At 64.6% G+C, this 55,854-nt stretch carries 49 protein-coding genes (1 of these 49 only partly in view); 25 read left to right on the forward strand and 24 right to left on the reverse strand.

The genetic code is table 11. The features are described from left to right. The 4 genes from ACH2DG_RS06780 to ACH2DG_RS06795 form a co-directional block, all read right to left on the reverse strand. On the reverse strand, positions 1-3,034 hold a 3,034-nt coding region (locus ACH2DG_RS06780), incomplete at its 3' end, for an efflux RND transporter permease subunit (RefSeq protein ID WP_395024994.1). A 14-nt stretch (positions 3,035-3,048) separates the two neighbouring features. Further along, positions 3,049-4,200, reverse strand: a complete 1,152-nt coding sequence (locus tag ACH2DG_RS06785; RefSeq protein ID WP_395024995.1) for an efflux RND transporter periplasmic adaptor subunit — start codon at positions 4,198-4,200, stop codon at positions 3,049-3,051. A 131-nt stretch (positions 4,201-4,331) separates the two neighbouring features. Then, complete coding sequence (locus ACH2DG_RS06790) at positions 4,332-6,032, reverse strand: enterochelin esterase domain-containing protein (protein ID WP_395024997.1); 1,701 nt, start codon at positions 6,030-6,032, stop codon at positions 4,332-4,334. 136 nt (positions 6,033-6,168) lie between these two features. Further along, complete coding sequence (locus ACH2DG_RS06795; protein ID WP_395025201.1) at positions 6,169-8,274, reverse strand: TonB-dependent receptor; 2,106 nt, start codon at positions 8,272-8,274, stop codon at positions 6,169-6,171. Positions 8,275-8,643: 369 nt separating this feature from the next. Between ACH2DG_RS06795 and ACH2DG_RS06800 the strand changes: the two genes are divergently transcribed. Next, positions 8,644-9,024 carry a DUF5329 domain-containing protein gene (locus ACH2DG_RS06800; protein WP_395024999.1) on the forward strand — a complete coding sequence of 127 codons (381 nt, stop codon included), beginning with the start codon at positions 8,644-8,646 and terminating at the stop codon, positions 9,022-9,024. Between the two features lie 76 nt (positions 9,025-9,100). On the opposite strand, the gene trpC is transcribed toward ACH2DG_RS06800, so the two are convergent. The 9 genes from trpC to rpe form a co-directional block, all read right to left on the reverse strand. Beyond that, on the reverse strand, positions 9,101-9,943 hold the full coding sequence (trpC, locus tag ACH2DG_RS06805) for an indole-3-glycerol phosphate synthase TrpC (RefSeq protein WP_395025000.1): 843 nt from the start codon (positions 9,941-9,943) through the stop codon (positions 9,101-9,103). Between the two features lie 14 nt (positions 9,944-9,957). Beyond that, positions 9,958-10,992, reverse strand: a complete 1,035-nt coding sequence (trpD, locus tag ACH2DG_RS06810) for an anthranilate phosphoribosyltransferase (protein ID WP_395025001.1) — start codon at positions 10,990-10,992, stop codon at positions 9,958-9,960. Between the two features lie 42 nt (positions 10,993-11,034). Continuing rightward, positions 11,035-11,544 (reverse strand): DinB family protein, encoded by a 510-nt coding sequence (locus tag ACH2DG_RS06815; protein WP_395025003.1) that lies wholly within the window; start codon positions 11,542-11,544, stop codon positions 11,035-11,037. After that, entirely contained in the window at positions 11,544-12,116 is a 573-nt protein-coding gene (locus ACH2DG_RS06820) for an anthranilate synthase component II (protein ID WP_395025005.1), read from the reverse strand. The genes ACH2DG_RS06815 and ACH2DG_RS06820 overlap by 1 nt, the downstream gene beginning before the upstream one ends. A 2-nt stretch (positions 12,117-12,118) precedes the next feature. After that, the gene (locus ACH2DG_RS06825) at positions 12,119-12,448 is read right to left on the reverse strand and encodes a chorismate mutase (protein ID WP_395025006.1); all 330 of its coding nucleotides are present in this window, start codon (positions 12,446-12,448) and stop codon (positions 12,119-12,121) included. Beyond that, a complete protein-coding gene (trpE, locus tag ACH2DG_RS06830; RefSeq protein ID WP_395025009.1) occupies positions 12,445-13,956 on the reverse strand; it encodes an anthranilate synthase component I in 1,512 nt (503 codons plus the stop codon). Before trpE ends, ACH2DG_RS06825 begins: the two co-directional genes overlap by 4 nt. 324 nt (positions 13,957-14,280) lie before the next feature. After that, a complete protein-coding gene (speD, locus tag ACH2DG_RS06835) occupies positions 14,281-14,691 on the reverse strand; it encodes an adenosylmethionine decarboxylase (RefSeq protein WP_395025011.1) in 411 nt (136 codons plus the stop codon). Positions 14,692-14,862: 171 nt separating this feature from the next. Beyond that, positions 14,863-15,576, reverse strand: coding sequence for a phosphoglycolate phosphatase (locus ACH2DG_RS06840; protein ID WP_395025013.1), 714 nt, complete (start codon positions 15,574-15,576; stop codon positions 14,863-14,865). 139 nt (positions 15,577-15,715) lie between these two features. After that, positions 15,716-16,396: a ribulose-phosphate 3-epimerase gene (gene rpe / locus ACH2DG_RS06845; RefSeq protein WP_395025015.1), complete on the reverse strand. Its 681-nt coding sequence runs from the start codon at positions 16,394-16,396 to the stop codon at positions 15,716-15,718. 29 nt (positions 16,397-16,425) lie between these two features. Between rpe and apaG the strand changes: the two genes are divergently transcribed. The 6 genes from apaG to ACH2DG_RS06875 all read left to right on the forward strand — a co-directional run bounded on the left by apaG (position 16,426) and on the right by ACH2DG_RS06875 (position 21,423). Further along, the gene (gene apaG / locus ACH2DG_RS06850) at positions 16,426-16,836 is read left to right on the forward strand and encodes a Co2+/Mg2+ efflux protein ApaG (RefSeq protein ID WP_395025017.1); all 411 of its coding nucleotides are present in this window, start codon (positions 16,426-16,428) and stop codon (positions 16,834-16,836) included. Further along, positions 16,836-18,941 carry a site-specific recombinase gene (locus tag ACH2DG_RS06855; protein WP_395025018.1) on the forward strand — a complete coding sequence of 702 codons (2,106 nt, stop codon included), beginning with the start codon at positions 16,836-16,838 and terminating at the stop codon, positions 18,939-18,941. The genes apaG and ACH2DG_RS06855 overlap by 1 nt, the downstream gene beginning before the upstream one ends. Before the next feature lie 7 nt (positions 18,942-18,948). Further along, complete coding sequence (thiL, locus tag ACH2DG_RS06860; RefSeq protein WP_395025203.1) at positions 18,949-19,926, forward strand: thiamine-phosphate kinase; 978 nt, start codon at positions 18,949-18,951, stop codon at positions 19,924-19,926. Positions 19,927-20,019: 93 nt separating this feature from the next. Continuing rightward, on the forward strand, positions 20,020-20,526 hold the full coding sequence (locus ACH2DG_RS06865) for a phosphatidylglycerophosphatase A (RefSeq protein ID WP_395025204.1): 507 nt from the start codon (positions 20,020-20,022) through the stop codon (positions 20,524-20,526). Next, on the forward strand, positions 20,523-21,056 hold the full coding sequence (locus ACH2DG_RS06870) for a CinA family protein (protein ID WP_395025019.1): 534 nt from the start codon (positions 20,523-20,525) through the stop codon (positions 21,054-21,056). Before ACH2DG_RS06865 ends, ACH2DG_RS06870 begins: the two co-directional genes overlap by 4 nt. A 133-nt stretch (positions 21,057-21,189) precedes the next feature. Continuing rightward, on the forward strand, positions 21,190-21,423 hold the full coding sequence (locus ACH2DG_RS06875; protein ID WP_395025020.1) for a glycine zipper domain-containing protein: 234 nt from the start codon (positions 21,190-21,192) through the stop codon (positions 21,421-21,423). Between the two features lie 79 nt (positions 21,424-21,502). Here ACH2DG_RS06875 and ACH2DG_RS06880 read toward each other — a convergent pair whose 3' ends face one another. Both ACH2DG_RS06880 and ACH2DG_RS06885 read right to left on the reverse strand, forming a co-directional pair. Continuing rightward, complete coding sequence (locus ACH2DG_RS06880) at positions 21,503-22,591, reverse strand: zinc ribbon domain-containing protein (protein WP_395025206.1); 1,089 nt, start codon at positions 22,589-22,591, stop codon at positions 21,503-21,505. Positions 22,592-22,757: 166 nt separating this feature from the next. Next, a complete protein-coding gene (locus ACH2DG_RS06885) occupies positions 22,758-23,855 on the reverse strand; it encodes an SPFH domain-containing protein (RefSeq protein ID WP_395025021.1) in 1,098 nt (365 codons plus the stop codon). A 329-nt stretch (positions 23,856-24,184) separates the two neighbouring features. Here ACH2DG_RS06885 and ACH2DG_RS06890 point away from each other — a divergent pair, with 329 nt between their 5' ends. The 3 genes from ACH2DG_RS06890 to ACH2DG_RS06900 are packed head-to-tail and all read left to right on the forward strand — an operon-like array spanning position 24,185 to position 26,919. Then, complete coding sequence (locus ACH2DG_RS06890; protein WP_395025023.1) at positions 24,185-25,783, forward strand: flavin monoamine oxidase family protein; 1,599 nt, start codon at positions 24,185-24,187, stop codon at positions 25,781-25,783. A 50-nt stretch (positions 25,784-25,833) separates the two neighbouring features. After that, entirely contained in the window at positions 25,834-26,310 is a 477-nt protein-coding gene (locus ACH2DG_RS06895; RefSeq protein WP_377780118.1) for a c-type cytochrome, read from the forward strand. Between the two features lie 42 nt (positions 26,311-26,352). Further along, a complete protein-coding gene (locus tag ACH2DG_RS06900) occupies positions 26,353-26,919 on the forward strand; it encodes a RidA family protein (RefSeq protein ID WP_395025025.1) in 567 nt (188 codons plus the stop codon). A gap of 99 nt (positions 26,920-27,018) precedes the next feature. Here the strand turns inward: ACH2DG_RS06900 and ACH2DG_RS06905 are convergent, their stop codons facing one another. After that, positions 27,019-27,828 carry a UPF0149 family protein gene (locus ACH2DG_RS06905; protein WP_395025027.1) on the reverse strand — a complete coding sequence of 270 codons (810 nt, stop codon included), beginning with the start codon at positions 27,826-27,828 and terminating at the stop codon, positions 27,019-27,021. A 190-nt stretch (positions 27,829-28,018) separates the two neighbouring features. Here ACH2DG_RS06905 and ACH2DG_RS06910 point away from each other — a divergent pair, with 190 nt between their 5' ends. Both ACH2DG_RS06910 and ACH2DG_RS06915 read left to right on the forward strand, forming a co-directional pair. Next, positions 28,019-29,740 carry an FMN-binding glutamate synthase family protein gene (locus tag ACH2DG_RS06910; RefSeq protein ID WP_395025029.1) on the forward strand — a complete coding sequence of 574 codons (1,722 nt, stop codon included), beginning with the start codon at positions 28,019-28,021 and terminating at the stop codon, positions 29,738-29,740. Between the two features lie 101 nt (positions 29,741-29,841). Then, positions 29,842-30,690, forward strand: a complete 849-nt coding sequence (locus ACH2DG_RS06915; RefSeq protein ID WP_395025030.1) for a hypothetical protein — start codon at positions 29,842-29,844, stop codon at positions 30,688-30,690. Between the two features lie 140 nt (positions 30,691-30,830). On the opposite strand, the gene ACH2DG_RS06920 is transcribed toward ACH2DG_RS06915, so the two are convergent. Beyond that, on the reverse strand, positions 30,831-32,162 hold the full coding sequence (locus ACH2DG_RS06920; RefSeq protein WP_395025032.1) for a dicarboxylate/amino acid:cation symporter: 1,332 nt from the start codon (positions 32,160-32,162) through the stop codon (positions 30,831-30,833). Positions 32,163-32,343: 181 nt separating this feature from the next. Here ACH2DG_RS06920 and ACH2DG_RS06925 point away from each other — a divergent pair, with 181 nt between their 5' ends. Next, on the forward strand, positions 32,344-35,070 hold the full coding sequence (locus ACH2DG_RS06925) for a PAS-domain containing protein (RefSeq protein WP_395025034.1): 2,727 nt from the start codon (positions 32,344-32,346) through the stop codon (positions 35,068-35,070). Between the two features lie 61 nt (positions 35,071-35,131). Beyond that, a complete protein-coding gene (otnI, locus tag ACH2DG_RS06930) occupies positions 35,132-35,944 on the forward strand; it encodes a 2-oxo-tetronate isomerase (protein ID WP_395025036.1) in 813 nt (270 codons plus the stop codon). 9 nt (positions 35,945-35,953) lie between these two features. Here otnI and ACH2DG_RS06935 read toward each other — a convergent pair whose 3' ends face one another. The 4 genes from ACH2DG_RS06935 to ACH2DG_RS06950 all read right to left on the reverse strand — a co-directional run bounded on the left by ACH2DG_RS06935 (position 35,954) and on the right by ACH2DG_RS06950 (position 40,507). Beyond that, the gene (locus ACH2DG_RS06935; RefSeq protein WP_224153167.1) at positions 35,954-36,592 is read right to left on the reverse strand and encodes a response regulator transcription factor; all 639 of its coding nucleotides are present in this window, start codon (positions 36,590-36,592) and stop codon (positions 35,954-35,956) included. 45 nt (positions 36,593-36,637) lie between these two features. Further along, entirely contained in the window at positions 36,638-37,645 is a 1,008-nt protein-coding gene (locus ACH2DG_RS06940; RefSeq protein ID WP_395025038.1) for a Bug family tripartite tricarboxylate transporter substrate binding protein, read from the reverse strand. Between the two features lie 81 nt (positions 37,646-37,726). Then, positions 37,727-38,869, reverse strand: a complete 1,143-nt coding sequence (locus tag ACH2DG_RS06945) for an acyl-CoA dehydrogenase family protein (RefSeq protein WP_395025039.1) — start codon at positions 38,867-38,869, stop codon at positions 37,727-37,729. A 63-nt stretch (positions 38,870-38,932) separates the two neighbouring features. Then, the gene (locus ACH2DG_RS06950) at positions 38,933-40,507 is read right to left on the reverse strand and encodes an AMP-binding protein (protein WP_395025041.1); all 1,575 of its coding nucleotides are present in this window, start codon (positions 40,505-40,507) and stop codon (positions 38,933-38,935) included. Positions 40,508-40,717: 210 nt separating this feature from the next. Here ACH2DG_RS06950 and ACH2DG_RS06955 point away from each other — a divergent pair, with 210 nt between their 5' ends. The 5 genes from ACH2DG_RS06955 to ACH2DG_RS06975 all read left to right on the forward strand — a co-directional run bounded on the left by ACH2DG_RS06955 (position 40,718) and on the right by ACH2DG_RS06975 (position 45,536). Next, positions 40,718-41,902 carry a thiolase family protein gene (locus ACH2DG_RS06955; RefSeq protein ID WP_395025042.1) on the forward strand — a complete coding sequence of 395 codons (1,185 nt, stop codon included), beginning with the start codon at positions 40,718-40,720 and terminating at the stop codon, positions 41,900-41,902. Positions 41,903-41,949: 47 nt separating this feature from the next. Then, positions 41,950-42,717 carry an SDR family NAD(P)-dependent oxidoreductase gene (locus tag ACH2DG_RS06960; protein ID WP_395025044.1) on the forward strand — a complete coding sequence of 256 codons (768 nt, stop codon included), beginning with the start codon at positions 41,950-41,952 and terminating at the stop codon, positions 42,715-42,717. Positions 42,718-42,792: 75 nt separating this feature from the next. After that, positions 42,793-43,557 carry a crotonase/enoyl-CoA hydratase family protein gene (locus ACH2DG_RS06965; protein ID WP_395025045.1) on the forward strand — a complete coding sequence of 255 codons (765 nt, stop codon included), beginning with the start codon at positions 42,793-42,795 and terminating at the stop codon, positions 43,555-43,557. Between the two features lie 97 nt (positions 43,558-43,654). Then, positions 43,655-44,656, forward strand: a complete 1,002-nt coding sequence (locus tag ACH2DG_RS06970) for a Bug family tripartite tricarboxylate transporter substrate binding protein (protein WP_395025046.1) — start codon at positions 43,655-43,657, stop codon at positions 44,654-44,656. A 61-nt stretch (positions 44,657-44,717) separates the two neighbouring features. Beyond that, complete coding sequence (locus ACH2DG_RS06975; protein WP_395025048.1) at positions 44,718-45,536, forward strand: SDR family oxidoreductase; 819 nt, start codon at positions 44,718-44,720, stop codon at positions 45,534-45,536. A 62-nt stretch (positions 45,537-45,598) separates the two neighbouring features. Here ACH2DG_RS06975 and ACH2DG_RS06980 read toward each other — a convergent pair whose 3' ends face one another. Beyond that, the gene (locus ACH2DG_RS06980) at positions 45,599-47,668 is read right to left on the reverse strand and encodes a transglycosylase SLT domain-containing protein (RefSeq protein ID WP_395025051.1); all 2,070 of its coding nucleotides are present in this window, start codon (positions 47,666-47,668) and stop codon (positions 45,599-45,601) included. Between the two features lie 272 nt (positions 47,669-47,940). Between ACH2DG_RS06980 and ACH2DG_RS06985 the strand changes: the two genes are divergently transcribed. The 4 genes from ACH2DG_RS06985 (at position 47,941) to ACH2DG_RS07000 (ending at position 51,572) form a co-directional block, all read left to right on the forward strand. Further along, on the forward strand, positions 47,941-48,513 hold the full coding sequence (locus ACH2DG_RS06985; protein WP_184705307.1) for a 5-formyltetrahydrofolate cyclo-ligase: 573 nt from the start codon (positions 47,941-47,943) through the stop codon (positions 48,511-48,513). A 175-nt stretch (positions 48,514-48,688) separates the two neighbouring features. After that, entirely contained in the window at positions 48,689-49,270 is a 582-nt protein-coding gene (locus ACH2DG_RS06990) for a MarR family winged helix-turn-helix transcriptional regulator (protein WP_395025054.1), read from the forward strand. After that, a complete protein-coding gene (locus ACH2DG_RS06995) occupies positions 49,267-50,838 on the forward strand; it encodes an MFS transporter (protein ID WP_395025057.1) in 1,572 nt (523 codons plus the stop codon). Before ACH2DG_RS06990 ends, ACH2DG_RS06995 begins: the two co-directional genes overlap by 4 nt. A gap of 50 nt (positions 50,839-50,888) precedes the next feature. Beyond that, on the forward strand, positions 50,889-51,572 hold the full coding sequence (locus ACH2DG_RS07000) for a glutathione S-transferase family protein (protein WP_184705303.1): 684 nt from the start codon (positions 50,889-50,891) through the stop codon (positions 51,570-51,572). 151 nt (positions 51,573-51,723) lie between these two features. Here ACH2DG_RS07000 and ACH2DG_RS07005 read toward each other — a convergent pair whose 3' ends face one another. Continuing rightward, complete coding sequence (locus ACH2DG_RS07005) at positions 51,724-52,626, reverse strand: amino acid ABC transporter substrate-binding protein (protein WP_395025058.1); 903 nt, start codon at positions 52,624-52,626, stop codon at positions 51,724-51,726. A 151-nt stretch (positions 52,627-52,777) separates the two neighbouring features. On the opposite strand from ACH2DG_RS07005, the gene ACH2DG_RS07010 reads away from it, so the two are divergent. Further along, on the forward strand, positions 52,778-53,644 hold the full coding sequence (locus ACH2DG_RS07010; protein ID WP_395025207.1) for a MurR/RpiR family transcriptional regulator: 867 nt from the start codon (positions 52,778-52,780) through the stop codon (positions 53,642-53,644). 10 nt (positions 53,645-53,654) lie between these two features. Beyond that, positions 53,655-54,914, forward strand: coding sequence for a multifunctional CCA addition/repair protein (locus tag ACH2DG_RS07015; protein WP_395025060.1), 1,260 nt, complete (start codon positions 53,655-53,657; stop codon positions 54,912-54,914). Between the two features lie 27 nt (positions 54,915-54,941). On the opposite strand, the gene ACH2DG_RS07020 is transcribed toward ACH2DG_RS07015, so the two are convergent. Next, positions 54,942-55,854, reverse strand: partial view of a SpoVR family protein gene (locus ACH2DG_RS07020; protein ID WP_395025209.1) — the 3' portion only. Its footprint extends 716 nt past the window's final position; only the last 913 of its 1,629 coding nucleotides appear in the window; its start codon lies off the right edge, out of view; it ends in the stop codon at positions 54,942-54,944.

The raw sequence follows: 55,854 nt of genomic DNA on the forward strand, positions 1-55,854 counted from the left end.
GCAGCACCAGGGCGATCAGCGGCAGCACCATCATGCCGCCCACGATCACCGACGCGAAAGGGCGCTGGGTTTCGCTGCCTACGCCGGTGGACATGGCCATGGGCAGCAGGCCCAGCAGTGCCAGCAGCGCCACCAGAATGACCGAACGCATGCGCTCGGCCGTGCCCTCCACCAGGGCCTGCAGCAGCGGCAGGCCGGCGCGGCGGCGCTCTTCCACACTCGACAGCACGAGCAGCCCCACCAATGCCACCTGCCCGAGCAGCGCGATGAAGCCGATGGCCGCGCTGATCGACAGCTCGATGTGCGTCACATGCAGGGCCACGATACCGCCCACCATGGCGAACGGCGCGCACAACATGATCACGCCTGCGCTGCGTGCGCGCCCCAGCGCACCAAACAGCAGGGCGTACACGATCAATAGCGACAGCGGCACCACCACCTTCAGGCGTGCGGCGGCGCGCTGCTGGTTTTCCCACTCGCCACCCCACACGGCGGTGTAGCCCTCGGGCATCTTCACGTTCTGCGAGAACGCGGCCAGCGTGTCCTTCACCACCGAGCCGATGTCCCGCCCTTCCACATTGAACTTCAGCGCCATGTAGCGCGCATTGCCTTCACGGAAGATGGAAGAGTTGCCGATGGCCACCTGCACATCGGCCAGCGCATGCAGTGGGAACGACTGGCCCTTGGGCGTGGGGATGGCGATGTCGCGGATGCGGGCCTCGTCCATGCGGTTGACGTAAGGCAGGCGCACACGCACCGGCACGGGGTATTGCCCTTCCCACAAGGTGGTGACCACATCACCTGCCAGCGCCATCTCCAGGGTCTTCTGCGCGGTATCCATATCGATCCCCTGGCGCGCCAGCGCGTCGCGGTTGAAGGTGACGTGCACCTGCGGCGCCGGGGCGTCGCGGTACAGGCCCAGATCCACCACGCCGGCAATCGGCTGCACCACGTCCACCGTCTTTTGCAGCAGCGCGCGCAGCTGTGGAATCTCCGGCCCGAAAATCTTGAGCACCACCTGGCCGCGCGCGCCGGAGCTGGATTCCTCCACGCTGTCCCGAATGGGTTGTGCAAAATTGAAGGCCACACCGGGTATTTCCCGCAGGCTCTCGCGCATCTGGTCGATCAACCGCGGCTTGGTCAGGCCTGGGGTCCACTGCTCATGGGGCTTGAGGCGCACCAGCACCTTGGCCAGGTTCAGGGTTTCATTGTCGGTACCGGATTCCGGCCTGCCCTGCTCCGAGATGACCGAGATCACCTCAGGGTACTGTCCCAGGCGCAGGCGCACCTCGCGCAGCACTTCCTGGCCTTTTTCCAGCGAGATGGATGCAGGCATTTCCACCAGCACATAGGCATCGCCCTCGTCCAGCTCGGGCAGGAACTCCGTCCCCAGCCAGCGCCCGGAATAGCCCGCCACAGCCAGGATCACCACGGCAACCAGGGCCACCAACCAGCGCGCGCGCCGCGATTGCAGCACCTTGCCGATCCAGCGCTCATAGCCGTGCTGCGCATGCTCGAACACCTTGGGCTCCTCCACCATCACATGCCTGGGCTTGAGCAGCAAGGCGCACAGTGCGGGCACCAGGCCCATGGCAAACACCAGCGCGCCCAGCAGCGCAAAGGTATAAGTCATCGCCAGCGGGCGAAAAATGCGGCCTTCGATGCTCTGCAGCGAAAATACGGGGATCAGCGCCGCAATCACGATCGCCATTGCAAACAGGGTGGGCTTGGCCACGGCCACGGCAGAGTCGATGATGATGTGGCGCATGTCAGCCTGCGTCTGCGGCTTGCGCTGGCGCGCATTGCGGATGATGTTCTCGGCCAGCACCACCGCACCGTCGACCATGATGCCGAAGTCAATGGCGCCCATCGAGATGAGGTTGGCGGGCATGCCCAGCCAATGCAGGCCGATGAAGGCCACCAGCAGCGACAGCGGAATCACCGTGGCCACGATGATGGAGCCGCGCAGGCTGCGCAGCACCAGCCACAGAACGCTGACGATCAGCACCGCGCCAAACAGCAGGTTGTGCTGCACGGTGGCCAGCGTGTGGCCCACCAGGGTGGAGCGGTCGTAGCTCGTCACCATCTTCATGCCCTCCGGCAGCTCCCCGCCATTGAGCTGATCGACCTTGAGGTGGATCTGGTCGAGCACGCGCGAGGGATTCTCGCCCCGCTTGAGCAGCACGATGCCTTCAACCACATCATCGTGCTCGTCCATGCCGACCGAGCCCTGGCGCGGCGTGTGCGACTGGAACACCCGCGCCACGTCGCCTATCGTCACCGCCTGTTCGCCGCGCATGGCCACCACCACGCGCTGAATGTCCTCGGGCTTGCCCAGGAGGCCAATGCCGCGCACGATCAGCGATTGCTCGCCACGGCGCAGCAGGCCGCCGCCGACATTGCGGTTGGACTTGGACAGTGCATCGCCCACATCTTCCAGCGAGATATCAAGGCTGTAGAGCTTTTGCGGATCGACCTCGACATGGAACTCCTTGACGAAGCCGCCGATGCTGACGATATCGGCCACGCCTTGAATCTGCTTGAGCACGCGGGTAACGTGCCACTCCTGCTCGGTGCGCAACTGGGCGAGCGTGTGGCGGTCGCTTTGCAGGCGGTAGTAGTAAATCTTGCCCAGCGGGGTGTAGTCGGGCGCCATCTCGGGTGTCACCCCTTGCGGCAGATCGGCCTGCGGCAGCCGCTGCGCCACTTCGGCACGGGCCTTAAAGCTGTCGGCGTTGTCGTCGAACACGAGGTTGATCATCGACAGGCCGAAGTAGCTCTCCGAGCGCAGCGACATCAGGCCCGGCGTGCCGTTGAGCTCGCGCTCCAGCGGCTGGGTGATCTGGCGCTCCACCTCTTCAGGTGCCAGGCCCGGGGCCTGGGCAATCACGCCCACCTGAACGTTCGTCACGTCCGGATAGGCCTCGATGGCGGTGTTCAGGTAGGAATAGACGCCGTAGATGGCGATCAGCAGCGTGGCGCACAGCGCCAGCATTCGGCGGTGCACGACGAAGGAAATCAAAGAGCGCAGCACGGGTGTTTTCCTGCTTACAGCATTTGGCTGGCTGCGCCGTCCAGCAGCAATCCACCGCGCACCACAATCCGGTCGCCGGCCTTGAGCCCGCTTTGGACTGGAACCATGCCGCGCAGCGGCTGGCCCAGCACCACGGTGCGCGCCTCGAAGACCCCCTCATCCACCTGCACAAAGACCAGCGAGCGGTCGCCATCCTTGATGAGCACCGCAGTCACCGGAATCAGCATCTGCTGCGTGGCAGCCAGCGGTATCTCCACCGATGCCTGCATGCCGGGGCGCAGGCCGGGGGCCTGCGTTTTCATGTCGATCAGCACCGTCGCGCGGCGCGATTCCTTGTCCAGCACGGCGCCGATATTGCGCACGGTGCCTTGCGTGGCAAGTGCCAACTGCTGCACCTTGACCACCGCGTCGGCACCGACGTGGATGCCCGCCAGATCGCCTTCGAAGGCATCGGCCACGATGCGCATCGCGCCCGGATCCCCCACCAGGAACAGCGCCGCCCCCGACTCCGCTGCCGCGCCGGGCACGGCATTGCGCTCGGCGATGACACCCGCCCGTGGAGCACGCAGCACAATCTTGTCGCCGCTTCCGTTACCCAGCAAGGCGGCCACGCCCTGCGCGCGCGCCAGTTCCTGGGAGGTTTCATGCAGCTTGGATTGCGCCGCGCGCAGCTCCATCTCCACGCCCACGCCCTTGGCCACCATGGTGCGCTGGCGCTGTTCTTCCACCACTGCCAGTTCCCTGGCAGTGCGCGCAGCCTCCACTTCGTAGCGGATGCGCAGCGCCTCCGGGCTGACCAAGGTTGCCAGCGTGTCGCCAGCCTGAACCTTGTCTCCCACCTGCACATTGACCGACACGACCCGCCCTTCGACCGGAATGGCGACAGCCGCCACCTTGTCATCCTGGAAGGCAACGCGCGCGGGCATGGCCACGGTCTGTGCGGCGCCAGACTGCGTCAGGCTGACAATGTCCAGCATCTTCAGCGATGCGGGCTGCAGCCGCACCTGGCCAGGCGCCAGCGCAGCGGCCTTGGGGCGGGATGCGTCCGCCTCTTGCGCAGCGGCATCATTCCTGCCGCTGCAGCCGGACAATGCCAGCGCCATGGTGGCAGCCGTGGTGGCCCACACCAGCCCTCGGCCGGTGTTGGAGTTGAAGAGAAATTGCATCCTTGCCCCTGGTGTTCTGTCTGCTTATGTCGCCGCGTGGCGCGGGCTCCATGCTAGACAGACACCGGGGTGCTCGGCATTACCGACGGATTACCGTTTGGTTAGTTTTGCCGGTTGGCGCGCGCATCGGCTCACTTTCCACCGGCAGACGCACACGCCCCCTGCACCCGGCTCCAGCTGGCGGGCTGCAACAGCGCCACCAGTCCGCAGGCAAGCGAGCCCTGCCAATGCACGTAGTCGTGGCCGGTGTTGTGCTCCACCTGCGTCACGCGGTAGCCTTTGGCGCGCAGCACGTCGCCCAGGGCACGGCTCGTCTCCAGAATGCCCGCCTGACCACCGCGTGCACTTTCATACAAGCCGGCGTCAAAGTAGAACTCCACCGGCAAGCGAGGTGCAGCCTCCCACCAGCGTGCCAGTGCATTGGGCGCTTCGCCCTCAGGGGCCCACCAGTATGAGCCCGACAGGCTCAGCACCTTGCCAAAGCGCCCGGGGTACTGCTGCGCCACGTAGCTGGATGCCAGGCCGCCATAGCTGGACCCGGCCAGCACCGTGCGCGCTGCAGGCACGTCAACGCCCTGCGCAGCGAGCCACGGCATCAACTCCTCGCCCATCATGCGGGCAAAGGTGGGGTTGGGCGGCAGTTCCTTGCCGCGCAGCGCGCTGCTGGCATTGCCCACCAGCACCACGGCGGTGCTGGGGACCAGTTGGTCGGCAACCAGGTTGTCCACGATCTGCGGCGTGGGTACATCGTGGAGGTAAGCATGCGCGTCAAACAGCACCAGCACGCTGCGCTGCGCCGCTGGTGTCTGCGACCAGCCCCGAGGGCGGTAGATCCATACATCCCGCCCATTGCCCAGGGCCTGAGAGGTGAACCAGTGGCGCTGCAGATCGCCGTGCGGCACGCCTTCACGCCTTTGGCGCCACGGCTGGGGCGGCGCATCGGCCAGCTGCAGCACAGAACGGCCCTGGTAGCGGTCTACCGGCGGCACGCCATCTGCTCCTGCGCCCCAGGTACGGGCATTGAAGGGATCGCGCTGCAAGGTGGCGAGAATGCTGCGCCGCTGGTCCTGCGCGGGGGCATCGATATTGGGCACATCGGGCGCAAACCCGTAGCTCAGCCGCACATCGCTGGGCATCACAAAGCTGGCCCACCACACATCGGACGCGCCCAGGCGCTGCAGCGATTCATGGTTGCCGCTGGGCGACCCGAACAGCCGCACGCTGTGCTGCGCGCCGCGCCACACAAAGGTGACGAGGCGCTCGCGCTCGCTCCATGGCTCGACCAATGGCGCGCCCTGTTGCGCCACTTCGCGCCAGAAGGCTTCGGTATTGCCTCCGGCCTGCAACTGCTGGGCCAGCGCCTGCAGGCGCTGGCTTTGCAACGGACGCTCGGGCAGTTTCACCTGCTGGTCGGCGGCAGGCTGCCAGGCTTGCGCCAGCAGCAGGCGATATTGGCCGTTTTCGGGGGTAGCGCCCGTAGGCTGCACGCCACCAGCTATTGTGTTTGCGGTAGCGTACCCAACAACCGGTGCGTCACTGGCGTGCAACACCAGCTGCTCGCTCGCCTGTACCTGCCAGGTAAAGCCTTCGCCTCGGGCATCCTTGCCCAGCAGCCGCCGCACGTGCCGGCCCTGTGCATCCTGCACATCCAGCTGCAGGCCGGTGGCATCGATCTCGCCGCGCACCACGCTGCCGGCGGGCAGCGCGCGGGCGTCGAGCTGCCAGCGCTGCTGCGTGCCCGGCGCAAGCGTTCCTTGCACGGCCGTGCCGACGGCCAGCACGGGGAAGGACGCCGCAGCCTGCGCGGTCGATGATGCAATTTCAGTGTTCATGCGGTGGCTCGGGGTGCAAGCCGCCAGCAGGCTGGCAGCAGCCAGTACGGCGGTGATACAGCCTGGGGATTTGCACCATGGCCTCAGATAAAGCAGGGCGTCTGCGCGCATCAGAAAAGCGCTTGTAGCTATCATTTTAAAAGTCCACAGAGGCGCTGACGCGGTAGGTGCGCGGTGCGCCCACGGTCAGGAAGTTGTCGGCAAAGGCACCTGCCCAGTACTTGCGATCAAAGGCGTTGTCCACATTGGCGCGGAACACGGTCTTCTTGCCCGCAACCGTGGTGGCATAGCGCGCGCCCAGGTCCACGCGCGTCCAGCTGGGGGCACGCAAGGTGTTGGCGGCGTTGACCCACTGCTTGCCGGTGTGCACCACGCGGCCGCTCAGCGCTGCGCCGGGCAGGCCCGGAATGTCCCAGTCGCCACCCAGGTTGGCCGTCCAGCGCGCCGCGCCAAAGGCGTCGTTGCCGTCGTTCTTGCCGCCTTGCGTACCCGTCAGCCGGGGCTGCAGGTAGGCGATGCCGCCCAGCACACGCAGGCCACGCAGCGCCTCGCCCGAGGTGTTCCATTCCACGCCCCGGTTGCGCTGCTCACCGCCCAGCTGCAGCGTGTTGGTGGCGCTGTCGATCACGGTCGATGGCTTTTCGATCTGGAACAGCGCCAGCGTATTGGTGAACGCGCCAGCGCGCCACTTCACGCCCATCTCCATCTGCTTGGTCTTGTAGGGCGGAAATACCTCGCCCGCGTTGGCGTACGTGGATCCCACTTCCACGCCCGGGCTCAGGCCCTGGATGTAGTTGGCGTACAGCGATACGTCGTCTCCCCAGGGTTTGACGACAAGGCCCACAGCAGGTGTCACGGCTGATTCGTCGTAGCCCTTCATCTTCTGGTGCACGCGCTGGTGGCGCAGGCCCAGCGTCAGCAGCACCCTGTCCTGCGCGAACGAGAGCGTATCGGCCAGCGCCAGGCTGCTGATGTCGTTGTCGTTCTCGCGCCGCATGCCCTGGCGCCCCGGTGCCAGGATGGGGTCGACCGGATCATAGATGTTGGTGGTGTAGTTGGGGCTGACGGTGATCGGCAGTGCGCGACCGCTCTTCTGGTTCATGAAGTTATAGGCCACCACCACCTGGTGCTTGACCGCCCCGGTCTCGAAGCTGCCACGCACGCCGGTCTCCCAGGCGGTGGTGTTGGTAAAGCCTTCGAGGTTGTAGGTCTGGCCGATGGCCGAGCCGTCGCCCACCGCATTGAGCACTACGCGCGTGCCCGTGGGCTGGCCGGTGTAATGGTGCAGCGCGCGGCCCGCACTGCCGTACAGCTGCCAGCGGTCATTCAGATCGACGCTGCCGCGCAGCACCACGCCTTCGTTCTCGACCACCGAATTGACGCCCCGGAACAGGTTGTTGCGGCCATCGGGCGCGTCGATAAGGTGGTCCATCTTGGCAAAGCTCACCATCACCGGGCTGCCGTTGTTCATGTGCGCGCGGTAGCGGTAGGCGTCCAGCCCCAGGCTGAAGCGGTCGCCCTGGTAATCGAGCGCTAGCGCGCCCAGGTTGCGGCGGCGCTTTTGGTCGTCCACCGACGTCTCGCCATTGCCCAGCAGGCCGTTGAAGCGGATGCCCAGGCGGTTTTCCGGCCCGAAGCGGCGCGACACATCGGCATGCGCCTGTAGCTGCGATCCCGAAGTGAAGGAGGTTGCCACCCGTGTGAGCGGCTGCGCCGTGGGCCGCTTGGTGACGATGTTGACCACGCCGCCTACGCCGCCTGCCGGAGACATGCCACTCAGCAATGCGCCCGGCCCCTTGAGCAGCTCCACGCGTTCAATGAATTCCGTAGGAATGTTGCTATCCGGCGCAATGCCGTAGAGGCCATTCATGGCCACCTCGCTGGCGTTGATGTCAAAGCCGCGGATCAGGTAGTTCTCGTTGATGTGACCGGTGTTGGTGGTAAAGCGCACCGAAGGGTCGTTTTCCAGCACGGCAGCCACGGTGGATGCATTCTGATCCTGCATCAGTTCGCTGCTGTAGGCGGTGATGTTGAAGGGCGCATCAATGGTGTCGACGTTTCCCAGCAGGCCCAGGCCGGCAGCCTTGCCTACCTGGCCGCCCGGTGCAAGGCGCGGCAGTTGGCTCTTGTCTTGCGCGGCCTGCACCTTGACTTCACTCAAGGTGGACTCCGGCGCATTCTGCGCTGAGGAGGACGCCATGGGTGCGGATTGCGCCCATGCAGCAGGAGAGATGGCAAGCATGGCAGCAGCCACGCCATGCAGACGACGCGCCTTGCGCGCACTCAGGAGTTTGGTTTTCAAGATAGACCTCGGCGATGGTGTCATTCCATCTATCCACCCACCTGGTGCGTGAAAACGACGCCAGCCCTACCCGGTACGGCTGGCAGGTCGTCAGAGCAACGCTGGATGGGGAGATGGATCAGGCCTGCTGGCTGGGCACGGCAGAAGTCTGCCTGGCTGAGGCGAGCGTGCGGGTCGCCATCAAGGGGCCCCTGCACAGCAGCAGAAGGGCACGCCATGGCGACTCACATTTACGAATGCGAATAATTCTCAACAAAATGTTAACACAGGTTTACAGCGTGAAGGGGCAGTTCACGGCAATATCTGCGCATGCCATCTTCCATCCTCACCTTCACCAAGGCCGCATTGGCAGCCGCCTGCCTGTCAGCCGCCTCCGTGCACGCCACTCCGCAAGCGGCCACAGCCATCGAAATTGACGGCCTGTTTTCGGCCCTGCTCACATCCGGCTGCGAGTTCAACCGCAATGGCAGCTGGTACAGCGCCAAACAGGCCAGCCAGCATCTGCAGGGCAAGTACGACTACCTGCTGAAGAAAAAGCTGGTGCCCACGAGCGAAGCCTTCATCGACCATGCCGCCAGCCAAAGCAGCATGTCGAGCAAACCCTACCGGGTGCGCTGCCCCGGCCAGCCCGAGATCGACAGCAAGCAGTGGTTCACCGAGCAACTGGAGCAGATCCGCGCCAGGAAATAGCGCCGGCCCTTCCACAAAAAAGAGAGCTGCTCGCGCGCCAGGGTAGCGCGCGAGCAGCTCTTTTTTTGATAGTAAATTAAGCGCGCTCGACCGGATGGGCAAACAAGGCAGCCAGCGCTTCGCCCGGCTCATCCGCACGCATGAACGCCTCACCCACCAGGAAGGCGTTGATACCGGCATCGCGCATGGTCTTCACATCGTCGCGGGTCATGATGCCCGATTCCGTCACCAGCAGGCGGTCGGCAGGCACGTGCTTTTGCAGATCGAGCGTCGTCTGGATATCCACCTCGAACGTGCGCAGGTTGCGGTTGTTGATACCCACCAGCGGCGTCTTGAGCTTGAGGGCACGCTCCAGCTCGGCCCCGTCATGCACTTCCACCAGCACGGCCATGTCCAGGCTGCGCGCGATCTGCTCCATCTCGGCCATCTGCGCGTCATCCAGGCAGGCGGCAATCAGCAGCACGCAGTCAGCGCCCATCGCCCGCGATTCATAGATCTGGTAGGGATCGACCATGAAATCCTTGCGCAGCACCGGCAGCAAAGTACTGGCACGCGCCTGCTTCAGAAAGTCGGGCTCGCCCTGGAAGAACTGACGGTCCGTCAGCACCGACAGGCACGCCGCCGTCGCGTTACCGTGAATTTTGGCCTTGTTGTTGCTATTGCCCACCATGTAGCTTTGTGCAATGTCGGCCGGGTCAAAATCTGCACGAATGACGCCCTTGCTTGGGCTCGCCTTTTTGATTTCGGCAATCACCCCCGCCTCCCCCGCAGTGATTTTGGCGCGCAAGGCCCCTACAAAATCGCGCGTCACGACGCGGCTTTCCGCATCGCGGCGCATGCCTTCAAACGACAAGCGCTTTTTCGCTTCAGCGACTTCTTCGACTTTGACGTCGCAGATCTTCTTCAAAATATCGGACATAGGTATTACTTTCTTCAGGCGTTGGCGTACTGCTGGGTGAATGCCACCAGCGCTTTGAGCTTGGCCAGTGCAGCGCCGGTGTCGATTGCCTCGCGCGCGCGCCGCAGGCCGTCTTCGATGGATTCCGCCACATTGGCCGCATAAAGCGCCGCGCCTGCATTCAGGCAGACGATGTCGCGCGCCGGGCCTTTTTCGCCCTGCAGAATGCCCAGCAGCATGGCTTTGGATTCTTCGGGGTTGTCCACGCGGAAGGCACGGGTGCCGACCATCTGGATACCAAAGTCTTCGGGGTGGATCTCGTACTCGCGCACCACACCGTCCTTCAGCTCGCCCACCAGGGTGCCAGCGCCCAGGCTGATCTCGTCGAGCCCGTCGCGGCCATACACCACCAGTGCGTGCTCGGCGCCCAGGCGCTGCAGCGCGCGCACCTGGATGCCGACCAGGTCTTCGTGGAACACCCCCATCAGGATGTTGGGCGCACCCGCCGGATTGGTGAGTGGGCCCAGGATGTTGAAGATGGTGCGCACGCCCAGCTCCTTGCGCACGGGCGCCACGTTTTTCATGGCCGGATGGTGGTTGGGCGCGAACATGAAGCCGATGCCCACCTGCGCAATGCTCTGCGCAATCTGTTCGGGTTTGAGGTTGATGTTGACGCCCAGCGCCTCCATCGCATCGGCACTGCCGGATTTGCTCGATACGCTGCGCCCGCCGTGCTTGCTGACCTTGCCGCCGGCAGCCGCGATCACGAAGATGGAGCAGGTGGAGATATTGAAGGTGTTGGCGCCGTCGCCACCGGTGCCGACGATGTCGACCAGGTGGCTGCGGTCGTTCACATGCACCTTGTTGGAAAACTCGCGCATCACCTCGGCAGCCGCGCTGATCTCGCCAATGGTTTCCTTCTTGACGCGCAGGCCGGTGAGGATGGATGCCGTCATCACCGGCGACAGCTCGCCCTTCATGATCATGCGCATCAGATGCAGCATTTCATCGTGGAAGATTTCACGGTGCTCGATGGTGCGCTGCAGCGCTTCCTGGGGGGTAATCGACATGGGGTTTCCTAGATCATTCAAACGGATGAGGACGAATGCAAGCTAGGCCTGCCATCGGCGCCCCGGCTCCAGCCGGTGCAAGAAGGTGGTGAGCGAATCACGCGGCAAGGCCACGCCATGTGTTGCCAGAACGCGCCCGGCCGCCCCTCGGTGGTAGGTGCCATGCACGACCAGGTGGTGCAGCATTTCGCTGCGCGTCATGCTGCCGGTATCGCCATCGGTAAAGCGGAACAGGATCAGCTCGCCCAGTTGCGCATCCTGCAGGCCCTGCACATACAGCTCCAGCTGCGCGTCGGAATGGGCCAGGCGGGCCTGCAGATCAGCCAGTGTTGGGGTATCTTCGGTATTGGTTGCGCTGAAGTGGTGCTGCCCACCTTGCATGTGCGCGGAAAAAATCTGATCGACCACCCAGGTGTGGTTGAGGATGCGGGTAAAGAGCCGCAGTTCATCGGCCGATAGCAGATGCTGCGACGCCATCCCCAGTTGCACCAATTCCTTGTTGGCCCAGCGCTTGTACGCAAACTGCGGAGCCAGGACGGCGGCGCCAGTCATCAGCGCTGCTCCAGAAAGTTCTTCAGCATGGCGTGGCCGTGCTCGGTCAGAATGCTCTCGGGGTGGAACTGCACGCCCTGGATCGGCAGTGTCTTGTGGCGCACGCCCTGGATTTCACCGTCTTCACTGGTCGCCGTCACTTCCAGGCAATCGGGGCAGGTGCTGCGCTCGATCACCAGCGAGTGGTAGCGGTTGACGGTGAACTCCTCTGGCAAATCTGCAAACACGCCTTGCTGCGTGGTGTGGATGACACTGGTCTTGCCGTGCATCTGCTGAACCGCGCGGATGATATTGCCGCCAAAGGCTGCGCCAATGGCCTGGTGGCCCAGGCATACGCCCAAAATAGGGAGCTTGCCGGCAAAGTGCTGGATGGCTTGCACCGAAATTCCGGCCTCCGCCGGACTGCAGGGCCCGGGAGATATCACCAGCCAGTCCGGTTGGTGGGCGGCAATCTCGTCGAGCGAGGTTTCGTCATTGCGCACCACGACCACATCGACACCCAATTCGCCAAAGTACTGGACGATGTTGTAGGTGAAGCTGTCGTAGTTATCGACCATCAACAGTTTTTTCATCGTCACTCCCTCGGTGTGCCGCCTGCCTGCAGGCGCGCCAGTTCACGGTGTTCATAGGCGATGTAGGCTTCCATCATCGCGCGGTAGATGGCCTCGATCACATCGGGCTGGCCGCCTTCGAGCGCCGCGCGTTCGCGCACGCGGCTGACGATGGTCTCGATGCGCTCTTCATCACGCACCAGCTCGGGGTTGTTCTTGACCTTGGCAGCCTGGGTCATGTAGCCGCCGCGCTCCACCAAGAGCGGCACCAGGATGTCGTCGAGCGCGTTCACATGGCGGCGCACGTCGGTCATGGTGTTGCAGTCTTGCACTTTGTCGATAGCGCGGGTCATTCCAGTCCTTCCTCTACGAGTTCGGCCGCGCGCAGCAGTGCGCGCGCCTTGTGTTCAGTCTCTTTCCACTCCAGCTCGGGCACCGAATCGGCCACCACGCCAGCTGCGGCCTGCACATACAGCATGCCGTCCTTGATGACGCCTGTGCGGATGGCAATGGCCAGGTCCATGTCACCGGCATAGCTCAGGTAGCCGCAGGCGCCGCCATAGATGCCGCGCTTGACGGGTTCGAGCTGGTCGATCACTTCCATTGCGTGCACCTTGGGCGCGCCCGACAGCGTGCCTGCCGGGAAGGTGGCCTTGAGCACGTCCATGCTCGTCATGCCGTCTTTCAGAATGCCTTCCACATTGCTCACGATGTGCATCACATGGCTGTAGCGCTCCACCGCAAAGGCTTCGGTCACCTTGACGCTGCCGGTCTTGGCGATGCGACCGATGTCGTTGCGCGCCAGGTCGATCAGCATCACATGCTCGGCACGCTCTTTGGGATCGTTCACCAGCTCGTGCTCGGTTGCCTTGTCCTTCTCTGGCGTGGATGCGCGCGGGCGCGTGCCAGCCAGCGGGCGGATGGTGATCTTCTGGCCCACGCCGCCTTCATGCTCGACCTGCTCCTGCCGCACCAGGATCTCGGGGCTCGCCCCCACCACCTGAAAGTCGCCAAAGTGGTAGTAGTACATGTAAGGGCTGGGATTGAGCGAGCGCAGCGCCCGGTATAGCGACAGCGGGCTTTCGGTGTAGCGCTTGTGGATGCGCTGGCCCACCTGCACCTGCATGAAATCGCCCGCCGCAATCATCTCCTTGGCTTCTTCGACGGCTCGCAGGTAATCCGTCTTGGCAAAGCTGCGCTCGGCCGGATAGCTTTCGCCCGCACGGATGCGTGGCACGCTGACCGAATAGCGCAGCTGCTCCTTGAGCTGGCGCACGCGCTTCTTGGCCTTGCTGTAGGCCTCTGCCTCGCCGGGGTTGGCGTAGACGATCAGGTAGAGCTTGCCCGAGAGGTTGTCGATGACTGCCACCTCTTCGCACTGCAGCAGCATGATGTCGGGCGTGCCCAGGGTGTCGGGTGGGCAGCTGTTTTCGAGCTTCTTCTCGATGTAGCGCACGGCGTCGTAGCCAAAGTAACCCGCCAGGCCGCCGCAAAAGCGCGGCAGGCCCGCGCCCAGCGCCACCTTGAAGCGCTGCTGGTACGCAGCGATGAAATCAAGCGGATTGCCCTGGTGCGTCTCCACCACCTGGCCGTCGGTCACCACCTCGGTCTTGGCAGCGGTACCAAAACCGGTGGCGCGCAGCAGAGTGCGTGCAGGCAGGCCGATGAAGCTGTAGCGGCCAAAGCGCTCGCCACCCACGACGGATTCCAGCAAAAAGCTGTGTTTGCCATCGTCATGCGCGTGGCAGAGCTTCAAATACAGCGATAGAGGTGTTTCGAGATCCGCAAACGCATCAGCGACGAGAGGAATGCGGTTGTAGCCTTGGTTGGCCAGACTTTTGAATTCGAGTTCGGTGATCACGAAGAATCGTCCCCAGCTTTGGCAGCGCACGCTGGATGTGTGCGTATCGTGCGCTGCAGTTCATCTTGGCGGCCATACCGGTCGGCATGGCCTCGGGCGCACGCTGGGGCGTGTCACCCAGCGGCAATCAAACAGACATGGTCGCAGGCTTACGCCAGGGCCAAGCTCCCCGGCCTGCGAGACCTGCAATGACTGCGTGATGGATGAACATGGGCTTTAGTGTAGCAAACGATTGGAGGCGCCAGTACCAATTCCCGCAAATGCCGGGTATTGGCCCATAAAGCGGTGTGATCGTGCTGTCAGGCAGCGTTGCAGATGCGCCAATCAGCGGCCACCGCCACTGGCAAAGGCCGTCGCCGCGCCGGCGTCGCCCCGCCGCAATTGCTGCTGGTGCACACGGGTGGGTGCCAATGCTTTGAGCAGACTTTGCATCAGCGCGTGGGCCTTGGCGGTGTTGTCTTCCGAGAAGTTGCAGACGTACAGATCCAGCGACACACTGCCGCTTTCGGGCCAGGTATGGATCGCCAGGTGCGACTCGGCCAGCAACACCGTGCCGGTCACCCCCGACGGCTGGTCGTTGACCGGTGCAAAGCTGTGCCAGCGCTGCGCCACCACGCTCAGGCCCGAGCGCATGGTCTGCCCCACGCACAGCTGCGCCAGTTGCACCTGCTCGGTCAGCAGCGACGGCGCGCACTGGCATTGGTACAAATCGGCGGTCAGATGCAATCCATCCATGGGGCAAGAGTGTAGTTTGGCAAGGGTGAAGCTGCGCCCAAGGCCGCCATGCAGGCGGTTGGCAACAGCGCCATCATAGCGGCAGAGGCTTGTGCGGCGCAGCGGCTGTGTGGGTGGCATCGACTGCCAGCGTTTTGCCTGTGCGCACAATCACTCCTAAATCGATAGCAACTACCGAACCAGTTCAGCCAGCGAGTCTACATAGCCGGTGGCCTGCACCTGCCTGATCGGCTGGCCGTGGTTGTAGCCGTAGCTCACCAGCACCACGGGGCAGCCTGCGTTGTGCGCCGCTTCAGCGTCGTTGCTGCTGTCGCCCACCATCAGCGTGGTGGCGGGCTGGCTGCCCAGGGCCTGGCAGGTCTTGAGGAGCGGCAATGGGTCGGGCTTTTTCCGCTCGAACGAGTCACCGCCAAAGACGCAGTCGAAATAATCACGCAAGCCCTTGGCCTTGAGCAGCGGCTCGGCAAAGGACAGCGGCTTGTTGGTCAGGCAGGCCATCTTCAGGCCCAGGTTGCGCATCTGGCGCAGGCCTTGCTCCACGCCGTCGTACACCCTGGAGAACCGGCCATTGATCGCCAGGTAGTGGTGCTGGTATTGCTCCCAGGCGCGGGCGTAGTAGTTGTCGATCTCGGTAGCAGCAGGTGCGCGCCCCTGCTGCGACAGCACGTGCTGGAGCACCGACCGCAGCAGATTCTCCGAGCCCTTGCCCACCATGGGCTCGATGGCTTGCGCATCGATCGCAGGCAGTTGCAGATCCGCCAGCATGCGGTTGAGGGCCTCGGCAAAATCGCCCATGGTGTCGACCATGGTGCCGTCCAGGTCAACGATCACGGCTTCAATGGCCCCGCCGTTGGGAAGGGGCAACTTGGCAAGCGATACGGTCATGGCTTTCTTCGATATCAGCGCGTGTACTTTCCCATTCGGCAACGCAGGCGGGCCGAATAGTGCGAATCACGCATCAAAACAATAGCTATCAGCGCCCACTGGGCAAGCGCTGGCAGCCGTTTTACCTATTTTCAGCGACTCAGACCAGTGCCGTACGCATCTGATCAATCACCGCCTTGTAATCTGGTTTGCCAAAAATGGCGCTGCCGGCCACAAAGGTGTCGGCGCCAGCATCGGCCACCTTGCGGATGTTGCTTTCCTTGATGCCGCCATCCACTTCCAGGCGAATGTCCTTGCCGCTTGCCTCGATGCGCTTACGGGCCGCCTCGATCTTGCGGAAGGTGCTGTCGATGAAGCTCTGGCCGCCGAAACCGGGGTTCACGCTCATCAGCAGGATCAGGTCGATGTCCTCGATCACCCAGTCCAGAACATCCAGCGGCGCTGCCGGATTGAATACCAGACCCGCCTTACAGCCCTGTGACTTGATGGCCTGTATGCTGCGGTGGACGTGGGTCGAGGCGTCGGGGTGGAAGCTGATATAGTCAGCACCCGCCTCGGCAAAGGCGGCTGCCAGCGCATCGACGGGCTGCACCATCAGGTGCACATCGATGGGCGCAGGCTGTCCATTGGGCAGCACCGCGTGCGGCTTCAGGGCCGCGCATACCATGGGGCCAAATGTCAGATTGGGAACGTAATGGTTGTCCATCACGTCAAAGTGAATCCAGTCGGCGCCGGCAGCCAGCACGGAGCGCACCTCTTCACCCAGGCGGGCAAAGTCTGCGGACAGGATCGAGGGGGCAATTCGGTAAGGGGAGCTCATCCCGTTATTGTCGCAGTTAGTATTTCCATATGCCAAAGCACCAGTTTGATGTCTCAGTGACACCGCAGTACATGCCCGAGCACTCGGCGCCCGAAGCCGGGGTCTACCAGTTCGCCTATACCATCACCATCCGCAACAGCGGCGCCACCGCTGCGCAGCTGATCGCGCGCCACTGGATCATCAAGGATGCCAGCGGCAAGCTGCAGGAAGTGCATGGCCTGGGCGTGGTCGGCCACCAGCCGCTGCTGCAACCCGGTGAATCCTTCCAGTACCAGAGCCAATGCCGCCTGGCCACGCCGCAGGGCAGCATGGAGGGCACGTATTTCTGCATCACCGAGGATGCCGAAACCTTTGACTGCCCGATTCCCCGCTTTGTGCTGGATGCCACGCAGTACCCCGAGCAGGATGACGATCTGGCCCAAGGACGGGTCCTGCACTGATGTTTGGCAAAAAGAAGCAAGAGCGGCTGCCTGCCCTGCTGGCCAGCCTGAACCCCGATGCGCCGCTGGCCGAGCGCAACCTGTGGATCATTGAGGTGGCCGACTGGATCCGGGGCGAACAGGTGTCGGTGGATGCGGCCGTCGCCCGCGTGGGCCTGCTGCTGGATGCGATGGAGGCCAACCCCGAACTGCGCCGCAAGCTGCAGGCCTGGTGGGCATGCCTGCTGCAGACCGTGGACCTGACGGCGCTGCTGGCCGATTTCGGTTTTGCGCCGCGCACTGCCTTCTTCAATGAATTGGCCGAGCGGCTGCGCTGGAAGCTGCTGCCCTCGACGCCCGAGACCATCGACGCCACCGTGCTGTTCTCGATGGCGCTGCACACGCCATTCGACGCGCAATGGCTCAAGGCACTGGATGCCCAAACGCTGGAGCGCATTGCCGCCCTGCTCTCGCCCGGCTTTGCGGCAATTGAAACGCCCGTGGTGGTGCCCACGCAGATCGCACAGAGCGATGTGCACGAAGGCGTCATCGCCGGGCAGGAGCACTACGGCAACCGGCTCTCGCCCTGGCAGATGCTGGTGCTCAACGCCGTCACCTACTGCGCCGGGCAGATTCTGGCCTCCGGCTTCACACCCGAGCTGCGCCTGCGCATGAGCGGCAGCGCGCAAAACACACAGCCGTTCTACACCTTGATCAGCCATGTGGAAGAGCTGCGCAAGGCCATGCTGCACCACAGCCCCAAGGCCGCCGATGTTCTGGAGGCCGAGGTAAGCGTGCGCAGCAGCCTGGATGAGTGCCGCGCCGCCGTGGCCTCGATCTACGAGCATTTCGAGGACAACGGCGTGTCGGTCGGCGTCGTCTTCCGCCTGCGCCAGCTGCGCATGCGTATCCTGCGCGTGCGTGAGCTGCTCGACTGCCTGCTGTCCGCCAACCCCAACACCATCACCGCCAAGCTGCTGGCCCATCTGGTGGTGGTGGGGCTGGAGCGCCAGAGCGTGCGCGCGCTGATCTCGTCCAACTCTTCACTGCTCGCCTCCAAGGTGGCCGAGCGCAGCGCCGAGACGGGTGAGCACTACATCACCCGCGACAGCCGCGAATATGCGCACATGGTGCGCAAGGCCGCAGGCGGCGGCTTTGTGATGGCCTTCACCACGCTCATCAAGTTTGCACTGCACGCGGTGGCGCTGTCCGCTTTCTGGGGCGGGTTCATCGCAGGCATCAATTACGCGATCAGCTTCGTGCTGATCCAGCTGCTGCATTTCACCGTTGCCACCAAGCAACCGGCCATGACTGCGCCTGCCATGGCGGCCAAGCTCAAGGAGTCCGGCAACACCGATGCCGGCATTGCGTCGTTTGTCGATGAGGTGAGCTATCTGGTGCGCTCGCAGGTGGCTGCGGTACTGGGCAATGTGCTGGTGGTGTTCCCTACGGTGCTGGTTCTGGCCCTGGCTTGGGCCTACGCCAAAGGCACGCCATTCATCGACAAGATCTATGCCGCACAGACGCTGCACTCCATCAGCCTGCTGGGGCCGTCGGTGCTGTATGCCGCCTTCACCGGTGTGCTGCTGTTCTCGTCGAGCATCATTGCTGGCTGGACGGAAAACTGGTTCGTGCTGCACCACATGGATTCGGCCATCCGCTACAACCCGCGCATCACCGGTTTTCTGGGCAAGGCACGAGCCGCGCGCTGGGCCCGCTTCATGCGGCGCAATGTCTCGGGGTTTGCCTCCAACATCTCGCTGGGCTTCATGCTCGGGTTGATTCCGGTGACGGCGCAGTTCTTCGGGCTGCCCATCGACATTCGCCACGTCACCCTGGCGTCCGGGCAGGCAGCGGCTGCAGCAGCGAGCATGGGCCTGCAAGCCCTGCACTACCCCGGTTTCTGGCTGGCGATTGCCGCGTTGCCCTTCATGGGTGGCTTCAACATTCTGGTGAGCTTTTACCTCGCCTTCCGCCTGGCGCTGCGTGCGCAGAACGTCAGCAACGTCGAGCGCTCGCACATCTACAAGGCGCTGACCAAGCGCTTCTTCTCGCGCCCGATGAGCTTCTTGCTGCCGCTGCGGCTGAACAAGGGCGCAACGGCAGAACCCGTTGGAGGCCGTTGACATGGCGCTGGGCGAATTCGATCTGATTGCCAAATACTTCAAGCGGCCAGCGCGCCGTGCCGTGCTGGGTATTGGTGACGACTGCGCCCTCATCGCCCCTGCTCCCGGCATGCAACTGGCCATCTCCTGCGACATGCTGGTGCAAGGCCGCCACTTTTTCGCCGATGTGGACGCGCGTGCCCTGGGCCACAAGGCACTGGCCGTCAACCTGAGCGATCTGGCCGCCAGCGGTGCCGCGCCGCGCGCCTTCACCTTGGCGCTGGCCCTGCCGCAGGTGGAAGAAGCCTGGCTGCATGGCTTTTCCCAAGGCCTGTTTGCACTGGCCGACGCCCACGGCTGCGAACTGATTGGCGGCGACACCACGCAAGGCCCACTCAACATCTGCATCACGGTATTCGGCGATGTCCCAGCCGGGCAGGCGCTGCTGCGCAGCGGTGCGCAGGCGGGTGACGATATCTATGTGAGCGGAAGCCTGGGCGACGCGCGGCTCGCGCTGGAAGCCCTGCTCGGCCACATCACCCTCCCCGCCAAAGCCCTTGCTGCTGCCCGTGAACGGCTGGAGTACCCCACACCACGCATCGCGCTGGGCACGGCACTGCGCGGCATTGCCAACAGCGCGCTGGATGTGAGCGATGGCCTGCTGGGCGATCTGTCGCACATCCTGCAAGCCAGCCAGGTGGGGGCTGAAATTCATCTGGAAGAAGCTACCAAACTGATAGCTTCTAGTGCCTTATGGGAAAGCGCCGCAGCCGGTTTTGATCAAAGTCGTCTGCAGCAGTGCACCTTGGCCGGCGGCGATGATTACGAGTTGTGCTTTACCGCTGCCGTGAGCCAGCGCGCTGCCGTGCAAGCTGCAAGTGCCACTGCGCAGACACCTGTCCACCGCATCGGCCGCATCACCGCCGAGCCCGGCTTGCGCGTACTGGATGCGCAAGGCCAGCGTGTCACGCAAAGCTGGCAATCGTTCGACCACTTCAAGGCCTGAGCCAGCACCCTGCTCCACAGGCTTATCATTGGCGCCATGAGCGATACGCCAATTTCCACGCCGCATGCCGCCCCGGCGGAATCTGCCAGCCCCATGCAGGCCCCACACAAAGCAGGCTGGGCGTTCATGCTGCAGAATCCGCTGCATTGGATTGCCATGGGCTTTGGCTCCGGCCTCAGCCCCAAGGCGCCTGGTACGGTGGGCACCTTGTGGGCCTGGGTGGCTTATCTGGTGCTGCAGCTGTGGCTGACACCGCAGGCCATCGGCATTCTGATTGCGGTGTCCATTCCACTGGGCTGGTGGGCCTGCACGGCCACGGCCAGGAACATGGGCATTGCCGATCCGGGCAGCATCGTCTGGGACGAGGTGGTCGCCTTTTGGATCATCCTGTGGCTGGTGATGCCGGTGGGCTTGTGGGGCCAGCTCATCGCATTTGCGCTGTTCCGCTACTTTGATGCCGCCAAGCCCCAGCCCGTGCGCTGGGCCGACCGCTGCTTCAAGGGCTTTGGCTGGGGCGGCGGCTGGGGCATCATGTGGGATGATCTGGTGGCCGCGTTCTGTACGCTGCTGGTGATTGCACTGTGGAGGCATTTTGTATGAGTACCACCGCTGCCTTGCTGTCCAAAGATGCGCTGCCAACGCACGAATACGTTGCGCAACTGGCCCATGCACTGACGCACAGGGGCTGGCTGATGGCAACTGCCGAGAGCTGCACCGGAGGCCTGATCGCCGGTGCCTGCACCGAGCGGCCCGGCTCCAGCCAGTGGCTCGATTGCGGCTTTGTCACCTATTCCAACCGCGCCAAATCGGCCATGCTGGATGTGCCCGCGGCCCTGATTGCCACCCACGGCGCCGTGAGCGAGCCCGTGGCACGCGCCATGGCCCAGGGCGCAGTGGCGCAATCGCAGGCCCAGGTGAGTGTGGCCGTGACCGGGGTTGCCGGGCCCGATGGCGGATCCGCCGCCAAACCCGTGGGCACCGTGTGGTTTGGCTGGCAGGTGGCCGGCAGGCTGCACAGTGAGGCCATGCATTTTGAGGGCGATCGCCACAGCATCCGCCAACAGACCGTGCAGCACGCGTTGCGCCGCCTGCTGGCCCTGGTGGAGGCTGCGGACGCGCACGCCGGGTAAGTCTTGTCCCACACCATGGTTGAGTCTTGACCGATGGAAACAATGCCGCCGCCGCGCGACACTAAAGCATGACCGCATGTGTGCAACAATGCCATCCGGCATGATCGCTCGCAGCGTTTACGAGGAGTTCCGCATGAAAAAACTTGCTATCACCATTGCATCTGTTGTTCTGACCGTATCGGGGCTGAGCGCCTGCTCCAGCAACCCTACCAATGCACAAATCGGTACCGGCGTCGGCGCCGTGGCCGGCGGTGTGCTGGGTGACGCGGTATTTGGCTCCACCCTGGGCACCATTGGTGGCGCCGCAGCAGGTGCCTATTTCGGCAACCAGGTGGGTGACAACATGGACGGCAAACGCCGCCGCTAAACACACCATGCACAGACAACAAAGCCGGGCTTGCCCGGCTTTGTTGTTTTTACCGCGCTGCCCGCCCCGGGGCCGCGCATCAGTTTTGTGACAAAGACAGAAAAATTCCGATCAGGATGATCGCGCACAACACCGCAAACGCAATCTTCACCCAGCTGTAGGGCTGCTCGCCCGCAATCTGGCCGGTGTAGCCATTGGCCACGATCTGGTAGCTTTTGGCGCCATAGGTATAGCTGACCAGCCACACCGGCACCAGCACGTGCTTGAAAGTACGGCCCTGGTAGGCGCGCTGCACTTGCAGATTGCGGTATGTATCGCCGGGCACCTGCTGCGCGCACAGCGACTGCACCTGCTGGTCCATATCGCCTTCGTTCACATCGGCGGCCCGGCGCAGATCCACCTGGTAGCGCTCCACCGTCCAGCCACGCACAAACTCGGGCGAATACGGCTTCAGATCGGTGGTCGTGGGAAAAGGCTCCACCTTGTGCAGCAGCGCAGGGTGTACGCCCACCGTGCCAGCCACCAATTCGTCATCGAAGAAATGCTGCAGGCTGCCTGCCGCTGGCTCCCAGCGCACATGCTGCACCTGGCGGGTGCTGATGTTGCCGTTGCTGTCGCGGTACTGCTCGGTCGTGTAGTAGTAGTAACCGGCGTCTGCTCGCCACTGGGCCTGCACATGGGCGTCGAAGGTCCAGTACGGCAGGTAGATGCCCTTGAGCGTATCGGTCAGCGCCGCGCTCTTGAGCTTGTTCGGCGCAAACCAGCGGCTGCCATACCACTTGCGGACCCGATCGCGCACCTGGCCGTCGCTGATCTTGAACGGCAGCAGGCTTTGCGGCGTGATGGCGTCGTTGCGCTCCTCGTGCGCCTGGATCGCGGGAGAGCCGCAGAAGTCACAGCGCGCAGCCACCCGGCCATCGACGAAAACCGAGATCGCCCGGCAGTTCTGGCACTGGTACTCGCGCCGCGCATCCCCCCAGCCGCGCCCGGTAGCGGGGTTGGCCAGCGCCGCAGCCAGGTCTTGCTCGACGATGTCGCCGCCCAGCTGCTTTTGCTGCTCCTCGCTCCAGGGCACCACGGTGCCGCAGTAGGGGCACTTGAGCGATTGCGCCTTGGCATCCCATTCCAGATTGCCGCCGCACTCGGGGCAGACATGCCTGGCCACCATCGTGGTTGAGGGCGGCGCAAATGGATCGGGGACGGGGGTAGATGAATTCACAGTCAAATTCAGCCTCGGCGCATAGCTATCATGCACCGTCAGCTATCAAAACCATTGCAAATACAACACAGCATTCACCAGCAGGCACTGGTGAATGCTGAACCCGGGTATGCAATTACCCGCGCAGGAATTCGTTCAGCGACTCCTGCGAGATACGCCAGGCACTGCCGATCTTGCGGCCCTTGAGCGCGCCCGATTCCAGCTCGGCCACCACATCCTGCGCCGTCACGCCCAGCACCTGCGCGGCCTGCTCGGGCGTCAGCACCTGCACGCCGCCACCGGCGGCCGGGGCCTGCGCCGCCTGGGCAGCCTGCGCCGCAGCGGGCGAGAACGGATCGGTGGCAGCGCCGCCTGCGGGCTGCTGCATACCCTTCATCATCTCCTGCGCCATGCCAAAGCCCATGGCCATGGTGGCAGGAATGGTGGCAGCCGCGGCGCCTTCGCCGCCATTGGCCATGGCCTGGCCCATCTGATACTTCACGTAGTCGTTCAGGTTGCCGATGGCGCTCATCGACGAGCGTTTGTCGATGGCTTCTTCCACCTCGGGCGGCACCGATACGTTTTCCAGCAGGAAGCTGGTGATCTCCAGGCCGTACTTTTCGGTGACGGCAGGGTTGATCAGCTGCAGCAGCGCATCGCCCAGCTCGGAATAGCGCTGCGCCACATCGAGCACCGGCACCTGGGCCTTGGCCAGGGCTTCGCTGAAGATGCTGACGATGCGCGAGCGCATGGTGTCAGCAAATTCGTCGATACGGAAGTTCTGGTCGGTACCCGCCACTTCCTTGAGGAACTTCGCCGGATTCACGATGCGGAAATCATAGGTGCCGAAGGCGCGCATGCGCACCACACCGAAATCCTTGTCGCGCATCATCACGGGGTTGGAGGTACCCCATTTGTTGCCGGTGAAAAGGCGGGTGTTGATGTAGTAGACGTCGCACTTGAAAGGCGAGTTGAAACCGTACTTCCAGCCCCGCAGCGTCGAGAGGATCGGAATGTTCTGCGTCGTCAGCTGGTGGCGGCCGGGGCCGAACAGGTCGGCAAACTGGCCTTCGGAGACAAACTGCACCTGCTGCGACTCGCGCACGATCAGTTGCGCGCCGTTCTTGATTTCCTTGTCCTCATCAGGCCAGCGGTACGACAAGGTGTCGCGCGAATCATCGGTCCACTCGATGATCTCGATCAGTTGCTTGGTGATGATGTTCATGAGATTCATGGATGGTCCTTGCTCTGTGAAAAGGAGAAAACCGGCCCATTTTAGAACGTGTTTGCGATCCCCACGCTGCGGCGTTGAAGCGCCGCAACTCCCGATGGCGCGCCGCTGGTCGGTTTCAGGGCCCAGGGCTGGCGCAAAGGCGGCGGCCAACCGCAGGAGTCAGAGTGCTCCTACCCAGGCGCCGAGCCTTTGCCTACAGGTTGCCACATTTGTTAACTTCTATGATCGATTGGCAGAGAAAGCACGGGGCCCTCCCCCCACAACCCATAACACATGTGCCGGCTTTCCCGCTCTTGCCTGCACATCGCTCTGCGCCTGAAGGAGAGAGCATGCCTACATCGATCCCCACTTTGAGTCGCCGCCACTGGCTGTCCATGATTGGAAAGGCTGCTGGCGGCAGCGTCATGTACCAGGCCATGTCGTCGCTGGGCTACGCGCAGGAATCCAATTACCGCGGCCCGCTGGAGCTGTCCAAGGCCAAGCGTGGCGGTTCGGTGGTCATCCTCGGCGCGGGTCTGGCGGGCATGACGGCGGCCTACGAGCTGCGCGCTGCCGGCTACCGGGTGCAGGTGCTGGAGTTTCAGGAGCGCTCGGGCGGCCGCTGCTGGACGGTACGCGGCGGCGACAGCTTCACCGAGCTGGGCGGCGCCAAGGAGACCTGCAGCTTTGCCAAGGGCAACTACATCAACCCCGGCCCCTGGCGCGTGCCCTACCACCACTATGCCGTGCTGGATTACTGCAAGAAATTCGGTGTCAAGCTCGAACCCTTCATGCAGGTGAACTACAACGCCCTGGTGCACAACAGCAAGGCCTTTGGCGGCAAGCCGCAGAAGTTCCGCGAGGTGCAGGCCGATGCCTACGGCTATGTGGCCGAGCTGCTGGCCAAGGCCACCAACCAGGGCGCGCTGGACCAGGGCGTGACCAAGGAAGACAAGGAAAAGCTGCTCGAGAGCCTGCGCGGCTGGGGCGCGCTCGACAAGGATTTCCGCTATGTGCAAAGCCATGAGGTCAGCAACCACCGGGGCTTCAAGATCGAGCCTGCCGGCGGCCTGATGCCGGTGGCGCAGCCTTCCACCCCCATCGAGATGAGCAGCCTGCTCCAGTCGGGCCTGTGGAACAAGATCAACGACGGCCATCTGATGGAATTCCAGACAGCGATCTTCGAGCCGGTGGGCGGCATGGATGCCATTGCCAAGGGTTTTGAGAAGGAGGTGGGCAGCCTCGTGCGCCACAACTGCAAGGTCACCCGCATCGAGCAGAACGACAAGGGCGTGACCGTGACCTTCAGCGACACCAAAAAGGGAGGTGCCGCGCAGCAGGTCAAGGCCGATTGGTGCGTGTGCACGATTCCGGCGTCCATCCTGGCGCAGATCGATATCCAGGTGGGCGATGCGATGAAGCAGGCCATCCAGTCGCTGCCCTACGGCGCCTCGTTCAAGGTGGGGCTGGAGTTCAAGCGCCGCTTCTGGGAAGAAGATGAGCGCATCTACGGCGGCATCAGCTACACCGACCTGCCCATTGGCCAGATCTCCTACCCCTCGACCAATTTCTTCAGCAAGGGGCCCGCCGTGCTGCTGGCCGGTTACCAGTACGAAAACGCCCATGCCTATGCGTTCACGGCCATGTCGCCGGCCCAGCGCATACAGGCAGCGGTGGAGCAAGGCGCCAAACTGCATGCGCAGTACCCCAAGGAGTTCCTGAGCGGTTTTTCCGTGGGCTGGCACCGCGTGCCCTGGATCAACGGCTGCTTTGGCCTGTGGACCGATGCCCTGCGCGAGCAGCACTACAAGAATCTGTGCGAGATCGATGGCCGCATCGTGCTGGCAGGCGAGCACTGCTCGTACATCCCGGCCTGGCAGGAGGGGGCGATTCTCTCCTCGCTCGACGCCGTCAAGCGCCTGCATGACAAGGCCCAGGCAACGGCCTGAGCCGCTGCGCCCCCCGAAACAGCCCCGATGACACCCACGAGGATTTCACCATGAAAACCCTTGCATTCCTTCTTGCCGCAGGCGCTGCAGCCTGTGGCCTCGCCTACGCCCAGAGCAACCACGCCCCCACAGCCGAAGAAGTGAAGGCGCAATCGTCTCCCACCGGCCCGTTTGGCGGCTTCTCCGACAACAAGATCACGTTTTCGCAGCAGGGCGGCGAGAAGATTTACCAGTCGCTGTGCCAGGGCTGCCACATGGTCAACGGCCAGGGGGCGCAAGGCGCAGGCTTCTACCCTGCGCTGGCCAAGAACCCCAAGCTCGCCGCAGGCGCCTATCCGGTGATCGTCGTATCGCGCGGCCTGCATGGCATGCCGTCGTTTGCCAACCGGCTGACCGACGAGCAGATTGCCGATGTGGTCAACTACGTACGCACCCATTTTGGCAATGACTACAAGGACGCCGTCAAGCCCGAAGATGTGAAGCCGATGCGCCCGGACGCCGCATCCTTCAAGGATTCATGGGGTTGATCCCCCTGTTGCAACCGTTCCAACCCAAGGAGACCCCTACCCATGCCCCCTTTCCATCGCGCTTCTTCCCGCACCGCCTTGCGCACCTGGATGACCCTGGCCGCCGCCGCAGCCGCCATCAGCACCCTGGCGGGCTGCGCCAGCACCGCCTCGGGCGACAGCCGCTCGCAGTCCGTGGTGCGCCACGGCATTCCGGGCTCCAACTTCCCCATCTCGAATGCCGTGGAAATACCGCCCGGCGCAACAACGGTGTACCTGTCCGGCCAGGTGCCGCCCGTGACAGATGCCTCCAAGCCTGCCAATGACCCTGCCGCCTATGGCGGTGACACGCGCGCCCAGACCATTGGCGTGCTGACCACCATCGACAAGCAGCTCAAGGCCATGGGCCTGACCATGAAGGATGTGGTGAAAATGCAGGTCTTCCTCGTGGCCGACCCGGCCAAGGGCAATAAGATGGACTTTGCTGGCTTCATGCAGGGCTACACCCAGTTCTTTGGCACGGCCGAGCAGCCCAACCTGCCCTCGCGCTCCGCCTTCCAGATTGCCGCACTGGCCAACCCGGCCTGGTATGTGGAGATCGAGGTAACCGCAGTGCGCATGCCCAAGTAGGCGCCGGGTCACTGCAAGCGCCCGGCAAACATTGGCACATGCAAAAAGAGGCATTGCGCGCGCAGTGCCTCTTTTTTCATAGCACCAGGCGCTTACCCATCAAGCGCCACAGCACTTTTTATACTTTTTCCCGCTGCCGCAGCTGCAGGGGTCGTTGCGGCCGGGCACGTTGCCTTTGATGACGGTGGCCTGGCGTGGGCCCATGCTTTTCCAGATCTGGCGCAGGTCATACACCGCCCAGATGGCTTCTCCAAAGGCTTCCACCCGCTCCTGGCTCGTGCTGGCGGGGCCGTTCTCGTCGTACATGCAGACGGTGGGAGTGCCGGTATCGTCCTCGGTCAGTGCCACGACGGAGTCGAGCGCGTCATTGAGCCAGCGCGCGGCGTCCTTGTCGCGTGGCGCAGCCCATTCCTCAGCCCAGTTTTCCACCACGAACATGAAGCCCAGCGCCCAGACCTGGCCGAACGACGGAATGTCCTGGCCTTCCATCTCCTTGCGCTCTTCCTCGGGCAGGCTGGCAACGGCGCCGCGCATGTCCATGGCATCGGGCTGAAAGGTGTCGTCCTCTTCCAGGCTCTTCACATCGGTGTCGAGTTGGGCCACTACTTCGGCCCAGCGAATGTTCCACAGTGCCAGAAAGCGGTCCTGCTGGGCGCGGTCGGCAAAGGCCGGGAGCACGGGCAGGCTGCCGTCGGCGCTGCGCTCCAGCATTTCGCCATCGCCCACCAGCATGGGCAAAAACTCTTCCTCGGGCACGGCGCGGCGGGTGCAGACCAGGGCCGTCAGCACGCCATCGACAAATTCCCACTGCGGAATCTCTTCGGCGCGCTCGCGCATGTCATCGAGCATCTGGTCGATCTCGGCCAGTTGATCGTCGTTCAGTCCAGCGGGAATCTGGGGCTTGGTCATCGTGGTTCTCTCCAATACGGGTACCGCCCGAGCGCACAGCCCCTATGATGGGGCCTGGATTCGTAACAACAGCGCAATGGCAGATGGCCGCCGGGCAAGAAAGGGCATGCAGTGTAGCGCCGCTACCGGCATTTTGCTGCAGCCCGGGTTTTGACAGGCGGCTCCATGGCTCTGCGCGCGACACGCCCCCATGAACCAGCTCAACAAGATTTTCCCCGTTCGTTACACCGTCATGGTGCTGTGCATGTTTTTGCTGCTGCTGGGGGTTGCTGCCCTGGTGGTAGACGGCGACCCCTGGTGGTGGCTGGCGGTGGCGGCCGGCGCCGCGCTGACCCTGCTGGGCGTCTACGACCTGCAGCAGACGCGCCATGCCATTTTGCGCAACTACCCGGTCATCGGCCATATGCGCTTCTTCCTGGAGTTCATCCGCCCGGAAATGCGCCAGTACTTCATCGAAAGCGACACCGAGGCCCTGCCGTTTTCGCGTGCGCAGCGCTCGCTGGTGTACCAGCGCGCCAAGGGCGACCCCGACAACCGCCCCTTTGGCACCCTGATGGATGTGGGCGCACGCGGCTACGAGTGGGTCAACCACTCGATGTCGCCCACCCGGCTGGATGGCCACGACTTCCGCGTCTGGATCGGCGGCTCGCCGGGTGCGCCATCGCCATCGGTATCGCCCTGCACCCAGCCCTACCATGCCAGCGTGTTCAATATCTCGGCCATGAGCTTTGGCGCGCTGTCGGCCAATGCCATCCTCGCGCTGAACAAGGGCGCCAAGGTGGGCGGCTTTGCCCATGACACGGGCGAAGGCTCCATCAGCCAGCACCACCGCGTGCATGGCGGCGACCTGATCTGGGAAGTGGCCTCGGGTTACTTTGGCTGCCGCAACGACGATGGCACCTTCAGCGAAGAGAAATTCATCGCCAATGCCACGCAGCCGCAGGTCAAGATGATCGAGCTCAAGCTGAGCCAGGGCGCCAAGCCCGGCCACGGCGGCGTGCTGCCCGGCGCCAAGGTCACGCCCGAGATCGCGGCGGCGCGTGGCGTTCCCGTGGGCGTGGACTGCATCTCGCCCGCCAAGCACAGCGCATTCAGCACGCCCGAGGAGATGATGCATTTCATCGCCCGGCTGCGCACCCTCTCGGGCGGCAAGCCCACCGGCTTCAAGTTCTGCCTGGGCCACCCCTGGGAATGGTTTGGCATCGTCAAGGCCATGCTCAAGACCGGCATCACGCCCGATTTCATCGTGGTCGATGGCGCCGAAGGCGGCACCGGCGCAGCGCCCGTGGAATTCACCGACCACGTCGGCGTGCCGCTGCAGGAAGGCTTGCTGCTGGTGCACAACACCTTGATTGGCGTCAATTTACGCGACCGCATCAAGCTGGGCGCCGCAGGCAAGGTGATCACCGCCTTCGACATCACCCGCATGATGGCGCTGGGCGCCGACTGGTGCAACGCGGGCCGGGGCTTCATGATGGCGCTGGGCTGCATCCAGGCCCAGACCTGCCACACCGGCAACTGCCCGACCGGTGTGACCACGCAGGACGCCGTGCGCCAGCAGGCGCTGGTGGTGCCCGACAAGGCCACCCGCGTGGCCCAGTTCCACAAGAGCACGCTGCATGCACTGCAGGAGCTGGTGCAGGCCGCCGGACTGCACCACCCCAGCGAGCTGAATGCCCACCACATCGTGCGCCGCATCAGCGACACCGAGGTGCGCCTGCTGTCCAACCTGCTGCTGCAGGTGCGCCCCGGCGCCCTGCTGGAAGATCTGGCGCACCAGCATGACGTCTTCCGCACCTACTGGCCGCTGGCCAGCGCAGAGAGTTTCCAGCCCGTGACGGCGCCCCAGGTCAAGCCCTCTGCGCCGCGCGACCACCACGCCATGGCGCCGCAATCGGCGGGCACACTCTGAGAACGTGGAAGACAAAGCGGCCAACTTGGTGATAATGCGCGGTTTGTATTCTGTTTGTGGCGCCCTGGATGATTTTCCGGGCGCCAGCCATTCCGCTGCGCATGACTGACTCCACCTCTTTGCCACCGGCTGCTCTGCCCGCCCCAGCAGGCACCGCTACCCGCGTAGACTACGCGCAGTTTCTGCAGCAGCACCTTTCGCAGCAAAGCTTCAACGTGGTGCGCTACGAGCTGCCGGGCGAATCGGTCTGGCTGAAGATGGCGGGCCCGCCGATTGCCGCCTGGCGCTACCGGGCCCTTGCCATTGCCGCGCGCGTGCTGGATGTGCCGGTGCTGCAACCCGTCGTCAACCCCGGGGGGCGCGAAGCCCTGGCCACCGAAGTGCGACGCCTGCGCGACCTGCATGCCCGTGGCCTGCGCGTGCCGCAGGTGCTGGCCAGCAGCCCGGACGGTTTTCTGATGCGCCACCTGGGTATGCCGGGCCTGCCCAGCCCGTCGCTCAGCGACGAGATCGAAGCGGCGGCCCGCGCAGCGCCGCAGGAAACCCTGCCGCTGTGGCAGCAGGGCTTTGCCGCCATGCAGCTGGTGCACGCCAGGGGCACCTGCCTGAGCCAGGCCTTTGCCCGCAACATGGTGCGCTGCCCGGATGGCGTCATCGGCTACATCGACTTCGAGGACGACCCGCTGGCCACTCTGCCGCCCGCGCTGTGCATCGTCAAGGACGCGCTGTGCTACGCGCACTCCACCGCTTTGTTCCTGCGCAACGCGGGCACGCTGGACGCTGCGCGCACGCAGTGGCACAGCTGGCTTGCGCAATCCGACCCTGCCGTGCAAAGCGCCATAGAGCGCACCCTGCAGCAGATGCGCTGGGTGGCCCGGCTGCCCGACAGCCGCAAGCTGGGGCGCGACGTGCTGCGGCTGCGCGCCATGCACGGATTGCTACAAAAATAAGAGCTTACAGCGGCTAGTGGATATACGCTGGCGGCCTTTTTATCTCCAACCCAACAAAAACAGCAAGGCCCGCCATTTGAACGGCGGGCCTTGCTGCTTCATGGGTAGCGGGTTCTGCCCCTCCTGCTTCCCTCTCGGTATCAGTGTGTCGCGGCGCGAATGGGTTCGTCGTCCGGGTCCACCGCATTGGGGTCATTCAGCGCAGCGTTGAGCTTGTTGTAGTCCAGTGCGTTTTCCCAGCGCGAAACCACCACGGTAGCCACGGCGTTGCCCATGAAGTTGGTGAGCGAGCGGCATTCGGACATGAAGCGGTCCACACCCAGGATCAGTGCCATGCCGGCCACCGGCACTTCGGGCACCACGGCCAGCGTTGCCGCCAGCGTGATGAAGCCCGCACCCGTCACCCCGGCTGCCCCCTTGGACGAGAGCATCGCCACCAGAAGCAGCGCCAGCTGGTGCCCCAGCGTGAGGTGCGTATCGGTAGCCTGTGCGATGAAGAGCGCGGCCAGGGTCATGTAGATGTTGGTGCCGTCCAGATTGAACGAGTAGCCGGTGGGGACCACCAGGCCCACCACCGATTTGCTGCAACCGGCACGCTCCATCTTTTCCATCAGCGCAGGCAGGGCCGATTCGGACGACGAGGTGCCCAGCACCAGCAGCAGCTCGGCCTTCAGGTAGCGGATCAGCTTGAGCACCGAAAAGCCGCACAGGCGCGCCACCGCGCCCAGAATGACCAGCACGAACAGCAGCGAGGTGATGTAGAACGTGGCCACCAGCTCGGCCAGGTTCAGCAGCGAGCCCAGGCCGAACTTGCCAATGGTAAAGGCCATCGCGCCAAACGCGCCGATGGGGGCGGCCTTCATCACGATGTGGACGATCTTGAACACCGGCGTGGTCATCGCCTCGAAGAACTGCAGCACCGGCTTGCCACGGTCACCCGCCATGGCGAGGCCAATGCCGAACAGCACCGCCACAAACAGCACCTGCAGAATGTTGTCGCCAACAAAGGGGCTGGCCAGGGTCTTGGGGATGATGTCCATCAAGAAGCCGGTGACCGTCATGTCATGCGTCTTGGCCACATAGGAGTTGACTTCCTTCTGGTCCAGATCGGCCACGTTGATGTGCATGCCCGAGCCCGGCTGCATGGTGTTGGCCACCACCAGACCCACGATCAGCGCCAGCGTGGAGAAGAACAGGAAGTACGCCATCGCCTTGCCGAACACGCGGCCCACGGTGCTCAGGTGCGTCATGTTGGCGATGCCGGTGACGATGGTCAGAAAGATCACCGGCGCGATGATCATCTTGACCAGCTTGATGAAGGCATCGCCCAGCGGCTTGAGCGCTGCCCCATACTGGGGCTCAAGGTACCCGAGCAGCACACCCAGGATGATGGCAACAATCACCTGAAAGTACAGGCTGCGGTAGAACGGCGGGTGCGCCACAGGTGCGGCAGGCGTGGATGGGATCTGCATGGTGTCTCCAGGGAAGCTGCACCCGAGAGGTGCGCTGAGGCGGGTTTGTATCGCAGCCCATGCCGAATGCCCATTACACATTAGTATTAGGCTGCGCCGCTCCCGAGCTATGGAAAAATGCAACCAAGGGAAAACACCTAGCCCTCGGTGACCGCCATTTCGCGTTTTGCCTTTCGCACCCATGCCCTTGCACCGACCCATCCACCCCATCTGGACCTTGTTCGCCGTGCTGCTGACCACGGCAGGGGCGGCTACGCTGGCCGGGCGCTGGATGCTGCAGCACAGCCTGGCCGAAGAGAACCTGCTCGCCCACCGCCAGGTAAGCCTCTATGCCCAGGCGCTCGCCCAGCGCATCGACCGCTACCGTGCCCTGCCCGATGTGCTGGCGCTGGACTCCGAACTGCGCGCCGCCCTGGTTTCGCCCCCAACTGCGCAAGAGGTGTTGCAGCTCAACCAGAAACTCGAACGCGCCAACGGTGCCAGCCAGGCCTCCACCCTCACCCTCATCAACCAGACCGGCATTGCGGTGGCGGCCAGCAACTGGCAGACCCCGCACAGCAACGTCGGCGAAAACTACAGCTTCCGCCCCTATGTGCAAGAGGCGCTGCAGGAGGACAAGGGCAGCTTCTACGGCATTGGCGTCACCACGGGCGAGGCAGGCTACTTTCTCTCGCGCGGCATCCACGATGCCGGGGACCGCATCGTGGGCTTGATCGTTATCAAGATTGCCCTGCAGGAGCTGGAGCGCGAATGGATACAGACGCCGGACACCGTGTTCGCCACCGACGCCAACGGCGTCGTGTTTCTTGCCAGTGATCCGGCCTGGCGGTACCGGCTGCTGTACCCGCTCAGCCCCAGTGCCCAGCAGGCCATTGGCCGCACCCAGCAATACGGCAGCGAAACCCTGCACCCGCTGCAGATGCGCACCATGCAGACCCTGGACCAGGGCGGCGAGCTGGTGCATTGGCAAACCCCTGCGCTGGGCGACAAGCTGCTGCAGGCGGTGGACCTGCCCGAAACCCGATGGCAACTGCACATCATCCACGATGTGAACAGCAGCCGCGCGGCGGCCTGGTGGGCCGCCTCGGCAGCGGGCGGCGCGTGGCTGGCCCTGGCGCTGCTGGTGCTGTATGTGCGCCAGCGCCAGCGCCTGTCTGCCCTGCGCCAGCGCAGCCGGGAAGAGCTCGAAGCCTTGCTGCAGCAGCACGCGCAGGAGCTACGTACCGCGCAGGACGGCATCGTGGCAGCCGCCAAGCAGGCCGATGCCGGCAAAAGCCAGAGCCTGGAGCACCTGCCCCAGGGCGTGATCGTGGTCGACGCCGCGCTGAACCTGGTGGCCTGGAACTCACGCTACCGCGAGCTGTTCCGCCTGCCTGCCGGTATGCTGAAGGTGGGCATGCCGGTGGAAGAGCTGTACCGCTTCAACGCCCGGCGCGGCCTGCTCGGCCGGGGCCAGCAAAGCGGCAGCGAACTGGACGACGCCATCGAGCGGCGCATGCAGTACCTGCGCAGCGGCGTGCCGCACGCCCGCGAGAGCGAAAAGGCCGACGGCACCGTGCTCGAGATACGCGGCAACCCCCTGCCGGGCGGCGGCTTTGTCACCAGCTACGCCGATATCACCAGCTACAAGAACGCCGCGCGCGAGCTACGTTCGCTGGCTGACGCCCTGGAAAAACGCATTGCCGACCGTACGCAGGATCTGGCCGAGGCCAAGCGCGAGGCCGAGCAGGCCAACCGCTCCAAGTCGAAGTTCGTCGCCGCAGCGGTGCACGACCTGCTCCAGCCGCTGAACGCCGCGCGCGTGTTCGCCTCCCTGCTGCGCCAGCATGTGCCGGACGGCCCAGCGCTCAAGATTGCCAGCCAGGTCGAAGGCGCGCTGGCCGCGCAGGACGATATCCTGGGCAGCCTGCTCGATCTCTCGCGCATGGAATCGGGCCAGCTGGAAGTGCACTGGGCCGATTTCGCCCTGCAGCCCCTGCTGCAGCAGCTGGGCAACAACCTGGGCGTGATTGCGCAGGAGCATGGCCTTGAGCTGCATGTGGTGGCCTCTCAGGCCACCGTGCACAGCGATCCGGTGCTGCTGCGGCGCATTGTGCAGAACTTCGTCTCCAACGCCATCCGCTACACCCGGCGCGGCAAGATCGTGCTGGGCTGCCGCCGCAGCGGCGCCCATGTGCGCATCGAAGTGCATGACCAGGGGCCGGGCATTCCCGAGAGCCTGCAGACCGAGATCTTCGAGGAATTCCGCCGCCTGGAAACCGGCCACCAGCATGACCGTGGCGCGGGCCTGGGCCTGTCCATCGTGCAGCGCCTGGGCCGGCTGCTGGGGCATGAGATCGGCCTGCGCTCGGAACTGGGGCGTGGCAGCATGTTCTGGGTCAGCGTTCCGCTCGCCCAGGTCGCCCCCAGGATGGCGCCTGCACCACACATGCCGCAGCACAATGCGCCGCAGCAGGACGCGCCACTGCAGGGCGCCAGCGCCTGGTGCATCGATGAAAGCGCCGAGGCCAGCACAGCCCTGGCCGCGCTGCTGCAGCGCTGGGGCTGCAGCGTTCCGCTGGCGGGCAATGCACAGGCCGCACTGGCAGCCTTGGCAGCTGCTGCACCGCAGCAAACACCACAACAGGTGCCACAGCTGCTGCTGCTGGGTACGCACGCTGCAGCCGCCCCGGTGCAGGATCTGTACCTACAGCTGTGCCAGGCCTGGGGCCAGCGGCCGCAGGCCATTCTGGTGGGCGACGAACACGATGCGGCGCTGCGCCGACTGGCAGCCGACCGCGGCTGGGGCTTTCTGCGCAGCCCCGTGCGGCCAGCGGCACTGCGCGCACTGGCCAGCCAGATGCTGCTGCGGCGGGGCGATGCCTCCAATACCAGCGAGAGCGGCGAGAGCGAAGCGCCTGCGCAATGACACTGAAAATACATTGGCAGTTTGCACCCGCCAATGCCTGTAACACACCAAGACATACACCATGCCCCGCTTTGCCGCCAACCTGTCCATGCTCTACAACGACGTGGACTTTCTGGACCGCTTTGCCGCCGCCGCCCGCGATGGATTCCGGGCCGTGGAGTTTCTCTTTCCGTATGCCTACGCGCCCGCGCAGCTGGCTGCGCTGCTGCAGGCGCATGGCCTGCAGCAGGTGCTGTTCAATGCGCCGCCCGGCAACTGGGACGCGGGCGAACGCGGCATCGCATGCATTGCGGGGCGCGAAGCGGAGTTTCGCCGCGGCATCGCCCAGGCCGTGGAATACGCCCTCGCCCTGGGCTGCCCGCGCATCCATGTGATGGCCGGCCTCGTGCCGCAGGGCGCCGATGCAGCCACGGTGCGCAGCACCTACATCGCCAATGTGCGATACGCCGCCAGGTTGGCAGCGCCGCACGGCATCCATATCCTGCTGGAGCCCATCAATGGCCGCGACATGCCCGGCTTCTTTCTGAACCGCCAGGACCAGGCCCACGCGCTGCTGGCCGAAATTGCCGAACCCAACGTCAAGGTGCAGATGGACCTGTACCACTGCCAGATCGTCGAAGGCGACCTGGCAACAAAGATTCGCCAGTACCTGCCCACGGGCAGCATCGGCCACTTCCAGATCGCGGGCGTTCCCGAGCGCCATGAGCCCGATGTGGGGGAGCTCAACTACGGCTACCTGTTCCAGCTGTTGGACAAATTGGGCTGGGACGGCTGGATTGGCTGCGAATACCGCCCTGCGCGGGGCAGCACGCCGCATGGCACCAGCGACGGCCTGGGCTGGCTAAAGCCATGGCTGCAAGCCGAAGCAGACTGAATCAGCCCGCTACCCCAGGCTTTCAGGCTCCAGGCTCTTGACGAGCACGGCCGCCTGGGTGCGGCTGTGGCATTCGAGCTTTTTCAGGATGGCCGTCACATGCACCTTGACGGTGTGCTCGGTCACGCCCATCTCCTGCGCAATCTGCTTGTTGAGCAGGCCGTCGGCCACATAAAGCAACGTCTTGAACTGGTGCGGCGTGAGCTGGGCCAGGCGCATGGCCAGCTCGGCATCGGCCTCGGAGCGCTCAGCGTGAATCGAGGGAAACGCCGTGTCCCCGTCCAGTACCGCGCTCAAGGCCTGGGTGAGCGCATCGGCCGATGCGGATTTGGAGATGAAGCCCGATGCCCCAAACTGCTGCGCACGGCGAATCACACGCGGGTGGTCGTTCGACGAGATGACCACCACCGGCAATTGCGGATGCTCACCGCGCACATGCAACAGCGCCGAGAAGCCGTGGGTGCCCGGCATGGTCAGATCCAGCAGCACCAGCTCAATCTGCGGATGCTCGGCCAGCGCGGCGCTCAGCGTGCTGGCGCTGGAGGCTTCCAGAACCTCGAACGACGGAAAGCGGCTGCGAATCACCTGCACAACGGCAGCGCGCAGCAGGGGATGGTCGTCGGCAACAAGCAAGGCAGGCTGGGGCATGTGCATAGTCTGCCACGGCTGGGCCGCCCCGCTCAACCCGCCTCGTCAATCCAGCGATATCCCGGCCGCGTCGACAATGGATTTCCAGTGCGCAGCATCGCGCTCGAGCACCGGCTTGAACTCCGCAGGCGTCGAGCCGACCGGGATCAGGCCCATGTCCACCAGGCGTTTGTTGACCTCGGGCAATTTCACGATCGCGGCCAGCTCGTTGCCCAGCTTGTCCACAATCGGCTGCGGCGTGCTGGCGGGCAAAAAATAGCCAAACCAGCCATTGGCCTCAAAGCCGGGATAGCCGGATTCGCCCATGGTGGGCACCTGGGGCAAGGCGGGGTGGCGCTGCGCGCCGGTCACGGCAATGATGTTGACCTTGTCGGACTTGATGTGCGGGTAGGCCGCGGTGGCGTCGATGAAGGCCGACGCGAGCTGGCCGCCCAGCATGGCCGCAGTCTCCGGGCCCGAGCCCTGGTAGGGCACATGCACCATGTCGATACCGGCCTTGAGCTTGAGCTGCTCGCCATGCAGGTGCGACGAGGTGGCATTGCCGTACGAGCCGTAGTTGAGCTGGCCTGGCTCCGCCTTGGCCTTGACCACGAACTGCTGCAGGCTGGTGATGCCGGAGCTGCGCGGCACAAACACCAGATCGGCCGATTTCGCGGTTTGCGAGACCGGCGTCAGGTCGCTCAGTTTGTAGGGCACCTTCTTGTACAGCGATGGTATCTGCACCAGCGCCGTGATGCCCAGCAGAACGGTGTAGCCATCGCCCGGCGCCTTGGCCACGATGTCGTTGCCCAGCATGCCGCTCGCACCGGGCTTGTTGTCCACAATCACCGGCTGGCCCCAGCGCTGGCTCAGTTGCGTGCCCATCAGGCGGGCGATGATGTCCGTGCCACCCCCTGCCGGGTAGGGCACCACCAGCCGGATCGGCTTGCTTGGATAGGCATCGGCCGCGGAGGCGGCGGTGCCCGGTGCGGCCAGCGCCACCAGCGCGGCAGTGCCCACGAGGCTGGCAATACGGCTCAGAATGCGGCCCGGGGCCGAGCGGCGGTGATGCATGTCTAGTCTCCTGATCACTTTTTTGGATAACGGGCCAACGCAGGCGCGCAGTGCCCGAAGAACGTGTTGACGGTCTAGGGCCTAGAGGGTTCTTGCGATGATTTCCTTCATGATTTCATCGCTGCCGCCGTAGATGCGGCCAATGCGCGCATCCGCCCAGGCCCGGCCCACCTGGTACTCGGTCATGTAGCCGTAGCCGCCGTGCAGCTGCAGGAATTCGTCCAGCAGCCGGTTCTGCAGCGCCGTGGCGTTGAGCTTGACCATGGCGGCGCGCTCGGGCGTGAGCTTGCGCTCCAGGTGCAGCGCGATGCAGTCGTCGACAAAGACGCGCAGCATCGTCGCCTGCGCCTTGGCCTCGGCGAGCTTGAAGCGGGTGTTCTGGAACTCGAACACCGCCTGGCCGAAAGCCTTGCGCTCGCGGGTGTAGTCAATGGTTTTTTGCAGAAAAGCCTCGATGGACATGGCCGCGCGCACGGCCACCACCAGCCGCTCCTGCGCCAGCTCGTGCATCAGGTATTTGAAGCCCTGGTTCTCCTCGCCCAGCAGGTGGTCCACCGGCACACGCACATTGTCGAAGAACAGCTCGGAGGTGTCCTGCGCCATCAGGCCAATCTTCTCGAGCTTGCGGCCCTTGCTGAAACCGGGCGTGCCTTCTTCGACGACGATCAGCGACACACCCTTGGCGCCCAGCTCCGGCGCCGTCTTGCAGACGACGATGACGATCTCGGAGTTGATGCCGTTGGTGATGAAGGTCTTGGCGCCGTTGATCACGTAGTCGTCGCCTTCCCGCTTGGCCGTGGTGCGCACCGATTTCAGGTCGCTGCCTGCGCCCGGCTCGGTCATGGCAATGGCGCCGATCAGCTCGCCCGCCGCCATCTTGGGCAACCAGCGGTCTTTCTGCGCCTTGCTGCCATAGGCATTGATGTAGGGCGCAACAATGTCCGAGTGCAGCGGAAAACCCAGGCCGCTGGCGCCGGTACGCGCAATCTCCTCGATCAGCACGGCCGCGTGGCCGAAATCGCCTCCGCTGCCATAGGGCTCGGGCAGCATGGTGTTGAGCAGGCCTTCACGGCCCGCCTTGCGCCACACCTCCTTGGGGACGATGCCGTCGCGCTCCCACTGCGCATGGAAAGGGACGATCTCCTTCTCGAAGAAATGGTGAACCGCGTCGCGGAATTGCTCGTGGTCTTCGCGGAACACGGTGCGCTGGATCAGGTCTTGCATGGTGATGGATGAATATTTTTGATTGAAAATGCTTGCCAGCGCACGTCCAGCAAGCGCTGATTGCTATGCTTTTTGCGCCATGGCGCTGCGCACGTCGTGGCCCGCATCGGCGGCTTGCCGAAAGCGTTCCTTGAGCACGCGGCGCAGCAGCTTGCCGGTCTCCAGCCGTGGCAGGCTGGTCTCGAACACGAGGCGCTGCGGCCATTTCACCTTCGACAGCTGGCCGGCGGCCTGCGCCACAATCGCACCGGCCGTCGCCGCACTCGCCTCAAACCCGGGCTTGAGCACCACCACGGCCATCGGCTGCTCGCCGAAATCCTCGTGCGGCACGCCGACCACGGCCACTTCATCCACAGCTTCGTGCCGGGCGAGCGCGGTCTCGATTTCCTGTGGATAAATATTGACGCCGCCCGACAGGATCAGATCGGCGCGCCGGTCGCTCAGGAACAGAAAGCCCTCGGCATCCACGTAGCCGATATCGCCATAGGTGGCCCAGCCGCGCTCGTTGATGGCCTCGCGCGTCTTGGCTTCGTCGTTCAGGTACTGGAACGGGCTACCGCCCGAGAAATACACCCGCCCCACTTCGCCCGTGCCCAGCTCCTGCCCGTCGTCGTCCACGATGTGCAGCTGACCAGTGATGGCGCGGCCCACCGAGCCCGGCCGGGCGCGCCACTCCTCGGAGGTGATCAAGGTGGTGCCGCAGCCTTCGGAGCCAGCGTAGTACTCCAGCAGAATGTCGCCCCACCAGTCCAGGATGGCCTGCTTGACCGGCACCGGGCAGGGCGCCGCAGCATGGATGGCCACCCGGTGGCTGTCCAGCCGGTAGCGGGTCTTGACGGCATCGGGCAGCTTGAGCATGCGGCTCAGCATGGTGGGCACCCACTGGCTGTGGGTGACCTGGTAGCGCTCGATCAGCGCCAGCGCCTCCTGCGGATCAAAACGCCCCATGATGACGGCGGCGCCGCCCACATCGAGCGTGCGCAGGCTGTAGCGCAGGGGCGCTGCATGGTAGAGCGGCGCGGGCGACAGATAGACCGCGCTGCTGTCAAAGCGCATGTTGCGCATCCATGCGGCCACTTCCGGGTCTGCCTGAGTGCGGTACTGCGCGCCCAGCAACGGCTTCTTGATGCCCTTGGGCTTGCCCGTGGTGCCGCTGGAATACAGCAGATCACGCCCGAGCGGCCGGTCGCTCAGATCGACGGGCGCCGCGTTGGCCGCCTCCACGGCGCTGGCAAGCGCGGCCACGCCGGGGGTGTCTTCATCGACCGAATAGGCCGCGACACCCAGCGCCTGCACCGCCTGCTGCGCGTTGGGCCAGGTCTTGCCAGACACCAGCAGCATCTGCGCGCCGCTGTCCTGAATGATGTAGGCCACCTCGGCGGGCGTGAGGTGCGTGCTGATGACGGCGGCATAAAGGCCAGCCTCGCGCGCGGCGAGCACCAGCTCGACGATTTCGCGCCGGTTCTCCAGCAGCACGGCCACCGTGTCCTGCGCCTGCAGGCCCTGCGCGGCAAACCACTGCGCCAGGCGCCGCGCGCCCCGGGCAATGTCGCCCGCTGTATGGCACTTGCCGCTGTCGGCCTGGGTCAGGACGACCCGGTCGGGCTGTGCATCGGCCCAGCTGAAAAAGTTGTGCATATCCCTGGTCTCCGCATTTCACAAGCGATCGGAATGCGCAATCACCTGCGTTACAGATCGAATTTATTTCGAATCTGTTGTCTCACATTATTTGTTTCAGAAAACAGTATTCAGCAGATTTCACCAAATACAGCGCGGGTAAACACCAGTACATCTTCACTTTTTTGAAACATATTATTTAAATAATGATCCTCAAGTCTCATTAATCAAATGAACATTCCAGTCATCGTTGATGCCATCCGCAGCCCCATGGCAAGGGCCAAACCCGACGGCGCGCTGGCCGAGCTGCACCCGGTCGATCTGCTCTCGCAGGTGCTGCAGCAGCTCATGGACCGCAATGCCGCGCTGGACCCCGGCCAGGTCGATGACGTGATCTGCGGCTGCGTGAGCCAGGCGGGCGAGCAGGCCGGCACGCCCGGGCGCCTGGCCTGGCTGGCGGCGGGCCTGCCCACGCATGTACCTTCCACCACCATTGACCGCAAGTGCGGCTCCAGCCAGCAGGCGGTGCACTTTGCGGCGCAGGCCATCATGTCGGGCACGCAGGACATCGTGATCGCCTGCGGCGTGGAATCGATGAGCCGCGTGCCCATGGGCAGCTCGCGCATGGGCAAGAACACGACTGGCGCGCGGTTTGACGCGCGTTATGCCCCCGGTCTGGTCGGCCAGGGCGTGTCTGCCGATCTGGTGGCGGCCAAATGGGGCCTCTCCCGCGCCGATCTGGACACCTATGCCGCGCGCTCGCACCAGCGTGCCCACGCGGCGCAAACCAGCGGCGGCTTTGCGCGGGAGATCGTCGGCATCAATACACCCGCAGGCCTGGTGACTGCCGACGAAACCATCCGCGCCAGTACGACGGCGGAAAAGCTCGCCGGGCTCAAGGCGGTGTTCGAGAACGAGGAACTCTCGGCACGTTTTCCGCAGATCCAGTGGTCCACCACGGCGGGCAATGCCTCGCAGATGACCGACGGCGCCAGCGCCATGCTCATCATGAGCGAGCAACGCGCCCTGCAGTTGGGCTTGAAGCCCCGCGCCCGCTTTGTCGCCTTTGACGTGGTGGGCGACGACCCGCTGCTGATGCTGACCGCGCCCATTCCCGCCACGCAGCGCGTGCTGGCCAAGGCCGGAATGAAGCTGCAAGACATTCACCACTACGAAATCAACGAGGCCTTTGCCTCGGTGCCCCTGGCCTGGCAGAAGGAGCTGGGCGCCGACGGCGAACGCCTCAATCCGCGCGGCGGCGCGATCGCACTGGGCCACCCGCTGGGCGCTTCGGGCATCCGCCTCATGACGACGATGCTGCACGCGCTGGAAGACAGCGGCCAGCGCTACGGCCTGCAGTCGATGTGCGAAGCAGGCGGGATGGCCAATGCAACTATTTTGGAAATCACGCCCTGAGGCGCTGCGCGCGCATTGACGCCAATCATTGAAAAAGGACTTTGGGGATGCAACTGCAAAAAGGAATGACGGCCCTGGTGACCGGCGGCGTGTCGGGCCTGGGCGAGGCCAGCGCGGTGGCGCTGCTGGCGCGCGGGCTGAATGTGGTCGCCGTGGATTTGAACGAAGAGCGCGGCGCGGCGATGCAACAGCAGTACGGCGGCCAGCTCCGGTTCGTCAAGGCCGACGTGGCCGATGGCGAGCAGATGCAGCAAGCCGTGGCGGCGGCCGAGGTGTTCGGCGAGTTTCGCGCGCTGGTGCACTGCGCAGGCATTGGTGGCCCCGTGCGCCTGATCGAGAAAGATGGCAGCGCCGGATCGCTGGAAAAATACACCAACATCATTCGCATCAACCAGATCGGCACCTTCAACACCCTGCGCCTGTCGGCCGTGGCCATGGCCAAGAACGAGCCCATCGAGGGCGAGCGCGGTGCCTGCGTGCTGACGGCATCGGTCGCGGGCTATGAAGGCCAGATCGGCCAGATACCGTACGCATCGTCCAAGGCGGGCGTGATCGGCATGACCATCGTGGCCGCACGCGACCTGGCCTCCAAGATGATCCGCGTCTGCACCATTGCGCCCGGCCTGTTCGATACACCCATCCTCGCCAAGCTGCCCGAAAACGTGCGCCAGTCGCTCGCCGCATCGGTGCCCAACCCGGCGCGCCTGGGCCGCCCGAACGAATACGCGCTCACGGCGCTGCACATTCTGGAGAACCCCATGCTCAACGGCGAAACCATTCGCCTCGATGGCGCCATCCGCATGCAACCGCGCTGATTGCCAGCGCCGCCTCCGCCGACGGGGCCGCGCCGGGCTGCGTCCGCCTCTCCTTCGAATTTCGAAAGGCATTCCATGACATCCCCCCTGTTGGTTGAAGTGCGCGGCAACGTGCAGATCATGACCCTGAACCGCCCCGAGGCGCGCAATGCCGCCACGCTGGAAATGTCCGAGGCCATGGTGGCGGCGCTGGATGCGCTCGACGCCGACCCGGCCCTGTCGGTCGGCATCATCACCGGCGCCGGGGGCAGCTTTTGCGCAGGCATGGACCTCAAGGGCTTTCTGCAGGGCAAGCGCCCCAGCGTGCCGGGGCGCGGCTTTTGCGGCGTCACCATGCGCCCGCCCAGAAAACCCCTGATCGCCGCCGTCGAAGGCTACGCGCTCGCTGGCGGCTTTGAGGTGGTGCTTGCCTGCGACCTGATCGTTGCGGCGCGCAACGCCCAGTTCGGCTTGCCCGAGGTCAAGCGCGGTCTGGCTGCCACGGCTGGCGGCCTCATGCGGCTGCCCAAACGCCTGCCCTACCACGTGGCGATGGAATGCATTTTGACCGGCGACATGCTCGGCGCCGAGCGCGCGGCGCAGCTCGGCCTCGTCAACCGGCTCGCGGATGTGGGCGGCGCGCTCGATGCCGCGCTGCAGCTGGCCGCCGCCGTGGCGGCCAACGGGCCGCTGTCCTTGATCGCCAGCAAGCAGGTGGCGAGCGAATCGGCCGAATGGCGCCGCGATGAGATGTGGGAACGGCAGGCCGTCATCACCACGCCGGTCTTTGAATCACAGGACGCGCGCGAAGGCGCTGCAGCGTTTGCCGAAAAGCGCAAACCAGTGTGGAAAGGCCTGTAGACACTTCAACAAAACGGGCTGCCTGCGCGCTACCAGCTTGCACATCAACTCTCAAAAGAAGAGCAAACCCGGCACAAAACCCCAAGGAGACAACCGCATGACCCGCGCCTCTATTCCCCGCCGCAGCGCGCTTGCCAACCTGGCAACCAGCGCGCTGGCCCTGGGCACCGCGGCCTTCAGCCTGCCCGCCCTGGCAGATGGCAACTGGCCCTCGCGCCCCATCACCCTTGTCATTCCCGGCGCTGCGGGTGGCTCCACCGACATCCCTGCGCGCATGCTGGCGCAAAAGCTGGGCGAGCGGCTGGGCCAGCCGGTGATTGTGGACAACAAACCCGGCGCTGGCGGCAGCCTGGGCACGGGATTCGTGGCGCGCGCCCAGCCCGATGGCTATACCGTGCTGGTGGGCAATACGGGCAGCAACGCCATCAACTACACGGCCTACAAGAAGCTCAGCTACAAGCCCGGCGATTTCGTGGCGCTGACGGACATGATCTATTTCTCGAACGTGCTGGTCGTGCCCGCCAAATCGCCCATCCAGAGCCTGCCCGAGCTGATTGCGGCAGCGAAGAAGGAGCCCGGCAAGCTGTCGTTCTCGTCTGCCGGCATGGGCCAGACCACGCATCTGATGGGCGAGCTGTTCAAGGAACGCACCGCCACCGATGTGGTGCACGTGCCCTACAAGGGCTCGGCCCCCGGCACCATGGCCATCGTGACGGGCGAGACCCAATTCATGTTCGACAACATGACCGCATCGCTCGCCCACATCAAGGACGGCAAACTGCGCCCGCTGGCCGTGACCGGCGACCAGCGCGAGCCCGAGCTGCCCACGGTGCCCACCATGACCGAGCTGGGCATGAAGGATTTCAACAAGGTCGGCTGGATGGGCTTTTTCGTGCCCGCCAAGACACCACCCGATGTCGTCAAGAAGCTCACCGACAACCTGCAGGCCGTGCTGCACGACCCCGACATCCAGAAGCGCTACCGCGACCTGGGCGGCAACCCCGGTGGCAAGCCGCAGGGCGAGTTTGCCAGGCAGGTAGCAGACGACCAGAAGACCTGGGGCGAGCTGATTCTGAGCCAGAAGCTGCAACTCGACTGACTTCATTTCTCCATCATCCGTCGCGTACTCGAACGATTGAGCGGCGAAATGAAACCACCCCATGACAAATCCACCCTTCTCCTTCTCCGGGCAGCATGTTTTCGTCGCAGGCGGCACCAGCGGCATCAACCTGGGCATTGCGCAGGCCTTTGCCCGTGCGGGCGCCCGCGTCAGCGTGATGAGCCGCTCCCCCGACAAGGTGCAGCAGGCCGAGGCCAGCCTGCAGGCGCTGGGCGCGCAGGCCCTGGGCATCAGCGCCGATGTGCGCGACGCCGCCGCCGTGCAGGCCGCGCTCACCCAGGCACATGCGCGGTTCGGGCCCATCGATGTGCTGGTATCGGGCGCAGCGGGCAACTTCATTGCCCCGGCCAAGGATCTGTCGGCCAACGGCTTCAAGACGGTGGTCGATATCGACCTGAACGGCACCTTTCACGTGCTGCGAATGGCCTACCCGCTGCTGCGCAAGCCCGGCGCCAGCGTCATCAGCATTTCGGCGCCCCAGGGCGTCAACCCCACCATGTACCAGGTGCACGCCTGCGCCGCCAAGGCCGGTATCGACATGATGACCCGCGTGCTGGCGCTGGAATGGGGTGAGGTGGGCGTGCGCGTCAACGCCATCTCGCCCGGTCCGATTGCCGATACCGAGGGCATGCGGCGCCTTGCGCCCTCGCCCGAAGCCCTGCAGCGCGCCACGGACACCGTGCCGCTGCAGCGCATGGGCAGCCTGGATGACGTGGCCCACATGGCGCTGTTCCTCTCGTCCCCACTCGCCAGCTATGTGACGGGGGCGATCATTCCTGTGGACGGCGGCGCCGCGCTGCGCGGCGGGCGCGACATGCGCGCCTCCTACGTGCCGCGCACCGACGCTGACCAGTCATAAAAATAGCTGCTGGCGCTTTATAGAAAAGCGCCAGCAGCTATCAGAAACAGGGCAAATACAGCCTACGGCAGATCCTTGGATGGATCGGGCTCGCCTTCCGCGCGCGGCCCCACGGTGCCCAGGCGCGCGCGCAACGACTGCGGCTGGCCGGTAAGGATGGCCGCGTAGCTGGTGGTGTTGGAGAGCACTTTCTTCACGTAGTCGCGCGTCTCGGCAAAGGGCACGTTCTCGGCCCAGATTGCGCCGTCCAGCACCGGGCCGTTGCGCCAGTTGCGCGGCCGGCCGGGGCCTGCGTTGTAGCCTGCGGCAGCCATGGCCATGGAGCCGTCGAAATCATCGAGCGCCAGCTTCAGGTACGCCGTGCCCAAAGTGATGTTGGTGTCGCGGTCGTTGATGCTGCCAGGGGTGAAATCGGTCATGCCGATCTTGCGTGCCGTCCAGCGCGCCGTGGCAGGCATGATCTGCATCAAGCCCGATGCGCCCACGCCCGAGCGCGCATCCATGATGAAGCGGCTCTCCTGCCGGATCAGGCCGTAGACATAGGCGGGATCGAGCCCGATCTCGCGCGAACGGCTGACGACCGCATCCTTGAAAGGCATGGGAAAGCGCTGGCCCACGTCGACCACCGACTTGGTGCGCTCGCTGGTGTTGATGCAGCGGTCCCAGATCTGGCGCTGGCAGGCCAGCTCGGCGGCGGCGAGCAACTCCTTGTCGCCCATGCCGCCGTTTTCGTGCAGGTTGGTGGTGTAGTTCCATTCGCGCACGCCTTCGCTGCGCAAGCCCAGCTGAATGGCGTACAGCGCGCGTGCCAGCCCCGGGTTGCTGCGCACCGCCTGGCGGGCGGGCTCGTCAATTGCCACCGGCGCGGCAGTCACGCTGATCTTCTGGCCCAGGTCTTCCTGCGCCAGCTGTTCGTAAAAGCCTTGCGGGCCGGCAATGGTCTGCAGCAGTTCGCGCGCCTCGGCCGACTGCGTATCGCTCACCTTGCCTGCCTGCAGGGCCTTGGCGCGCCAGTACACCCAGGTCGGGTCACGCCGCTCTTCCTCGCTCATGGCTTCGATGCTCTTGCGCACCTGCTGCCACTGGCCGGCACGCAGCGCGGCGCGGGCCTTCCAGTTGAGCATGTCATCGTTCAGATGGCTGTCCTTGCCCACCTTGGCGAAGCTGGCGAGCGCATCGGGCGACAGGCGCGTTGCCTGGGTCTTGCCGATCACGCCCCAGATCCAGTCGCGCTTGTCCTGGCTCAGCAGCTCGCCCCAGCGGCTGTCCATCAGGTTGGCAGCGCCGTCGGGATTGTCTGCCGCCATCTTGATGAGTGCCAAGGTGGCCAGCTCCTGCTGCTCCTTGGTCTGCAGCTTGGCCTTGGTGGCCAGGTATTTGGCGGGCGACTGCAGCATGACGGAGAAGGCCTGCAGCTGCACGGGCGCGGCAATCTCCACCGCAGCGCGCGCGGCGCGGGTGCGCCCGGTCTCCATGGTCAGGCGCGCGCGGCGCCAGATGTCGTCGGCCTGCAGCTTGCCGGCGGAATACATCTCGGAGGCGGCCAGGTTGCAGCCGTCTTCGGAATCACGCTGCGCATACCAGTTGGCCTTGACGGTCTCGCCCAGTTGCTCGGTCTTTTTGCCCTTGGCCAGATCGATCACCGCCGCATAGCAGCGCAGCTCACGGTCGTCGCCCATGCGGAAGGCCGGGTACAGCGCGTCGAAATTGCCCCAGTCGCGGCGCTGGCCCAGCAGGCGCAGCCAGTCGTTGCGCAGGCGGTCTTCCTGGTAGGTGCCAGCCCAGCGGGTGAGAAAGGCCTGCACCTCGTCCTGCGTGGCTTCCTGCAGGCGCGCGCGCAGCTCCCAATAAGCCGCCCAGGGCTCCAGCACATGGCCGCGTGTCGATGGCAGCAGCTGGCTCAGCTTGGTCTTGTCGCGCTTACGGAAGGCCTGCTGCATGTCAACAATCACATCGTCGCTCGCCATCTGCGAAGCCGTCTGCGGCACCACAGCGGCCGATGCCCCGGGCGAGCCCTGCACGGGCGGCTGCACCTGGACGGCGCCCTGCAAGATGGTCTGGGCGGGCAACGGCAGCGCACCGGCTGCCAACAGGGCCGCCATCAGCGGCGTGAACAGAACTTTCCAACGCATGGGCTCGAACTCTCGCAAGAAGGCGGCACCAGCACTGGCAGGACGATGGAAAGCGGGCGCCGCGAAAGAATCACAAAATCATACACATCCGGGCAGGCCCGCAAAAGCGCAGGGGCCGCAGTTTTGGGGGCTTGCAGGCATTTACAAGCGCTTACCTCGATAGGCAACATGCATCAAACAGACTGGTGTTTTTACTAGCTCGTTTTTCCTGGCGGGGGGCTGCCAGGTGTCAGAATGGAACGACCGCGAGAGTTTTTGGAGGGTTCCCCGCGATGGATAAAAAAGCCGTGCGTCAGGCGCTGATCGAAAAACGCCTGAATATGCCCAACCGCCTGGAGCGCGCCGAGCAACTGCAGCAGGTGCTGCGTTTCTGGCTCACCGAGCGAGAAGACACCGTCATTGGTGCGTACTGGCCGATCAAGGGCGAGTTCGACCCGCTGCCCGCCCTGCACCGCTGGAAGGAAGACGGTGCGCTGATGGACGAGCCGCTGCTGCGCCGCATCGGCCTGCCCGTGGTCAACAAGCAGCACAAGACCCTCACCTTCCATGCCTGGTACCCCGGCTGCCCGATGGAGCTGGATGCCTACGACATTCCCAAGCCACAGAACACCGAACTGGTGGTGCCAACCTTGCTGTTCGTGCCCTGCGTGGGCTACGGGCCAGGCGGCTACCGCCTGGGTTACGGCGGCGGTTTTTACGACCGCACCCTGGCGGCGCTGGAGCCACGGCCGTTCACCGTGGGCCTGGGCTTTACCGACGGCTTTGTCGACGACTTTGAGCCCGAGCCGCACGATTTGCCGCTCGACGCGATCCTGAACGACAATGGCGTCGTCTGGCCGGTGTGAGTTTCTGCGCCACGCATTGAAAACAAAACCATAGCAGCCCGCGCCCATCCTCTGTGCGCCAGGGCTGCTTTTGGGCAAAAACCATACATGCAGGAGCCTTGCCGCCCCTGCGGGTGCTTGCACATTTAATTTCAAACAATATAATTACAAATGAAATTAAATACACCAACACCCCATGAGCTTCGATTCCCGACTTGAGCGCATTCTGGCTGGCAAGCCGCAATCTTTGATAGACGCGGTCGCGTCCACCCGGCTCCTGAAGCACGCCGCAGCTCTGCTGGAGCAGCGCATGGACGCCGCACTGGCGCCGCTGGGCCTGCACATGCGCGAATACCTGGCGCTGTACCTGCTCTCGGACAGTGTGCACGAACCCATCAGCCCCTCCACCCTCAGCCTATCGCTGGACGCCACGCGCACCCAGGTCACCCGCCTGCTCGACAGCCTGGAAGCCAAGGCGCTGGCCGTGCGCACCGCCGACGCGCAGGACCGCCGCGCGCTGCAACTGGCGCTGACCGAACGCGGCACCCAGTTGCTGGAGCAAGCCATTCCGCTGGTGCAGGCCGTGCACCTGCAGACCTGGGCCGTGCTGGGCGAGGAAGGCACAGGCGCCATGCGCCAGCAATTGCGCAAGGTGCTCTCCGGCCTGGAAACCGGCATTGCCGATGATGCCCAGAAGAAAAAGGCCGCCAGCGCCCGTTCTGCGCGCGCCAGCGCATCAAAAAACATAGCGCGCACCGACGATCCGGCAGCGCCATGACCGCCGCCCGCCAGCACGGCTGGACGCGCAGCGTTCACTTGGCGCATTGGAAGCATTGGGAAAAGCAGCGGCTGCTGATGCTCCTGCTTGGCGGTCTGGTGGGCATGGAGTTTCTCGAAAACGGCATGTTCGTCTTCGGCTCCAGCCACATTCTTGGCGGCATCGGCGCTGCGCCGCGCGAGTTTGCCCAGGTACAGGCCGCCTACGCCGTGGGCAGCATGCTGATGATTGCGCTGCAGCAGTGGCTCTCGCGCCACTTCGGCTACCGCAACTACCTACTGCTCGCGCTGTTGCTGTTCGGCCTGGGCGATGTGGCCTCGGCCAGCGCCAATTCGCTGGCGCAGATCACCACCGCGCGCCTGGTGCAGGGCATGGGTGGCGGCGCCTTCTTCATCAGCACGCGGGTGCTGATTCCGATGATGTTTGGCGTGCAGCAGCGCCCGCAGGCCACGCGCATCTACATGCTGATGATCTTTGCCGTGGGTGCCATAGCACCGCTGGGCGCCGCCTGGCTGGTGGACAACTGGGGCTGGCGCTGGGTGTTCTGGAGCGTGCTGCCGCTGTCCACGCTGATGGCGCTGGGCGTTTACGGCCTGCTGCCTGCCGCCCTGGGCAAAAGCGAGCGGCCCGTGCGCTGGAGCATCACGCCGCTCCTGCTCTTTGTGCTGGCCATCGGATGCGTGCAATGGAGTTTTTCGGAGGCGCGCTACGCCCTGTTCGACCGCCCCGAACATCTGGCACTGCTGGTACTCGCCGGCGTGCTGCTGCTGGGCCTGTTCGGCCTGCACCAGTGGCGGCACGACGAGCCGCTTTTGCACCTGCGCGACCTCACCAGCCCCGGCTTTCTGGCGGGCCTTGCGCTCTACGCGGTGTACTACTTCGTCGTCAACTTCAGCAACTACCTGTTTCCCCAGTATGCCGAGCGGGGCCTGGGCATTCCGCTGATCACCACCGGCTGGCTCAACAGCTTCTCGGCGCTCACCAGCCTGGGGGTGGCGGTGGTCTACATCCGCTACAGCGCCTCCATTGCCAACAAACGCGCGCTGATGATGGCCGGGTGCCTGACCATGGCCGCCGCCGCGTGGTGGATGAGCCGCCTGCCGCCAGACGCACCCGCCGCCGCGCTGTACGGCGCCCTCGCCATCAAGGGCTGCTTTGGCGTGCTGATGGTGCTGCCCGTGGCGGCGCTCACCTGGCGGGCGCTCGACGCCCGGCACTTTGCCAAGGGCTATCAGAGCAAGAACATCCTGCGTCAGATGACTGCCTCGCTGGCATCGGCCGTGGCCGCCGTTGCGCTGCAGGACAGCAAGTTCGCCCAGTATTCCGACCTTGCCAGCCGCCTCACCCCAGGCAACAGCACGGCAGTGCAGTGGCTCGACACCACGGCCAGCACCCTGCAGCACCACGGCATGGTGGCCCAGCAGGCCCGGCACGCGGCGCTGGAGATGCTGGCCCAGGTGGTGGACCACCAGGCCTTCTTCATGGCCTGCCAGCAGCTGTACCAGTGGCTGGCGGTGGTCGCTGCCGTCACGGCAGTTCTCGTCGTGGTGCAGCGGAAGTTGCGTTGAAGGCGGCTGCGGTATAAATCGGGTTCCCCTCACTTCTTTGCGCCCAGACCATGCTGCAGCTCTATATCGGCAACAAAAACTACTCCTCCTGGTCCATGCGCGCCTGGGTGCTGCTGCGCCAGGCGGGCATTCCCTTCGACGAGCAATACGTGCGCTTCGACAGTTTCGACAGCCAGTCCGAGTTCAAGCGCACCATGGCCACCGTCAGCCCCACGGGCACCGTGCCGCTGCTGCGCGATGGTGACGTCACCGTCTGGGACAGCCTGGCCATCGCCGAATACGTGGCCGAGCAGTTCCCAGACAAGGCGCTGTGGCCCAAGGACAAGGCCGCCCGCGCCGCCGCCCGCAGCATCTGCGCCGAAATGCACGGCGGCTTCACCGCCCTGCGCGGCGCCTGCCCGATGAACATCGAAGCCGATCTGGCCGAAGTGGGCAAGATCGTCTGGCGCGACAACGCCGGCGTGCGCAAGAACGTGGAGCGCCTGTGCAGCATGTGGAGCCACCTGCTGGCCCAGCATGGCGGCCCCCTGCTGTTTGACCAGTTCAGCGTCGCCGACGCCTATTTCGCACCCGTCTGCATGCGCCTGAAAACCTACCAGCTGCCCGTGCCGGGCGAAATCGCCGCCTACGTCGAACGCGTGCACCAATTGCCCGGCGTCAAGGCCTGGATCGACGGCGCCCTGGCAGAGAAGGATTTCGTGCCGATGGACGAGCCCTACCGCGCCGAGCGCTGAAGGTTTTCAATAAAAATAGCTGCCAGCGCTTATCTGCAAAGCGCTGGCAGCTATCAAAATTTAAGCAACCGTTGAGCGCACCCTTTTCCTTGCCGCGAAGCGTGCAAACAAAGGGGACGGGTGCAGAACGCCCCGGATTCCGGCTGCGAACTCAGATGCCTTTGGACGTTGGATGCTCGAACGCATCGCGCGTCTCTGCATTCAGCGGGTAGTTGATGTTGATGCCCTTGGGCGCAATGGGCGACATGAACCACTTGTTGTAGAGCTTTTCCATCTCGCCGGACTTCATCATGCCCGCCACGGTATCGTCCACCAGCTTCTTGAAGGCCGGGTCGTCGTTGCGCAGCATCAGCGCCTGGTTTTCGGTGCGCAGGCTCTCGCCGACGATCTCGTAGTTCTGCGGATCGCGCGCGTTGGCAATCTGGCCCGCGAGCAGAATATCGTCCAGCACAAAGGCCTGGGCCTTGCCGCCCTGCACCAGCAGGAAGGAGTCGGTATGGTCCTTGCCCGGTACATTGGTGATCTCCAGGTTGCTGGCCTTGTCGGCCTGGCGCAGCAGGCGGAACGAGGTCGTGCCCGTGGTGGTGGCCACGGCCTTGCCCTGCAGGTCGGCAATGCCCTTGATGCCCGAATCCTTCTTCACCAGCATGCGCACGTTGTAGCGGAAGATATCCGGCGAAAACGCCACCAGCTTCTGGCGCTCCACCAGATTGGTGGTGGAGCCGCATTCCAGATCGACCGTGCCGTTCTGCACCAGCGGAATGCGGTTGCCCGAGGTGACCGCCTGGTAGCCCACCTTGAGTTCGGTCAAACCCAGCTTGGCCTTGACCGCGTCCAGAATCTTGTAGCAGATGTCCATGCTGTAGCCCACGGGCTTCAAATTCGCGTCCAGGTACGAAAAGCCGAACGACGACTCGCGGTACCCCAGGGTGATGGCTCCTGTGCTCTTGATCTTGTCCAGCGTGGGCGCGCTCTGCGCCATGGCCCCGGCAGCGGCACATGCCAGTGCGGCGGCCATCGCCATGCGTGCCACAGCGTGCTTGATTTGCGTCATCGACTTTCCTTTCGCGCCCTCTTGGCGCCTCAATGCCCTGCGGCGTTAAAACAGAACCAATGTTCCTTATTTTTATAAATTGGATCATATGTTCCATGAACGACAATGGCTACCCGTGATTTCCCTCAACCACCAACAAAGCCAATCCACCATGGGCGTGATCGACCAGCTGCGCGACCGTTTTGCATCCCTGAGCCCCTCGCTGCAGCAAGTGGCCCGCTATGTGCTCGATCACCCGGGCGATGTCGTCACCCAATCGATGCGCACCGTGGGCCAGCACGCCCAGGTGCCGCCCACCACCCTGGTGCGCTTTGCCCAGACCTGCGGATTTGCGGGCTGGAACGAGTTCAAGCAGGCCTTGACGGGTGACATGGGCCTGAGCAGCGACTCCGCCAACCAGTACGGCGACAAGGCGCGCAGCCTGATTGGCCGCTCCCGCGACAAGCAGCTCACCGCTGAGATGTTTGCCATGCAGCGCGGCAACCTCGACACCACCGAGCAGCACAGCGCCCCCCGCCTCGCCAGCGCCGCCCGTCTGCTGGAAAAAGCCGCCCAGGTGCATGTGATGGGCATGCGCGCCTGCTTTCCGGTCGCGTTCTCCCTGGTCTATGTGTACCGCCTGTTCCGCCAGTCGGTGCATCTGCTCGAAGGCATGGGCGGCGTTCGCGAGATGCAGCTGCGTGCCGTGGACAAGGGCGATGTGCTGGTGGCCATCAGCTTTGCGCCGTATTCGCAGGAAACCGTGCAGGCCGTGGAGCTGGCCCGCGCGCGCGGCTGCAAGGTGCTGGCGCTGACCGACAGCCTGGCATCGCCCCTGTCGCTGGCCGCCGACGAAACCCTCTTGTTTGCCGTCAACAGCCCATCGTTCTTCCCCTCGGTCACCGCCGCGCAGGCCCTGGCCGAATCGCTGCTGGAGGTGCTGGTGAGCCGCGCCGGGCCGGAGGCCGTCGCCCGCATTGAAGCTGCCGAGGGCGAGCTGCACGACAGCGGCGTGTATGTGCAGGCGCCCCGCAGGTAAACTTGCCCGGATGAAGATCTACATGGTGGGTGGCGCTGTGCGCGACCGTTTGCTGGGCCTGCCCGTGAACGACCACGACTGGGTGGTGGTGGGCTCGACGCCCGAGGCGATGCAGGCCCAGGGCTTTGTGCCCGTGGGCAAGGACTTTCCGGTGTTTCTGCACCCGCAGACCCACGAGGAATACGCGCTAGCGCGCACCGAGCGCAAATCGGGCCGCGGCTACCACGGCTTTTCGATTGCCGCATCGCCCGACGTGACGCTGGAAGAAGACCTGGCGCGGCGCGACCTCACGATCAACGCCATGGCTGCCCCCGCAGACTGGACGGGCAGCGAGGCCGTGTTTGATCCCTACCACGGCCAGCAGGACCTGCAGGCCAAGGTGCTGCGCCATGTAACCCTTGCCTTTCGCGAAGACCCGGTGCGCATCCTGCGCCTGGCACGCTTTGCCGCACGTTTTCACGATTTCTCCGTCGCCCCCGAAACCCTGGCGCTGATGCGCGAGATGGTGACAGAGGGCGAAGTGGACGCACTGGTACCCGAGCGCGTCTGGCAGGAGCTGGCGCGCGGCCTGATGGAAGCGCAGCCCTCGCGCATGTTCGAGGTGCTGCGCCACTGCGGCGCCCTCGCCCGCCTGCTGCCCGAGCTGGACCGCCTGTGGGGCGTGCCCCAGCGGGCCGACTACCATCCCGAGGTGGACACCGGCGTGCACGTGATGATGGTGCTGGATCGCGCCGCCCAGCTGAACGCCCCGCTGGCCGTGCGCTGGGCCTGCATTGCGCACGACCTGGGCAAGGGAACGACGCCAACTGATATATTGCCGCGCCACATCGGCCACGAAGAGCGCAGTGTGGAGCTGGCCCGCGCCGTGCAGCAGCGCCTGCGTGTGCCCAGCGAGTGTGCCGACCTCGCCCTGCTGGTGGCGGCCGAGCACGGCAACATCCACCGCAGCCCGGGCATCGCCCCCGCTGCCGTGGTGCGGCTGCTGGAGCGCTGCGACGCCTTTCGCAAACCCGAGCGCTTTGCGCAGGCGCTGCTCGCCTGCCAATGCGATGCCCAGGGGCGGCTGGGGCTGCAAGACCAACCCTACCCGCAACGCGAACAGCTGCTGCGCCTGCTGGCCGTGGCACAAGCCGTCAGCACCAAGGAGGTGGCAGAGCGCGCCGCCCAACTGGGCCGAAAGGGCGCCGAGATTGGTGCGATGGTGCATGAGGCACGCTGCCACGCGGTGGCACAGGCAGCAGCGGCAGACGCTGTAACCCGGCAGCAGTAAGCAGCCCGGGCGCCTGTTCGAAGGAATTCAGGCTGGCGGCGGCGCCACGGAGTGCAGCAGCACGGGTGCCTCTCCGTCTCCATTGACACTTTCCAGTTGCACGCCAAAGCCCCACAGGCGCGCCGCGTGCTTGAGCACCTCCTGCACATCGTCGGCCAGCGGCCGGCCCTGGTACTGGGTGTGGCGCAGGGTCAGGCAACGGTCGCCGCGCAGGTTCACGTTCCACACCTGGATATTGGGCTCGCGCGCGCCCAGGTCGTACTGCTGCGACAGCGTCTGGCGCAGGCTGCGGTAGCCGTCTTCGTTGTGGATGGCGCTCACGAGCAGCTCCCGCTCGCTGGCGTCGTCGTGGATGGCGAACAGGCGCATGTCGCGCATCAGCTTCGGGCTCAGGTATTGGCCGACGAAGCTCTCGTCCTTGTAGTTCTGCATGGCGTGGTGCAGCGCCGGCAGCCACGGCGTGCCCGCCAGATCGGGGAACCAGCGCCGGTCTTCGTCGGTCGGTTGTTCGCAGATGCGCTGGATATCACGGTACATCGCAAAGCCCAGCGCATAGGGGTTGATGCCGCTGTAGGCGCGGTGCCCGGCGGGCGGCTGGTAGATGACATTGGTGTGCGACGAGAGCCATTCGATCATCACGCCGTCGGTGAGCCAGCCTTCGTCGTACAGCGTGTTGAGCAGCGTGTAGTGCCAGAAGGTGGCCCAGCCCTCGTTCATCACCTGGGTCTGGCGCTGCGGGTAGAAGTACTGGGCGATCTTGCGCACGATGCGCACCACTTCGCGCTGCCAGGGCTCCAGCAGCGGGGCGTTCTTTTCGATGAAATACAGCAGGTTCTCTTCCGGCTCCTTGGGAAACCGCTCGTGGTGCTGCGCCGTGCTGTTCTTGTCCGGGCGCGCAGGCAAGGTGCGCCACAGCTCGTTGATCTGCTGCTGGGCGTAG

The organism is Comamonas odontotermitis (genome assembly GCF_040396735.1).
Lineage (GTDB): Bacteria > Pseudomonadota > Gammaproteobacteria > Burkholderiales > Burkholderiaceae_C > Comamonas > Comamonas odontotermitis_C.

What these genes read in the sequence shown, in the direction of transcription:
- ACH2DG_RS06990 (WP_395025054.1), top strand. Translation starts at nt 48,689, where the DNA reads ATGAGCTTCGATTCCCGACTTGAGCGCATTCTGGCTGGCAAGCCGCAA.
- ACH2DG_RS06955 (WP_395025042.1), top strand. Translation starts at nt 40,718, where the DNA reads ATGAACATTCCAGTCATCGTTGATGCCATCCGCAGCCCCATGGCAAGG.
- ACH2DG_RS06885 (WP_395025021.1), bottom strand. Translation starts at nt 23,855, where the DNA reads ATGAATCTCATGAACATCATCACCAAGCAACTGATCGAGATCATCGAG.
- speD (WP_395025011.1), bottom strand. Translation starts at nt 14,691, where the DNA reads ATGGATGGATTGCATCTGACCGCCGATTTGTACCAATGCCAGTGCGCG.
- ACH2DG_RS07015 (WP_395025060.1), top strand. Translation starts at nt 53,655, where the DNA reads ATGAAGATCTACATGGTGGGTGGCGCTGTGCGCGACCGTTTGCTGGGC.
- ACH2DG_RS06870 (WP_395025019.1), top strand. Translation starts at nt 20,523, where the DNA reads ATGAGTACCACCGCTGCCTTGCTGTCCAAAGATGCGCTGCCAACGCAC.
- ACH2DG_RS06800 (WP_395024999.1), top strand. Translation starts at nt 8,644, where the DNA reads ATGCCATCTTCCATCCTCACCTTCACCAAGGCCGCATTGGCAGCCGCC.
- ACH2DG_RS06920 (WP_395025032.1), bottom strand. Translation starts at nt 32,162, where the DNA reads ATGCAGATCCCATCCACGCCTGCCGCACCTGTGGCGCACCCGCCGTTC.
- otnI (WP_395025036.1), top strand. Translation starts at nt 35,132, where the DNA reads ATGCCCCGCTTTGCCGCCAACCTGTCCATGCTCTACAACGACGTGGAC.
- ACH2DG_RS06795 (WP_395025201.1), bottom strand. Translation starts at nt 8,274, where the DNA reads ATGCTTGCCATCTCTCCTGCTGCATGGGCGCAATCCGCACCCATGGCG.
- ACH2DG_RS06895 (WP_377780118.1), top strand. Translation starts at nt 25,834, where the DNA reads ATGAAAACCCTTGCATTCCTTCTTGCCGCAGGCGCTGCAGCCTGTGGC.
- ACH2DG_RS06950 (WP_395025041.1), bottom strand. Translation starts at nt 40,507, where the DNA reads ATGCACAACTTTTTCAGCTGGGCCGATGCACAGCCCGACCGGGTCGTC.
- ACH2DG_RS06970 (WP_395025046.1), top strand. Translation starts at nt 43,655, where the DNA reads ATGACCCGCGCCTCTATTCCCCGCCGCAGCGCGCTTGCCAACCTGGCA.
- ACH2DG_RS06825 (WP_395025006.1), bottom strand. Translation starts at nt 12,448, where the DNA reads ATGACCCGCGCTATCGACAAAGTGCAAGACTGCAACACCATGACCGAC.
- ACH2DG_RS06940 (WP_395025038.1), bottom strand. Translation starts at nt 37,645, where the DNA reads ATGCATCACCGCCGCTCGGCCCCGGGCCGCATTCTGAGCCGTATTGCC.
- ACH2DG_RS06965 (WP_395025045.1), top strand. Translation starts at nt 42,793, where the DNA reads ATGACATCCCCCCTGTTGGTTGAAGTGCGCGGCAACGTGCAGATCATG.
- ACH2DG_RS06900 (WP_395025025.1), top strand. Translation starts at nt 26,353, where the DNA reads ATGCCCCCTTTCCATCGCGCTTCTTCCCGCACCGCCTTGCGCACCTGG.
- ACH2DG_RS06980 (WP_395025051.1), bottom strand. Translation starts at nt 47,668, where the DNA reads ATGCGTTGGAAAGTTCTGTTCACGCCGCTGATGGCGGCCCTGTTGGCA.
- ACH2DG_RS06815 (WP_395025003.1), bottom strand. Translation starts at nt 11,544, where the DNA reads ATGACTGGCGCCGCCGTCCTGGCTCCGCAGTTTGCGTACAAGCGCTGG.
- ACH2DG_RS07010 (WP_395025207.1), top strand. Translation starts at nt 52,778, where the DNA reads ATGGGCGTGATCGACCAGCTGCGCGACCGTTTTGCATCCCTGAGCCCC.
- ACH2DG_RS07000 (WP_184705303.1), top strand. Translation starts at nt 50,889, where the DNA reads ATGCTGCAGCTCTATATCGGCAACAAAAACTACTCCTCCTGGTCCATG.
- ACH2DG_RS06855 (WP_395025018.1), top strand. Translation starts at nt 16,836, where the DNA reads ATGTTTGGCAAAAAGAAGCAAGAGCGGCTGCCTGCCCTGCTGGCCAGC.
- ACH2DG_RS06890 (WP_395025023.1), top strand. Translation starts at nt 24,185, where the DNA reads ATGCCTACATCGATCCCCACTTTGAGTCGCCGCCACTGGCTGTCCATG.
- ACH2DG_RS06785 (WP_395024995.1), bottom strand. Translation starts at nt 4,200, where the DNA reads ATGCAATTTCTCTTCAACTCCAACACCGGCCGAGGGCTGGTGTGGGCC.
- ACH2DG_RS06875 (WP_395025020.1), top strand. Translation starts at nt 21,190, where the DNA reads ATGAAAAAACTTGCTATCACCATTGCATCTGTTGTTCTGACCGTATCG.
- ACH2DG_RS06905 (WP_395025027.1), bottom strand. Translation starts at nt 27,828, where the DNA reads ATGACCAAGCCCCAGATTCCCGCTGGACTGAACGACGATCAACTGGCC.
- trpC (WP_395025000.1), bottom strand. Translation starts at nt 9,943, where the DNA reads ATGTCCGATATTTTGAAGAAGATCTGCGACGTCAAAGTCGAAGAAGTC.
- ACH2DG_RS06995 (WP_395025057.1), top strand. Translation starts at nt 49,267, where the DNA reads ATGACCGCCGCCCGCCAGCACGGCTGGACGCGCAGCGTTCACTTGGCG.
- ACH2DG_RS06945 (WP_395025039.1), bottom strand. Translation starts at nt 38,869, where the DNA reads ATGCAAGACCTGATCCAGCGCACCGTGTTCCGCGAAGACCACGAGCAA.
- ACH2DG_RS06880 (WP_395025206.1), bottom strand. Translation starts at nt 22,591, where the DNA reads ATGGTGGCCAGGCATGTCTGCCCCGAGTGCGGCGGCAATCTGGAATGG.
- ACH2DG_RS06985 (WP_184705307.1), top strand. Translation starts at nt 47,941, where the DNA reads ATGGATAAAAAAGCCGTGCGTCAGGCGCTGATCGAAAAACGCCTGAAT.
- ACH2DG_RS06865 (WP_395025204.1), top strand. Translation starts at nt 20,020, where the DNA reads ATGCAGGCCCCACACAAAGCAGGCTGGGCGTTCATGCTGCAGAATCCG.
- ACH2DG_RS06820 (WP_395025005.1), bottom strand. Translation starts at nt 12,116, where the DNA reads ATGAAAAAACTGTTGATGGTCGATAACTACGACAGCTTCACCTACAAC.
- apaG (WP_395025017.1), top strand. Translation starts at nt 16,426, where the DNA reads ATGCCAAAGCACCAGTTTGATGTCTCAGTGACACCGCAGTACATGCCC.
- ACH2DG_RS06925 (WP_395025034.1), top strand. Translation starts at nt 32,344, where the DNA reads ATGCCCTTGCACCGACCCATCCACCCCATCTGGACCTTGTTCGCCGTG.
- ACH2DG_RS06790 (WP_395024997.1), bottom strand. Translation starts at nt 6,032, where the DNA reads ATGAACACTGAAATTGCATCATCGACCGCGCAGGCTGCGGCGTCCTTC.
- ACH2DG_RS06975 (WP_395025048.1), top strand. Translation starts at nt 44,718, where the DNA reads ATGACAAATCCACCCTTCTCCTTCTCCGGGCAGCATGTTTTCGTCGCA.
- trpD (WP_395025001.1), bottom strand. Translation starts at nt 10,992, where the DNA reads ATGTCGATTACCCCCCAGGAAGCGCTGCAGCGCACCATCGAGCACCGT.
- ACH2DG_RS06960 (WP_395025044.1), top strand. Translation starts at nt 41,950, where the DNA reads ATGCAACTGCAAAAAGGAATGACGGCCCTGGTGACCGGCGGCGTGTCG.
- ACH2DG_RS06840 (WP_395025013.1), bottom strand. Translation starts at nt 15,576, where the DNA reads ATGACCGTATCGCTTGCCAAGTTGCCCCTTCCCAACGGCGGGGCCATT.
- ACH2DG_RS07005 (WP_395025058.1), bottom strand. Translation starts at nt 52,626, where the DNA reads ATGACGCAAATCAAGCACGCTGTGGCACGCATGGCGATGGCCGCCGCA.
- ACH2DG_RS06910 (WP_395025029.1), top strand. Translation starts at nt 28,019, where the DNA reads ATGAACCAGCTCAACAAGATTTTCCCCGTTCGTTACACCGTCATGGTG.
- ACH2DG_RS06935 (WP_224153167.1), bottom strand. Translation starts at nt 36,592, where the DNA reads ATGCCCCAGCCTGCCTTGCTTGTTGCCGACGACCATCCCCTGCTGCGC.
- rpe (WP_395025015.1), bottom strand. Translation starts at nt 16,396, where the DNA reads ATGAGCTCCCCTTACCGAATTGCCCCCTCGATCCTGTCCGCAGACTTT.
- ACH2DG_RS06915 (WP_395025030.1), top strand. Translation starts at nt 29,842, where the DNA reads ATGACTGACTCCACCTCTTTGCCACCGGCTGCTCTGCCCGCCCCAGCA.